This window comes from Methylomonas methanica, assembly GCF_001644035.1.
GTDB classification, from domain to species: domain Bacteria; phylum Pseudomonadota; class Gammaproteobacteria; order Methylococcales; family Methylomonadaceae; genus Methylomonas; species Methylomonas methanica_A.
This window is the reverse complement of record NZ_LUUG01000077.1, coordinates 1-44729: the sequence shown is the minus strand read 5'-3', so window position 1 is coordinate 44729 and position 44729 is coordinate 1. Positions and strand designations below refer to the sequence as shown.

Below are 44729 nucleotides of genomic sequence, written 5' to 3'. Positions count from 1 at the left end.
GCTAACCAATCCATCTTTTTATCAATCCACAACAGCATCGCGCCTCTCTGCTTCAGAGATTGATTGTAATCAGGCCAGTTTTGGGTTCGGTATTTCTTCGGTTGTGGCTTGGGCACACAAGTTGGGGACTAGTGAATTCCCTTCTAACATGGGGCTGTTGTCTATTTATGCAACAAAGCCGTTAAACACCGGCTTTCTGTCATAGACTCCGTTTCTGGAGTAACCGGATTAAACACAAACGTATCTCACCGGTGAAAAATTACTTGAAAAGCCTTTTTTTAGTGGCAATTGCCGCAAGCCCTAAGTCTTATCCGCCATAAATGCAGCGAATGCCTCTGGAGGCATAGGTCGGGCAAAATGGTACCCTTGCACTTCGTCGCACTGGCAACTGCTTAGATACTCAAGCATTTCTTGGTTTTCTACGCCCTCGGCAATGACACGCAGATTCAGGGTATGCGCCATCTGCACAATAGCGCGAACGATAGCTGCATCATTTGGATCAATGGCTATATCACCCACAAAAGACTGGTCAATCTTCAGACGGTCGATCTTAAATTTTTTAAGGTAAGCAAGACTAGAGTAGCCAGTGCCAAAATCATCAATGGCAAGCTTTAGTCCAGTATCCTTTAAGTCTTTTAGCAAAGACAGCATGTAATCCATGTCATGCAGGAGAATCGACTCAGTCAATTCTATTTCGAGATATTGCGGATCTAAGCCGCTATTATCTAATGCACTACGCACCAGGTTTTCGACATTGCCGCGTTTGAACTGAACGGCGGACATATTGACCGCGATCACTATTGGCGGCAAGCCTGCCATTTGCCAAGCGACTGCTTGCCTGCACGCTTCATTCAGCACCCATTCGCCGATCTCGACAATTAAGCCGTTCTGCTCGGCAATACTGATGAATCGCCCAGGTGGAATCAGCCCTTCGAGCGGATGATTCCACCGAACTAAAGCTTCTACTCCCTGTACATTGCCCGTGGCGAGGTCAATCTGCGGCTGATAATGCAGCGTGAATTGCTTGCACTTTACCGCCTCGCGTAGTTCATGGGTGATGCGCATATATTCAAAGCTATCGCTGTTAAGTTGCTCGGTAAAATAGCGATAGGTATTGCGACCGGCGTCTTTTGCTTGATACATGGCCTTGTCCGCTCGCTTCATCAGCGTCTCGAAGTTGCCGCCATCATCAGGGTAGACGGCAATACCGATAGAGCAGGACAACGATAAATGCCGTCCTTCAAGTACAAAAGGCTTGGCGATGTGTTCGAGGATCTTGTCGACCATAGTACTGATCGAATCGGTATCCGGCATATTGGCCAATGCTATGAAAAACTCGTCTCCGCCGGGGCGGCACAGCGTATCGGTATCGCGTACACATACCTTCAACTGAGAGGTAACGCAACGCAGCAGTTCATCGCCTGCGGTGTGCCCCAATGAGTCGTTTAGCATCTTGAATTGATCGAGATCAAGATTCAACACCGCGACCTTATGATGGGACCGGGCCGCAAAAGCTATCGCATTTTCAAGCCTATCCTTGAACAGCATGCGATTAGGCAGCCCGGTCAATGCATCATGCGAAGACAGATAGCGAATTTGCTCCTCGGCATTTTTGCGTTCGCTGATGTCGCTAAAAATGCCAATGTAGTGGGTAGTTTTGCCCGACAGATCGTTGACTGTCGAAATCGCCAGCCATTCGGGGAAGATTTCACCGTTTTTGCGACGATTCCAAATCTCACCGTGCCAATGGCCGAATGTGTTTATGCTGTCCCACATTGCAGCATAGAAGCTTCGATCGTGGTGACCAGACGACAGTTTTTTGGGCGTCTCGCCCAAGAGCTCTTCACTAGTGTAGCCCACCATTTTGCTGAAGGCTGGATTCACCAACAGGATAACCTTGTTAGGGTCAGTGACCATGATGCCTTCTTCACTGCCCTCGAAAACTTTCTGAAACAAACGTAAAGATTCTAGCGACTTATTCCGATCCAACACGATGCCAATAATTGACGAACCGATTTCAAGCAATTTTTGGTGGAATGGACTTGGTGAGCGATGTTCAAAACTGGACAGTGCGAACGTACCTTTAATCTTTTGCTCGCTGGAATAAATCGGTACCGACCAGCAGGAACAGAGATTGAAGTTGTAGGCCAAATGTCGCAGGTCTTGCCAACGTAAATCGGCGAAGGTATTGCTGACGAACTGCGGCTCTTGCCGATAGATAACATTGCCGCAAGACCCACCACCCGGCCCAGGCCTCAGGCCGTTAAGCTGAGCAACACCTTCAGGCGGAATACTGGGTGCCGCATACACATTTAGAAATTCGTAAGCCTCATCCATCAGCATCACAGAACCGACCGAGTTTGGCAGAAGCTGCTCTTCCAAGCGACAAACCTGATTGATGATTTCCATATGATCGACGCCGAGCGCGACTGACTCGAGAATGGCCTGCTGAAGATGCAGGATCTTTTCCTGTTCCTCGCTAGAAAGTGAGCTGTACTCGACCGTCGGCAGTCCAGTTGAACAACTCAACGTCGCAGTTTTCTCAAGATTTTTCATCTAGTTGAAGCCCAATTTCAAATGTTGATCAAATTATGACGATATACCTCAATGCATCATAAGTTTAGTTCATGACCAATAGAAAATCCCGAAGGCCAAATAATCAATCAAGCTCCGTTTTGCCTACTCGTTGATTGAAATGGTCTCTTTTTCATCCAAGCGACAGTCAGCTGTATAGTACTAACCGGTAAGCCAAATTATTACCGCGAAAGGCTGATTTGAGTCGGTTTAACTCAATGCCGAACGGCCCCTTTCAGGTTTCGGAATTCAACGACAGCTTTTTTCCGGCGATGAATCTGAAGAGCAGAGGGTCGCCAGGCGACCCATAAGAGACAATCGTTTTGGCTTTTCAAATGGCAGTAAATGGATTATGAGCCGACGTTGGGTTTGTAAAGGTAGGCTGGGTTGAATGATAATGAAACCCAGCTTCGAAACTGAAAAGTCTTGTAATCCAAAAACAGTTTGAATGCAAAGAAACTCGGTTATTTCAAAGTATCTGCTGGGTTTCTCCTTGCTCTACCCAGCCTGCGGCCCTAAGCCTGAAGCCGGCGTACCCTGATGACGGCAGCCTCAGTCGATGGTCCCCATCATGGTCGTCGGGCCATTATCATTTCACGTATCGGATTGAATGAGTTGCGGTGCGGCGAGCCTGCAATGTTGTGGAACAGGGAGAATTCCTCAATGTAGGCCTTTTTCAGCCTATCGACATTCGGCGCATGGCTCAGAAAGCCGCTCGATGTCGAAAGGTGGGTTGGGATTGTCTCAAAAAAATTGTGGTGACGGCGCAGCGGAACAGTGGGATTCCTTTCGCTGATCGCGATGTTGGTCAGGACGACCGCCAGAAAGTCCTCGATCTGGTTATAGCCTTCGAACATCTCCTTGTCCTCGTGATCGTCCACGAGATCCTGCATGACGCGAAGTGCATGTACGATCTCATGAAACAGGACGTCCTCGGTTTCCATCCCAGCCGCAAAGTCCTTAGCGTACATGAGGTCGGCCATCGCCCTGAGGGCGCTGTTCTTGTCCCAGGTGAATGGATTGAACTGAATAATGGCAAAGTCGCCGTCGCCCTTGATGCCCTTGCTGGAATCTCTCTTGTGGCCGCCGGCGTCGCGTCCATACGTGTGAGCGTTGAAGTTTTTCAGAAAAACGTCTTCGCGCTTGTCGCCGGAGGACTCTTTCAATCTCGGCCGGTTGTCCATCGGTGTAATCAGAATACAGGTCCCAGTGCGGGCGGCGGTCCTCTCGACTTCGGTCAGGACACAGGCCACCGTCCACAATGAGGGATAGCAATACGATGTCAGGATTTCTAGCATGCGCTTTTCCCACAGTTGGGCCGCCTCTTGCGCCAGCGTTGCCGCCATGCTGGTGAGGCCGGCTTCTTTGAGGAAATCGGAGTCGTTATAGTCGTTTTGAAAATACTCTGTGTTCGCAACAACGCGGAGAGCGGGATACTTCGTCACGCCCTTTCCTGCGGTCCACAGCCGCCTCTTGGTTTCTTCAGGCAAGTTCGACATGATGTTGCTCTCACGGATAGGAATTGGAATCGCAAGCGAGGCTAATCTTAGCCTTGGTTACACTTGTCATCAAATTATCGCGTCCTTGATGACTTCTCAGATGAGCGTTAATCGCTCCTTACGAAACCTCGCCCGGCGCCATTGGCTCTGCCAGTGCCGGGCAGAGCCAATGGCGTTAAACATTAGCACCTTTTGTCCGTCAGTGCTACCCTGCCCTCAAGAGCCCAATGATGGCGAGCCACCTTCCGAGCACGGTCAGGCCCAGCCGATCAGCACCAAGAGCAGTATCTCGCAGCAGGCGGGGATCAAGAATACCGGGAGGACCCGGCAGAAAGCCAAGAGGGCTACCAGCAGCAAGACCTCGCCAAGCCTGATCGGTTGCACGAGGGACCGTCGCCAGAGCATCAGTCCATCCCCTGAGGCCGCCTAACAAATTATTAAGCTGTTAACGGTATATCTAGCACGAAACCTGGGGCGCAACAATAAAGTTGTGAACTGCAAGGATTTTCCCTTCCGTATATCATCCAAGCTGAACCAATAGGTGAAATTGGAGGGTGTCATGTTGACTGTTCCCACATCCCTTAGTCAATCGTTCGAGTCGCGGCTTAGCTTACGCAATGCCGGGGTGTTTTTATCCAGTGCGTTGGATGTGAAATATAAAAATGCAGCCAAGGAATTTGCGTGACAATGGTTGTTCCCCGCCAAATCGCTGACTTTGGTGCCCGGAAGTGAAGACTACAGGCGTTGGCATTTGCACAAAACTCATGTGCAACGTGCGTCGGTGCATACGTTTCGCCACAGCTTCGCCAGTCATTTTCTGCAGGCCAACGTCGATTTTCGCACCATTCAGGAATTGCTCGGCCACAGCGATTTGAAAACAATCATGATCTACACCCACACGGTGTCCAGTGTGACGATTAAAGTAGCTAAAAGCCCATTGGATTTTGACCCAAGCCAAATCATCGGCAGCAATGAGCCAGTTACCTGTCCCCCACTGAAAATTGGTGACTGTCTCTTGATGGCCGATAGGTTGAGGTAGCTAACGTCGGCTTTGTAGTCCTCCAGTTCCAGAATCTGGCTTCGGCCGACTGGCGGCTTTGGAGAAGCGCGAGTGGCAAAAATAGGGCGTGCCCAGCCAATGGCAGTTCATGTCCTAACCGAAAAATCCGGCATCACTTTCTCGGTGTCAGGTTCCCATTGCCAACATGGAATGCCATGGTCTCGATAGTACTGAAGCTTTTCCAGTTTTTGAGCTTGGTATTTGTCATCGTTGGTGATGCCAAACACCTCCATGACCCATGGAACCTGGCAGTCTTGTAACATAAAATCCAGCAGGTATCGTAGTTCGCCCTCCAATTTCAACGGCTTGCTAAATCTGCGCTGTTCGGCAATCAGTTTGTCGTCCACCTGCAGTTCATAGGATGAGTCGACCGGAATGAATTGCCGGTTGGTACGGATCAGTCCAATGTCGCTGACAGCAAAGCTGGTTTTGCTGCGAAATACCGTCGCAATCGCCAAAATGCGCCGGTCGGGTTTGCCAATTTCGTCGAGTAACTGACCAAAGCTGTTGGTCGCCTTTCTGGCCACGGGCGGCGTCAGCCACAGTGGGACGTTCAACAGTTTCAATTTGAGCCCAAGGGAGCCTTCGACCTTGGTGGAGTTCCGGCACTCCATGATTTCACCGACCACGATGGCAGTTTGTTGTGGATCATCTGTCCTGGTTTGCAGCGTAGCCAGGTTGATGGCCTGACTGTGCTCCAGGCTCCGTTTCCAGAGGGTAATGACCAGGCGTTCCCCGACGGGTTGCTGCTTTTCCAGGGTGATGGTTTGCGCAGCTTTCGTTAGTGCTCGGGTAGATGCTGCAAACCGGCGTTCCGATTGCTGCGGCTGCCAGTCGTTCAGTTGGGCTTTCTGGATCAGGGCATGGAACAATCCCACTAGCCCGGTGGACGCCCGACCCGGTTTAAGGCAGGGCGCCTTGCTTCGAGGTAGATTAGGTTTGTCTTCAGCAACCGGATTGTCGTCGGTTTGCTTGGTCGTGAAGCTGTTACGCGTCAGCCGAGTCTGCAGTTTGACATCGACGATATCGCCTTCGTACTGGATTGCCGGTTTCTGTTTGGCTAATGGGCCTCCGGATTCCGGCGGCTCGTACAATAGACACCATTCGGCATGGTGATGACTGGTGTCGGCTTTCCGAGCCAGATAATATCGTTGACCACGAGCTTTGATGACCAATTGCCGATTCCGTGTATCCGTCAGACACTGACAGCAGGGCCGTTCGGTGCAGCCATGATACCGGCGCGATATCTGTTGGGCTTTGGAATGGCTGCGGTCGCTCGGCCACAGATAGTCGTAGGTTTCCCCATCCAGTAATAATTCACTCATGGCTGATCCTCCTTATGTTCGGATTTGGCAATACATAATGGTTTCGGCGGTTGCCCCGGTTTGTCAGTCCATTCCCAGATCACGCATAACGCCAGCCAATAGGCATGAGCGGTTTTCGGTGCCAGATCGCGATGGGCTTTCCAGAAGGCGATGACATGGCGTTTGCCGATTTCGTGCAGGTTATGCGGCCGTTCTGTTTGCTCAATGAATTCCACGAACTTGATCATGCGGCCGACCTGCAAGCGGCGATGGGCTTTGGCGCCTTGGCGCCTTGGCGCCTTGGCGGACATAGTGGTGGGCCAGAGCCTGGATCTGTTTAACCAATATAGACACGCACCACCTCCAGACGCTCATGTCCCAGTTCCTGCGAGAGGATGCTTCGGGCACGTTGGTCCAATGCTTCAGCGGCTTCCAGACTAATGCAGAGCTGCGCTGCCATGTAGCTATGCCAGGTAGATTTGGAGATTGTCGTATTGATGGGCGCCGGTATGCCGGTTAATGCCTGATAGCGTTGCTGGGCATAATGATGACGCTGACCATGAAACTGGAATGGCTGTTGTTGTGCTTGGAGGTAGCAATGGTTGCGAAAATCGACATAGAGCAGATTAGCGGGAACCATCGAAGGTCCATTCTGCAGGCTGGCGGCTGTTTCCAGTGTCGCCAAGGCTTCCGCTGACACTGGAACCTGGCGCCGTTTACCGCCTTTGGTGCCGCTGAAGACCGTGATGCGCTGTTCCCGTTGTGCTTGGCCAAGCGCTTTTTGCGCATCCAGCAAAGCCGATTCCTTGAAACGCAAGCCTAATGTCCGTTGCAGATTCAGCAATGCGGCAATGCGTTCATCGTCGACACTGACTTGCAACTGGTCGTGCTGCGACTGCGGCATGGCTTTGCTGGTTTCCGGAATGTAGCGCCGCTTGGGTATGCTGCAATCACGCGTTGGACTGACCGTCTGCCATTCGCCGTGCGTTGCGGACGTCATGATGCTGTTGACTGCCGAGACGTACAGTTGTGCCGTCGAGGCTTTCAATTCGTCGCGCTGCACCCTGGATTTCAACGCCTCACCATATGCAATCACCTGCTCGCGGTTAATATCTTCCATGCGTTTTATGCCTTGGGTTTGTTCCAGCCATTTGGCAAACACCGACCAGCGTTCGGCGATTGTGCCGCGCGTAGCGAAGGCTTTGCCGCACTGATGGGCGCAGGTTTTACCGGCTCGGGTCAGGTTGCGACTGCCCAGGCCGACATTGCGTCCGAGTTTATTGCCGGGTGTTCCTCGCTGTTTGCGATCATGTGTTTTTCTCGGTTTGGCACGATCAGCCGAAGCCGCGTTTGCCATATCGGCTTCGTCCGCTTGATCTTGATTTATCGACTTTCGTTTCGATGGGTTGGATTTAGTGGGTTGGGTCGGCATACGATTCTCCAAAAAATGGTTGGCAACAGACTCCCTTGTCCAAAGCGGACTGGGGCTGATTTCATGGGCAATGCCATGCACATCAGCCGTCGGCTTTGAACAAGGGAGCCGGGGTGGCCTTGGTAAAACAGTTTTTCTTTCGTCATGAGCGGGGGACCCCGGCTCCAACCCCACTTTGGTATACAAGGCCAAACTCATGACGATGAGTGTTGACGCACGGGTTGCCTACCCGGCGGAGGTGTATACCCAGTGTGAGGTGCGCGGCTTATGACTCGCTGCGCGGGCGAGTAATTGGTGTCGGTCGATGACGAACTCGGGGTGCTGGCCAGACGGATTCAGCGTCCACCTGCGACGCTAAACTCGGCCCCTTACACGTTCGAGACAGACTGACCCGGCAAAACCCGCGGCTATTACGCAGGTATCCGATTGATTAACTTGATGGAAATGCTTGAATCCCGTTCTGTTTCTGTTTTTTAGAAACGGCGAAACAGCGGGCTTGGGTTTTTACCGGAAGACGTTATGCAAACGTCCGGGTATGACTTTGAAGGGAATCCAGATCCAATCCGCGTGACGAAATCGGTTGTTACGCCGGCAAACGCGACTGCCGGTGGCACAGACCGATGTGAAAACGGGACGACGGGATTCTTAAGAGACGTTCAATCGCCTTGCTCGGGTGGGCAGGCAGTCGCCTGACGCCGATCCAGATCGGAACGATTGATATAAAAACCCTAGCTATAAGATTGCCACCACCGAAGCGGTCAAACGACCTTTCAGTTATCCATTTTGCGGAACCAGGGTTCCAGACAAAATTTCTGCGCGCCTGCAAACGCGCAATGGCAACATCACCTTTCGAAACCCTACTTGCGCGGTCTATAGGTTTGCGCCATCAAGGCGCTTTTGATTACTCAGCGATCGGCAGACGATCGTTGATGAGTTTAAAACTAGCTTTAATATCGACAGCGACCGTGCCTTTCATCAAGGCGCATTTTCCCTGCCGCCCCAGATAGAGCGTTTTCAAAACTCCATCTGCACCAAAAAAATATATTTAAGCGTGGACGCATGACCCTAAGGCCCAACGGACACAGTACATCCAGCGGCGTTCCTCTGCCATCCCACTAGGGACTCTATAGTTGGTACTTCTTCGCTTTTATACTGCCGAAGTGCAGTCTATGAAAATTTCGTCCCGAAAAATTCTACGTGCGGGGATATTTTGGGGTTGAAATTGAGCGGCTGTCAAATAGTTTTTTCATTTTATTTCAATTGCTTAAGCAATAAAACCAAGCTGGACGGCGTTGGATTTTATTGGACAATTCAGATTTAAAGTTATGAATGACTTTCGCACCGACCGCCATTGAAAATCGGGGCATTAAAAGCTGGGATGACGCCAAAATCGATTAAATCGATTTCGATAAGAGACAGACCTCGATGATCTGGAAGCTGATTTATAAACATCGTCTGCGAGTAATACCAGTAATATTTGGTAATCCCTCGACATATCCTTTGCAGCGTAGGCCAGATAACGCGGTAACACCGGTAACACCAGTAATCTCACTTCACTTTAACTTCATCAATTACAACCCTCGCGTTTGCCCATCTTGGTAATTCAGGCTGTCGTGATGCTTAAACAGGTCATTTATAGCTCAATAAATGCTATATTTATGATCGATAAAATCATTTTGTATTGATCATGATCTGGAATTGGCAACTGGCGGGTTGGCCGCGCTTCACCTACAACGCGACGCAGCTGGACGATTTTGAAAAGCGCTTGTTGCTTGGCGCCGGTGTGTCATTCGGCGCGGTTAAGCATTTGTCTGAAGACGACAGACGGCAGCTGACCATCGAGCTGATCAGCAATGAAGCCTTGAAAACATCAGCCATTGAAGGCGAATATCTCAACCGGGACAGCCTGCAGTCTTCGATTTGCCGCCAATTCGGTTTAACCACCGATCATCGAAAAGTCCCGCCAGCCGAACAAGGTATCGCGGAGGTTATGGTCGATCTGTACCAGCACTTTGCCACGCCCATAACTCACGAGCAGTTGTATCGCTGGCATACCTGGATTACGGCTGGTCGTAGCGACCTACAGGATGTCGGGCGGTATCGAACACACGACGACCCGATGCAAATTGTCTCCGGTCCCATTTATGCGCCCAAGGTCCATTTCGAGGCGCCGCCGTCCTGCCAAATGACGCCGGAAATGGATCGGTTCATTGATTGGTTTAATCGCACGGCACCTGATGGAAACACGCCCTTTCCGGCCTTACAGCGCGCGGGGATTGCGCATCTTTATTTTGTCAGCATTCATCCGTTCGAGGACGGCAACGGTCGCATGGGTCGCGCCATTGCCGAAAAGGCGTTGGCCCAATGTCTGGGGCAACCGACATTAATCGCTCTGGCATTTACCATCGAACGTCAACGCAATGCGTACTACACCGCGTTGGAACTGGCTAACAAGCAGATCGACGTGACTGACTGGCTGGTTTATTTCGCCGAATTGGTGATGGCCGCTCAGGAATACACCCATCAATGGATCGATTTCTTAATTCAAAAAACCAAACTCTACGACCACGTGCGTGGGCAACTGAATCCGCGACAGGAAAAAGCGTTGGCCAGAATGTTTCGGGAAGGTCCGGATGGCTTCACAGGCGGATTGAGTGCGGACAAATATCGCAGCATCACAGGAGCACCGTCGGCAACGGCCACTCGCGATCTGCAGGATCTGGTCGCCAAGGGCGTATTGTTTAGAACGGGAGAACGCAAACATACGCGCTACTATTTGAACTTAACCGGAACACTACCTTAAAGTCTGATTACCCGACTCGCAATATCTGGTCCAGTCGGCCATGAGCTGGGATCGTTTTTCCATCAAATCGCCTCGGCGATACGCTGTAAGCGCGTATCCCTACCACTTTGGTCTTTCAGGCAAAATCTGTTTAATGGCATCGATCTGCCCAGGTGTCAAAGGTAGCAATTCATCAATGCGGCTATTGGGCCAGATCGGCAGTTTTTCCAACGTTTCCTTTAACCATGCCGCCGGGTTTAGACCATTAAGTTTGGCAGTACCGAGTAAGGTTTGAATAGCGGCGGCTCGTTGCCCGGTACTGCAAATCCGTTTCATCGCATCAAAAAATTCAACATTTCAAGACTAAACCGCTTAATTCCGCACATCGGCCGCTAGTTCCGGCATATTTTCCGGTTTTGTTAATCTGCGAGTTTTCGGTTTAAACGTTTTGACCAGCCTCTTCCAACCTACCACCAGCGAACTAGCGCCCAACACTAAACCGAAACCTACCCAGGTCAACATCCAGGCATCCCAAATCGGCCGGTGATACAGCCAACCGAAATCCCAATGATGCAATCCGGAATACAGCCAACGAAACACTCGGCGACTACGGTCCAGCTTGGCTAACAAGCTACCGTCCTGCGGATCCAGATAAAACCGGGTGCCGACTTCGTCCGCCAATTGCACAACCACCACCGGCAAGGGCTTTTCCACCACGCTTTGATGATGGCGGGGGTAATAATAGCTGTCGTAGTCGTCCAATAACTCCTGGCTGGCGATTGGCGTATCCTCCGCCACGCGGTTAATTGCCTCGGTTAAAGATACTTTATTGAATAAAGGCACCGAACCCGCCACGGTTTGCGGCAATCGCTGACCATCGCGTCCGTAGGCCAATAAAACCGCTTCGCCGCCCAAGCGCCGCCAACCCAATTCTACGATGTCGTTACCCTCAGAAGAATTAAGCGGGCCAGGTTGCCAATTGCGCATCGCATCCGGCAAGACCTTGCCCAAATAACGGTTCAGTTCTTGCCGACTCGGATTGGCTTCTGAGAAGAATTTGCCGGGATTGGTATCGATAAATCCGCTCAGCGCCCAGGACAGCGCGACGGTACCGCCAATCAAACCGCTCCAGAAATGCCATTTGAACCAAAATTCGCGATACGGCTGCGTGCGGCCTTGCGAGTAGGTGGGCTTGCCGTTAAAACCCGGCCGCCAGCGCAGCCAGCCGATAATCAAACCGGTAATGCACGCGATAGTCGCGCCCAAGCCGGACCATAATTGCACATCGTGGCGATATTGCCCCAGACCGATGGCTTCCAGGGGCTTGAATAAATGCAACCAGTTGCCGGCATAGTAAAACGCCCTATCGACGCGGGTCGAGGCATGCAGCACTTCGCCGGTACGCGCCGAAATCAACAACTCGTCGCCATCGTCGCTTGCTACCCGATGAAACGGCCGCAAGGCATCCTGGTTGCGCAGAATAATGGGCGCTTCCACCGTTTCCACTACTTGCAAGTTATGGTTAATACCGTCGCGTTTGAACCAGTCGTCGGCGATGCGTAGCGCCTGCTCCACCGAGGTTTCGCGTAAGCCGCCGTCTAGCGCCGACAAAGCAAAGCGCGCGCCTTTGGTATCTTCCACCAGCCAAAACGGCTCGTCGTTACGTCTCACCAAGCGTGCATCGGCTATACCGACAGCATGTTCGACGCCATTGCCCGCTTCGGCTTTTGCCTGCGCGCCATGTTCACCCATGCTTGCCGGCTTGGATTTATGTTGCGCGGCAAACAGCTTGCGCTGCTCGGCACTGCGATCCCAGGCTTCGCCCAGGCTCAACCAGCCGGCTTCCGGGGCCAGGCTTTCCGCATGCGCCAGTTGTTGACTGCGGCTTTGCGTGGTCGGCGTCGAATAGATGATCGCGATGCTGGTAAAAAACCAGAAAAACATGAACAAAGCCAACACCACCCCCAGCCAGCGGTGGGTTTCATATAACAACCAATTCAAAGACTTCTTCATTACCGCCCTCTTAAACACCTTTTGTTGATGACACTACCCGTTGAGAATAAGCTTGTACTTCGCCCCCTACTGCACACGTCCTTAACCCGTTATTGTCCAGCCTGTGCGGATTTGCCCAAACCTTGCACAATCTCCAAGGCTTTTTCGACATTTTCGGCGGGTTGCAAGTCGCCCACGCTGGCAACGATCTTGCCGTCCGCCGCCACCACAAACGTGGTCCGGGCGATAGAACCGTGATTAACTTGAACGCCGCGACTGTCGAAACGCCCGGTTTTTGATTCGTCCACGCTTAACCCATAAGCATTGGCAATCTTGCCGTCCGCATCCGAAGCCACCGGAAATTTGCTGGCGCAGTACTCAGGGTCGGCCGAAAACGCGTTCAAACGCTCGATGCTGTCCAGAGACACGCCGACGATAGTCGCGCCGGCAGCGGCGAATTTGTCATGATTAATAGCAAAGGTTCTTGCTTGAATATTGCAGCCGCGCCCGTAAGCGGTCGGATAGAAATACACCACTACCGGGCCCTTGCCGCGCGCCTCTTTCAACGAATAGGCAAACGGTTTGCCGGCAAACGAGGCTTGCGTATTGAAATCCGGCGCGACATCGCCTTCTTGCAAGCCGGCCAGAGCCGAAAACGCGACTAACAGCAATAGGGCGTTACCCAGAAAAAAACGTTTCATATCAACTCCGTAAAAAGGATGGGAATAAGCTTCCAGCGGCACGCTCATCTCGTTACAACCCCGACAGGTATTCGACCAAGGCATTCAGTTCATCGTCGTTCAACGACTTGGCGACCTTGTTCATCACGGCCTCCGGGCTGTTTTTGCGTTCACCCAGCTTCCAGTTGGTCAATTGACTGCGCAGATAAACCCGGCGTTGTCCGCCGATCACCGGGTAAATGACGTTGTCCTTTACCATGCCTTTACCATTTTCACCGTGGCAACTGGCGCACGCGGGCAAATCTCGCGCCGCATCGCCGTTTACGAACAAATTTTTGGCGAGCGGATTGTCGGCAATCCTGTCGCCGCGCATGACTTTCTGGCTGGCAAAATACGCTGCGATGTCGGCCATGTCTTCTTGAGTCAGATCGGCGGCCATCACACTCATGATTTCGTGATTGCGAGCGCCGGATTTAAAATCGCTGAGCTGTTTAACCAGATAACCGGCGTATTGACCGGCGTGGCTGGGAATTCTGACATCGCCGCTATTGCCATCCTCGCCATGACATTCCTGGCAACGTTCGTCAGCGGACTTTTGTTTACCGGCGACCGGGTCGCCGCTGCCGATGCGTTGCAAGGAAGGCTCAGCGCCCTGCTCGGCAAATACGGTTTTCGCGGAGGCCAACAACGCGAACGTACTGACGGCCAACCACGGACTGCGCCGACGCCAATGTGCTCGTGCTCTGCGAGGTTTGGTTTCGGGCGTCACAGCGAATAGCCAGCGGCAAAACCCCATGTTTAGTTCGCCTTCGATCGATCGGCGGCGAGCTTTTCCACGATTTCCAGGGCTTTGGCGACATTTTCTTCGGGTTTCAAGCCGCCCAAGGTCGCGGCGATTTTGCCGTTCGGCGTGACCACGAAGGTAGTGCGCTCGGCAAAGCCATGGTTGATTTCCACACCTCGGCTATCGGTTTTACCCGGCGCGGCGGCTTTCACGGCAATATCGTAATTGCCGGAGATTTTGCCGTCGGCATCGGACGCCACCGGAAATTTGCTGGCGCAGTAATTAGGGTCGGCGGAAAAGTCGTTCAGGCGTTCGATGCTGTCCAGCGATACACCGACGATGCTGGCACCGGCGGCGGCAAATTTTTCGTGATTGACCGCAAAACTATGCGCCTGCAAATTACAACCGCCGGTATAAGCGGACGGATAGAAATACACGACTACCGGGCCTTTTTTCAAAGCGTCTTCCAGCGTGTAATTAAAAGCCTTGCCGGCCAGGGAGGCTTGCGCTTCAAAATCCGGGGCTGGATGGCCTTCGGGCAGCGCGGCCATCACCGGCAAAGCAAATACGACGGGCAACAGGCTTTTCAAAATTAGGTGTTTCATAGGCGTTCAATTAGAGGGGTTTGTATTTGTCGTGGCAGGCGCCGCGGCATTGTTTGGAAAAGTCGTTGGCGGCAACGGCAGCCGTATCGAAATCGCCGGCAGACAGCGCATTCTGAATATTCGCCGCCTTGTCCTGATATTCCTTGGCGTTATGCGTCGCGTCATCGGCATTGCCGCGCTTCGCAAAAAATCCTTCGACCAGCTTGAATTCGTCCTGTAATTGCTTGGCTTGCGTTACCGCGGTGTTGGCATCCTTGGCGGCAATATTGTTTTGCACTTCCTGAATTTTGGTTTCCACATCATTCATTAACTCTTCGAAATCGAATTCGCTTTCGGCAATCACCGCACTGCTGCTGAGCACTAACCACACTCCGAAAAGATAAATCGTCTTTCGCATATCAATAACCCTGTCACGGCATTACAAACCGCATTAATAGTTGTCTCGGAACATCTCTAAAATTCCCTCTTTGTCAGCAGAGATCAAGCCTAATACTGCCACCCAAGGCCCCCACAAAGGCCCAGCATCACGTTTTACCGGGAGATAATCCGGTCTGCCATCGATTGGCCACCCAACATCCTTGCCGGGATAAACGCTTGCTCTCTGACAGCGTTTTCTTGAAACCCTGCTTGATAAAGAAGGAATTTTCAGAGATGTCCATTGGTTCAAATTCGCGTCTCACCAGGCTAATAGCCAATTCGGCGAATCGCTTACCCGAAAGCACCACGCCTTCGGGTAAGCCTCTAAGGCCCGAACTTAGGTGATCAATTCCTTGATCACTTTGCCGTACACCACGGTTGGACGTTCCGAACGGCCTTGATACTTGTAAATCAATTTCAAGTGATCCAGACCCAATTGGTTCAACACAGTGGCGTGCAAATCGTAGGTATCGACTTCGGTTCCTTTGATGGCTTGTACGCCCAGTTCGTCGGTGCCGCCATGGGTGTAGCCGGCTTTTACGCCGCCGCCCGCCATCCATTGGGTATAGCCCCAAGGGTTGTGGTCGCGACCGTCGCCGGATTCGCTCCATGGCGTACGGCCGAACTCGGAGGTCCACACCACCAGGGTTTCATCCAGCAAGCCTTTGGCTTTCAAATCTTTCAACAAGCCGGCGATCGGTTTGTCGATAATTTTCGAATGCTTGCTGTGGTTGTCTTCGATGTTTTGGTGCGCGTCCCAATCGCGGCTGTCGCCTTTGATGTCGGTCGGGCCGGATACGACTTGCACGAAGCGCACGCCGCGCTCGGTCAAGCGTCTGGCACGCAACAACAGCTCGCCGTATGGACGGGTGATTTCGTCGTTCAGGCCATATAGCGCTTTAGTCGCTTCGGATTCCTTGCTGAAATCGACCGCTTCCGGTGCGGTTTCCTGCATGCGATAAGCCAGTTCGTATGACTCGGTGCGGGCTTGCAGTTCGCTATCGGTCGGATAGTTAGACGCATGTTTTTGGTTGATCTGTTTCAACAGGTCAAGCGCATGGCGTTTTTCCGCGGCGGCCAAATATTCAGGATTGTTCAAATGCAGAATCGGCGAATTGCCCGGACGGAACGGCGTACCTTGATACACCGCCGGCAAAAAGCCGGATTCCCAGTTAGTCACACCGCCGCGTGGTTCGCGCTTATCGTTATACAACACCACGTAGGCCGGCAGATTCGGATTCGCGGAACCCAAGGCATATTGCACCCATGCGCCCAGCGTTGGCCGCCCGGGGTTCAAACCGCCGGTGTTCAACTTCATGATGGAAATATCGTGGGTGGCGCCAACGGTCACACTGGATTTAATAAATGCCAGGTCGTCGGCATGTTCCGCCAGATTGGGCAACCAGTCGGAAAACCAGGCGCCGCTTTGGCCGTGCTGTTTCCAGTCGCGTTTAGTGGCAATCAATTTGGTAATACCGCCTTGCGTACTGGTTTTGATACCTTGCAAAAACGACGCCGGAATACCGGTACCGGCTTGTTTGACCAACTGGGGTTTGTAGTCGTACAAATCCAGCGTACTGGGGGCACCTGACATATGCAGCCAGATCACGGTTTTGGCTTTAGGCGCAAAATGTGGCGCTTTCGGCGCTAAGGGATTGGCACCGGCCAGCGCTTGCAAGGCAGGGTCGTCTGCAAACGCGCTGGCAATGACGCCACCGCCCGGCAGAAAACCGCTGACAGCCAAGCCGCCCAAGCCATAGCCGGTTTTTATTAAAAAATCTCGACGTGATTTGTTGTTCATTATCTAAACCTCTTGAATATAATTTTGTGTCGGCAACTACTTCGGGTTCGGTAAGGCGCTTGCCGATTCGGCAGACGCCCACTCAGACCGAGTCGTATGTCTGGTTAAAACCGGTAGATAAACTCGTTGGAGTTGGCTACGACGTGGACCAAATCCACGAATGCAGCAGCTCTAACAGGGTCACCCAGCGGCTTGTCCTTAACGCCGGCCGGCACGTTCACTTCAAATTTGCCATCCGCTGCCTTGGCGCGAATGATGGCTTCCTGTTCGTTCAAGAAGGCCTGCAACGACTCTTTCTCGCTATCGTCCGGTTGCCGCGCAAACAGGATTTGATACAGCCTGCTGATCCGATCTTCTTCGTCTTCACCCGCCTCGTTGATTACTCGGCCGGCCAAGGATTTTGACCAATCGAAAATCAGTTCGCTGTTGTACAAGGTCAGAGCTTGCAGCGGCGTGGTGGTTACCTCGCGCTTGCTGTGCGCTTCCTGCGGCGACGCCATGTTGAAGGAATCCAGGATCGGATAAGGGATACTGCGCCGGGTAAAGATGTATAAACTGCGGCGGTTCTGATCGTGAACATCCTTGGAGGTTTTCCAGGCTGGATCGCCTTGGAAGTTACCGCTGGCGGTGTTAATCGCTTTCGGCAATGGCGGGTAAACGCTAGGACCGCCCACTTTCTCTTCCAATTTGCCGGCCGCGGCTAACAAGGAGTCCCTGACTTGCTCAGCTTCCAGCCGTTGGCGCGGAAACACTGCCAGCAATTGGTTTTCACCGTCGGCTTGCGCCACATCTTCACGGTAAGCGGACGATTGCCGATAAACACTGGACAGCAGGATTTCGCGATGCAGTTTTTTTACGCTCCAGCCGTCGTTGACGAATTTGTGCGCCAGGTAATCCAACAATTCCGGATGTGTCGGTTTTTGACCGGCTTTACCGAAATCGCTGACGGTGGTAACGATACCTTTACCGAAATACTGATCCCAAATCCGATTGGTAAATACCCGAGCAGTCAATGGATTGGTCGGGCTGGTAATCCATTTAGCCAGCGCTGAACGGCGACCGGATGAAAACGGCAACGGTTTGATGTCCGGTTTTTCGTCGGTAATCGCTTCCGGGAACGCCGGTTGCACTTCTTCCAAAGGTTTTTCGTGATCGCCCACCGCAAACACATAGCTAGGCGGCGCATCCGGATGACCCAGTTCAGTCATCGCCGAAATGGTATTGGAGGACGTGGTGGGTTTCAGATCATTGAATTTTTTAAGTTCTTTATCCAGTTTTTCCAACTCGGCCCATTGCTCGGCAATCTTTGGATCGCGAGTTTTAGCGTCGGTACTTTCGCCTTTTTCACGGAAATACGATTCCAAGCTACCTTCGTCGGTCACATTAGCCAAACGATGGTTTACCCAACGGTCGCGGGCGTTCCATTGCTCTTTGGGTTTGAAGATCGCTTCCCGCGAGTCGGTCAAATAACGTTCCTTGTGATATTTAAGCGCCTCTTCCCTATGCGTATCGATAATGGCCTTTTTCTTGGCACGAATATCTTTAGTCGCCTCTTCCCATTTGGCGTACTGTTGTTCGTAGGCTTTTTCCACCTCGCCTTTCTTCGCGGGGATATTGTCTACCGGAGCAACATTGGCAAAGAACGACTGTAGCGAGAAATAATCTTTCTGGCTGATCTTGTCGAATTTGTGGTTATGGCAACGCGCACATTCCACGGTTTGCCCCAGCACCACCTTGCCCACGGTATCGGTAATATCCGTGGTAATTTGGTATTTGCGCTGCACCAAATCGCGGGAGTTGCTGTTGTCCGGAAATTGCGCCATGAAGCCGGTGGCAACCAAGGCTTGTTCGTCGCCCGGCCACAACTCGTCGCCGGCCAATTGTTCCTGAATGAATTTACTGTACGGTTTGTCCTGATTAAATGAGCTAATCACGTAATCGCGGTAACGCCACATGTTCAAGCGGTCGTTATCGTTTTGGAAACCGGTACTGTCGGCATAACGCGCCAAATCCAGCCATTTACGCCCTTGGCGCTCACCGTATTTCGGCGAAGCCAGCAAACGGTCAGCCAATTTTTCATAGGCATCGGCTGATTTGTCGTTAACAAACGCATCGACTTCTTCCGGTGTAGGGATGACGCCCCAAACGTCCAGCGTGGCCCGGCGGATGAACGACGCGCGGTCGGTATCTTGCGAAGGCTTGATGCCTTTTGCTTCCAAAGGTGCCAGCACGAAAGCGTCGATAGGGGTTCTCACCCAATCCTTTTGTTGCACGTCAGGCACGACCGGCGCTTTCACCGGTTGATACGACCAGAGTTTGGATTTGGATTGTGCGGCGGGCGCAGCGGCTTCGGTTGCCGGCTTGTCGTCGGCTGCCTGGGCTGCGTCTGAGAGCGCAATTGCCAGCCCCCAGACCACCGCGCAATATAGTTTGATTTTCATGGAATTCCTCCAAAATGTCAGCTTGATAGAACGAAGCCGGGATCACCCAACCTCATTCGGAAATTAACCTTTGTGCTTATGGCCTTTGCTGTGTTCTTGCTCTTTGGCATGTTCTTCAGGTTTGGGTTCTGGCACCGCGATTTTGGTGATTTTGCCGCCCTCTTCTTCATAGTTTTGCGAACCTATCGCACCTACCACTTTGAAACCCTTCTCAGCCAACAAGTCGGCGGATTTACCGGCACGGCCGGCATGATTGGAAACAGTGACGATTGAGCGTTCTTTAGGAATAAACGGTAAAACTTTATCCAGGTCATCAATCTGTACGTTCAAATAGACCGGAAAGGTACCGATCTTGCTGATTTCATCGGGACGCCGCACATCGATAAACAACACTTGCTCGGGCTTGGCGAGCAAAGCATCGATTTCAGCGCGCTTCAATTTTGGAGTTTTATAGGTATAAGGCCGCGCAGCCGGCGCCTCGGCTTTTTTGCCGGCGTCCGCGTCGGCGGCAAACGCTACCGGAGCGGCCAAGATCAGAGCTAATAAAGCAGCAGTGGTCGTGTTTTTCATCGATATTTCTTCCTGTTATTAATTTTGCTAACTGCACGGTTTAGCGCGCGTAAATAAGGTTCCTCATTAGGTAAAAAGCAACTAGCGTGCCACCCAGAAAACACCGGTTTTTTTCAAACGCCTATAAGCCGTTTAAGCATTGATTTACAACGTATTATTTATTTTTAATTCATCCAAACTCGCTTAAGGAATTTATAAATTCCCAAGTAAAATTCAGGCAGCTGGTGGAAATTCAGCAGGGTCGCAACACGCACTGTTGCTGGGCTAGCACCACGCCAAGCGTTTAAGGTTGTATGGGCATGTTGAGAGGAGATTTTGCAGATAAGCCGGAGCGAAACTTTGCAACATTCCAAGTTCGAAAACTTGGGGCTTGGCAAAAAAACGCCGGACAAAAAAAACGGGCTAAGGATAAATCCTTGCCCGTTAGAGGTTATCACCACGAGAGCTTGATGAAATAATTGCGATGGCCCTTAAATTCGCCAGCGCGACAAGGGTTTAAGTGCCCAGAGCGGAGAATTCAGATACTCCGCCAACTCAGCACTATTTCGGCCGACTGCTAATACCAGCAGTCAGCAACGGAATTTTATAGGCCGCGCCGCGACCCACCACATACAGGGTTTTCTTATCGATACCGGCGAAGGCCAGATTTTGCGGCTTTTTGGGTAGTGGAATCACGCCCAGAATCTCACCTTTGGCGCTGATGATTTCTACGCCGGCGTTGGAGGCAACATACAATCTACCTTCATCGTCCAATGCAATGCCATCCGCTCCGCTGGACCAAGTGCCGTCTTCACCTTTTTTCCAGCCATCCAGTTTGGCAAAGTTGCGGCGATTCTGAATCGAGCCATCCGCGGCAATGTCGTAAGCCAGAATATGCTCGCCTTGCGTATTGGCGACGTACAACACCTTTTCGTCCTTGCTCAATTGAATACCGTTAGGACGCTCGATGTCGGTTGCCAGTTGCTTAAGCTCGCCGCCCGGTGAAATATAAAATACACCGGGATGCGATGGCGGCGGATTGGGATTTTCTTTATTGGGCCGGGTGCCGCTATCGGTGAAGTAGATACCGCCATTGCTGGCGCGAACTAAATCGTTCGGACGCTGAAATGCCGTGCCTTGGTAATTTTCGGCCAAGGTATTTTTCTTGTTGGCTGGATAGACTACGCCGACTTTGGTTTTTAGGGTTTGTACCGCGATGATTTCGCCATCGGGCGTCAAAGCCAGACCGTTAGCGCCGTTGGAATTTTCCAGAAACGTCGAGACTTTATCGTCCAAGCCGATACGAACGATTTTGTTGGCTTGGGTTTCCGTGAACAATAAACTGCCGTCGGTATAGCCAATGGGTCCCTCCGTGCCGTTAAAGCCGTCCTTGATTAGCTCGGCTACTACGCCACCGGCGGAGACCCCGGGAATAGCGGGCGTAACCGGGTCGTCCGCGCAAGCGGCCGCCCCGTATATCAACGCGCCAAAACCAAGTAAATATAAGTGTTTAGATAACATAAGTATTTCCTTTGCAAATGTTTCGATCAATCAGTTTGCCGGGCGGCAGTTTAGCTGCCCGGCGTAAGTAACAATTAGAATTTGGCTCTAAAGTGCACCCCGTAGTAACGCGCATCGCCGAATGACGCGCTAGCCGCGCCGGTACCGGAAAAGTTACTGGCATTGGTAAAGTAGATGGTGTCGAAAATGTTTCTACCGACCAAATCCAGGTTGTACTTACCATTTTTGGTACCCACACCAATGCCGCCGTCGGTGACGTGATAGGCATCCTGCTTACCGTAACGCGACAAGCTGGCGTTGTAGTTAGCCGCCGATTTAAAGCTATCGATCAGATAGGCATGCCACTGTAGACCGTAGTCGTTACCGTAACCAAAGGTGAGCGGTGCCCGGTAATCTATCCCGTAGTTGGCGGTAAAGGCCGGCGCGTTGGGTATGGTTTTGCCGGTCTGATCGCAATAACCCGTGTTATTAGCCTCCGGCGGGCAAGGCGCGTTGGCAAAGTCGGTATAAATGGCCTTGTTATACGAACCATTCAGGAACACATTCAAACCTTGAGTAATATCCCAATTGGTTTCCAACTCGATACCGCGCAATTGGATACCGCCAATATTGCCTAGCTGAGACAAGAATTGCCCTGAGCGCAATGGATCGGGTGCAACCAACTGCGATTGAAAACTTTGAATGTCGGTTTGGTATAAGTTGACGTTGAACACCAGCTTGCGATCCAGCCAAGTAGTCTTCACACCAAATTCGTAGTCCATCACGTCTTCCGGCTTGACGTTTTCGGTGGCTCCAGTATTGAAGTTGAACTGCGCGGCACCGGATTTTTGGCCTCCGGCCACCGAACCGTAAACCATCAGATCTTTATTGACCTTATAGCTGGGATTGATCAACCAGTTTTGCGAGTTCTGATCGAACCCCTGACGCGGTGCATCCCATTCCGGCCCCAGACGATTGCTGCGGATGGCTTTGGCAGCAGCAATTTGCGCTGCATTGGCACCCAATGACGCTCCCAAAGTATCCAGATTGACACCGCCTAAATTCCGGCTGTAACCGGTGTTTTCCCGACGTTCAAAAGTGTTGCGCAAGCCCAAGGTCAAGGTCGCATCATCGGTGACATGCCAGTTGATCTGACCATAGCCGGCATAGCTGTCAGTGGCCGGCACCACGTTTTGCGTCAACATGGTGTCGCGCATGGACGCCGCCAATAATTGCCGGGATGCCGGAGTGGCATTCAATAGGGCATATTGGCTGTTGCTTGCGTGGAAGGCGCCAGCATCAACGCCGAAAAGGCGTTGATTAAACGTATCGGCGATAGCCCGCATCGCAAATACCCCGAATTGGTAATCGACTGGTCCGGGGTCTTTAGACGCCAGCCTAAGCTCCTGCGACCACTGTTCATTTTTAACGGTCCAACCGGAGATACGCTCGACGTCAGCGGTGCTTGACTCGCCATCATGGTTCGGTTCAAACAACGCATCCCGGTAAGCGGAGATAGAGGTGAAACGATGCCCTGCCACATCCCAGTTAATTTCGGCGGACACACCCGACCCGTCACCGCGCGATTGGCGTCTTTCATTATTCGCCATCGCCCTGGGATCGCCAATCACGGTCACCGCTTGACCATTGCTGCGCAGCGTATTAAACCAATCCCTAGCCAAGCGGGTGCTGAAAGTAGTAGTCCGAAGGGTACCATCATCAAATCTCGTTGGATCGGCGATGAGTGGTTGCACGCTCATGGTTTGGGTCGAGGCGGTTTTATCGACAATCAAGCGCGCACTCAAATCTTCGCTCGGCGTAAACAAAAATTGCAAACGGCCGCCCAGGGCGTTGGTCTCGCCTAAATCACCTTCGCTACGATGTACATCAAAGTTCTTCACAAAACCGTCGCGCTTATCGATAAAACCCGAGGCCCTGTAGGCTAATAAGCCGGGCAATATGGTGCCTGTGGCGCCGAATTTGCCTTGCAGCGCATCGCGGCTTCCGGCAAAACCATCCACGTAATAACTGTTCTTAAACGACGGCGCCTTGGTGGTAATGTTAAGCAAACCCAGGTTGCTGTTTTTGCCTTGCAGCGTACCTTGCGGACCGCGCAACACTTCCACCTGATCCAGGTCGGCAAAGTTGGCCCACGCCGCCCCGGTCCAGGCCCGCCAGACGTTATCTACCATCACCCCAACACTGGGTTCCATGGATTCGTTACCGCTGTTCTTACCCAATCCCCGCAAAGCAATACTGGTTTGCCGGGCATTCGCCGACGTGACCCCCAGGTTGGGTGCGCGCCGGGAAAAGTCTTGCACAGATACCACGTTATCCCGCTCCAGCGTTTCCCGGTTGATTACCGCTACCGGAATCGGCACTTCCTGTAATTTTTCTTCCTTACGCCGAGACGTTACGACCACTTCCGACAGATCTTGCGGTTCGTCGGCTTTTTCTTCCGGCTCCGGTTCGGCAGCCGCCACAACGCTGTCCGGCTCCTGGCTGCTTAGCCCAGCTGCTTCGGCTGTGCCGGCCGCGGCAGGCGCAGTAGCCACACCTTTCTTGAGCAGATCCTGCTCGCGACGTTTGGATGCCTCCAGCTCCCGGCTCAAGCGCTCGACTTGCGCCTGCAAATCGCTAACCTTGCTATCGGCAACCGTTTTGTTTCCGGCTTTTTTTGCGCTTTTTTTCACCGTTGCCGTTTGGGCGATCACATCGTTAGCAAGTAACATTGAACCACCCGCTATTGCCATTGCCACGCACGCCGACAAACCACGCCGATTGCTGATGTGCAACGGCACTTTCACCGATTCGATGTTGTCCGCCGACAGACTCCCCACTAAATATTCCTTCACGATCTCACCTATTCGAATGTTACAAAAACCAATTCGAGCCAACGCCGCTACGACGCCCGCGATCCGAACTTTCTGTAACGCTCAACGCAACGACCGTGCCACAGGGTGATAAACATCCTCCTAGCCATCCATTAATTAGATTTAAACAATTGAATTTAATAACTAACTTTTAAACCAAATTTATCCGCCCTTCTAACTCCGCAACAACGCCGCTAAATAAAAAACTGTTGAAAGGTCATCAGCCTTTGCTGACTAACTGCCCGCCTATCAACAGTTTCGTTTCCAGGTTACGAGCTGGTGTCAATCGCATATTTCGGTCAACCTCCCATCCTAAATTTTCCCGCTTAGCTGAATACCGAACCACCTCGGATAAGGATCCGGCGCATAGGAATTCCAACCAGTTTCGTGATTTCTATCGTTGAAGATGTTTTTACCGATCAAGCTCAAATCCCAGTGCTTGTCACGGGTACCTATGCCTATCGCCGCGTCGGTTCTTGCCCTATCACCTACCCAACCGTAGGCGGATAAGGTATCGCTGTTATTGAACTCTGTTTGGTAATTGGTATTAAAGCTGGTGTGCGCGATGTATTTACTCTCGAAAATCGGTTTGGTGTATTCCGCGCCGACGTTAAAATTCCATTTGGAAGCGCCCGGTAGATATTGGCCGGTCATATCGACGTAATCCCCGGTGAGATAACCCAGCTCATCGGGCTTGGGCGCATTTTTGTAATCCAGATATTCGGCAACGTTATACGCACCGTTAAAGCGGATCGACAAATCAGGGATGGTGTTGATCACACTGTCCAGTTCCACGCCATGTACCCGCACTCGGCCGACATTGCCCTGAGTCGTCGCATAAGCCGTCAAGCCGGAACCGCCGGGCGCCAGATTGACTTCAGTTTGGAATTGATCGACCACTTGTACCGCTTGCTGGTAATTTTTAATATCCATGACAAACGCGTCGACATTGAGCACGACGGACTTATCCAGCCAGAAGGATTTGAAACCAAGCTCCAGGGCATGGGTTTCTTCAGGCTTGACGGTGAAAGGCAGACCGTTGACCGGGGCGATCGATCCGGATTTCTCGCCATATTGCCAGGACAAATACGTCGTCAGGTCTTCATTGATTTTGTAGCTGGGCGTCAGTTGCGCGGTATACAACACATCACGGTAATCATCCTCGACGGTTTGATTCAAGCGGCCGATTTGCGAAGCACGCAGGGTTTTGGCGTTGGCCACCATGGTTTTTTGCGCGGCAGTCAAAGCCGAATAGCTGGAGCCGCCAAAGTAACGCGCCGCCAAGGAATCGGCCAGCGCGGTTTGCTCGGCACTGTTCACGACGGCATCGCCGGCTACTACACCGGTTTGCGCCGCGTTCAGCTTACCGTAATTGGTGGTCGATCCGTAGAACGAGTTGGTAACCGTTTTATTGGAGCCGTCAGGATTTTTGTCGGGTACGCCGTCGCCGTTCTGATCGACCGTAAAAGACTGCGCAGTATCGGAGTTAAACCCGCCGGTCGCCACATCCCTTACCGCTACAGGATTAAACGCTCCGCCGACACCATTTCGGCCAATAATCTTGAAGTTACGCGATTTACGATCTTCATGGGTGGCGCGTACCCCTGCTGTAAGGGTGAATTTATCGGTAAAGTGCAAATCCGATTCGCCGTACAGGGCGCCGGATTGGGTACGGATCTCGGTAGATTCGAAGGTACGCGCATCCTGCAACAGGTCTTTCAGGATAGCCTCACCAGCTCCGCGATTGGTACCGGCGTTTCTATATAAAGCATTGTACTGACCATTGGTGGCAAACCAGGCCCCGGCGTCGGCACCCCAGCCGGCTTTCGAGTCTACATTATCCTTGGTCCACAAACCGATCACACCGGCTTTGTAATCCAGAAAGCCACCCGGTTTGTTGACGATTTTAAATTCCTGCGTCCATTGATTATATTTAACCCCACCGCCGCCATCGGCGCTGATGTCAAACGGCGTGCCTTCGTCGTTATGCGCATCGAAGCGATATTCGCGCACCCCGGTCCTGGAACTCAATACATGATTGCCGACTTCCCAGTCGATTAAGGCCGCCGCGCCCTGATTGTTGACGGTTTGACCTTTATTTTGGTCGAACCAGACGGTGCCGCGTTGTTCGCCGCCAATGTAGTCGTTATAGGTAAAGCCTCGATTCGCAAAATATTGCCCGGCCGCCGCTCTTGAGCCAACAGCGCTGATCGCACCCGGACTTGTCGTGTCGGTCAGTGCAAATTGGTTGCTATGACTGAAATAGCCATTGAGTTTGGAGTAGGCGGATGTGCCGTTTCTATCCGTGAGACTGCCGTCGGCAAACCGAAAAGGCTGATCGTGGTAGAAGGTCAAACCGTTTTGCAGCTGCGGCTGCTTGGGCTCAAAGTCGGCGATGAATCTTGCCGTCAGATTGGATGTCGGGGTAAATAGCAACTGCGCGCGGCCACTTAAGCGGTCACGGTTATATAGTGTGTAATTTCTATCGTATTCGTTTTCGTAAAAACCGCGCGCCTTGTCAACGATAAACGAACCGCGCCAAGCCAGAAAATTATCAATCACCGTACCGCCCAAAGCCCCTTGCAAGATCAGCGATTCCCTTTGCCCATAAGCGGCGGACAATTCGGCCGTTGGCGCAAATGTCGGCAATTTTGAGGTAACATTGACCTTACCGGAGCTGGCAGCTAAACCGCCTTCGGTGCCGCGCGGCCCGCGCGTTACTTCCACAGCTTCCACGTCGTAAAAACTGAAGTTAGCCAGCTGCGTCAAGGCGTACGGGACGCCGTCCACCGTCACACCGACGCTGGGGTCCTGCGTTTCCGTGAAGCTTCTTTTACCCAAACCGCGCACCGACAATGAGGCGCCACGCGTGTTGTTCTGGTTGAACTGTACGTTGGAGGCGCGGCGGGTGATGTCGCCCAAGTCCCTGGACAATTCCCGGTTAAGCTCGGTGCCGGATACCACTGATACCGATTGCGCCACCTCGTGTAATTTCGCCAATTTGGGCTTGGCCTTGACGACCACTTCACCCAAATCCTCTTTTTGGTCTTCGTCGTTCTTGGCTAAAGCCTCAGCCGGCGCTTCATTCTGCGCGGCAGTGGTTTCTGTAGATGTTACCGCGGCTCCGGCTGGCGCAGCACCTATTGCGCCTTGCTTGATAAATTCCAATTCGCGTTGTTTGGCGGCAGCAAGCTGCTGACGCAAAGCCTGATTTTCCGCTTCCAAATCGCTAACCGCTTTGCTATTTACGCTTTTGCTTTTGCTGTTTTTTTTCGGCGCGGCTTCCACGTCAAATGCCGACACCATAGACACCCCGGCGATAGCCATTGCCACGCAAGTCGATAGCCTGCGGCGCGCACTGATTACTTGAGGAACCCCTTCCTGTCGAGTAGCGCTTACTGAAAAAGCACTTGCTAATTTATCGCTCACTATTCCACCTAAACGAATGTTAAAAAATCGATATCAACCAACATCAAAACTCTGCCGGCAATAAATCAAACCGGCTTTAATATCGATTTTGCAATAGGCATGCCAGCAGTACGTAAATAGCGATATCGGGCAAAACATATCCAATCAATAATTTATAAATATCTGTATTTATTGATTAATAAAATTTTTTATCAGTTATTGATCAGCAAAAATAATGATAAAAATCACTCAGTGTTTTTACGTGAAACTGCTGGAACTCAAACAGCAGCTGCTGACAGGGTGAATAGCCTTTGTTGTTAGCCTGAATCAGCCTTGCTGAGCGGCTGATCGGCATCTGTTGAATTAGAAATACAACTTGCTGGCAGCCTGCCCGCCATTCAACAAGCTCAGCCAGAAGTCGATAGATTCCGGATCAATTTGCAGCGCAGCTTGCTTGAAAACATTTTCCGGTAGCAACGGTGCATTGATGGCAAACCTTGATTTACCAAGCCCTGATCGGGTTTGAGTTTATTAGGTGGAGCTTTTCGGTAGGCACATGGATTAAATAAAAAATTGTTGGCTTGATCATTGCTTACAGACATCCCTGAGCACCAGCACAGCCAAACGCCCGTTCATAAAGGAATAAGAAATGACCCAAATAAGACCATCCGCAACCTTACGCGGCAGCAAACCAAACCGGCCATCGCGTAAATCCCAGGCCTGGCAGCAAACCGCGTTAATTGTGCTGGGAACCGCGCTTAGCGTCTCGGCCTTATCAGGACCAAGCGTTTTCCCTACCGGCACCACGCGCTACGATCCAGGCAAAGCCTATAACTCGTTTGTATTGTTCAGCGGCGGCGACAACATCGCGCATCTGATCGATTTAAACGGTAATTCCGTTCACGAATGGCCGGATGCCGCCAGCCACAGCACCCTTATCAATCCCGCCGTGAACGGCGGTAAACTGGGACATATATTTGTCACGCAGGAAACCACCGAAGGCAAAGGAACCGACTTGGTGCCCGGCCAAGTCAGTAAGAAGATCACCAAAACCATCGCCGAGCTGGACTGGGACGGCAAAACCGTCTGGAGCTTCGGCGACAAAGCGCCTGGCGGCGCCGCGCAACAACATCATGACTGGGCCAGATTACCCAACGGCAATACCGTGGTATTGGCTAACCTCGTGCATCCGGTGAAAGGCTTTAAGCAGCCGCAAGTGTTGGACGACGTGATTTATGAAGTCAATCCGGCAGGCGAAGTGGTCTGGAAATGGATCGCCTCGGAGCATTTGCAGGAGTTCGGCTTTACGCCCGCCGAACTTAAATTGGTCCGCAGCGCCGAGATAGCCGACTACCTGCATGTGAACAATCTGAAAGTCGTTGGCCCGAACCGCTGGTATGCGGCCGGCGACCAGCGCTTTCACCCTGATAATTTGTTGATCGATGCGCGCAACGCCAATTTCATTATCATCATCGACAGAAAGACCGGCAAAGTGGTTTGGAATCTTGGCCCGCACTACCCAGCGGCTTCCATCGAGGAACAACTGGCCCGCAAGGTACCGCGCCCGGTCGATCAAATCAGTGCTCAGCACGATGCGCACATCATCCCGGAAGGCTTGCCCGGAGCCGGGAATTTACTGGTGTTCGATAATCAAGGCATCGCTGGCTACCCGCCGGCTCCCGTGCCGCGCACCGGCGGTTCGCGGGTGTTGGAAATCGATCCGATCAAGAAAGAAATTGTCTGGCAATACACGGGTGAAAGTTCGGGCGGCCCGAGTTGGTCGTTTCGTAGCACGCACATCAGCGCCGCTCGCCGCCTGCCCAACGGCAATACTTTCATAGACGAAGGCCAAAGTGGTCGCTTATTTCAAGTAACAACGGACGGCGACATAGTTTGGGAATACGTGAATCCTTATTTTCGCACCGGTAAGGACGCTGTGACCGGCCGCGCCACCGCGAACAACTCGCTCTACCGCGGCCAACCGGTACCCTACGATTGGGTACCCGCCGGCACGCCGCATAGCGAGAATCCGGTGAATGCGCCCGATTTGAGTAAATTTCGGCTACCGGCAACTCCGGCTTTATAAGGTAAAGATTTTCAAGCAAACAACCGTGGGTTTCGGGGTATCCGGAAGTGCTGGTTGGTAGACGGGTTACTGCCATTAAGTCAAAAGGAATAGGCACTGTGTAACCGGATACCCCGAAACCCATAGCACCAACTTCCTATAAATTGGAGATTTAAATGTTACGTACACGTATTCGGCCGCCGTTATCGCTACTGACCTTGGTAGTCGCCTTGCCCTTTACTTGTAGCTCGGCGGCAGCGCTGGAACTTGACCCCAAAGCCATTTCCATCAAACTGCCGGAGCAAATCAATTGGGTGGCAAATCCCAGCGGCTCGGAAAGCGCGGTACTGGTCGGCGATCCGAACAAACCCGGCCTGTATGTGGTGCTGAATAAATGGAAGGCGCATCACAATAGCAAGCCGCATTCGCACCCAAACGACCGCTTCATCACTGTGATTTCAGGCACTTGGTGGGTCGGCACCGGCAGTAATTACGACCCCGAGCATTTGCAACCGGTACCGGCTGGCAGTTTCGTCACCCACTACGGCAACGAAATCCATTACGACGGCGCGAAGGATGAAGATACGATTTTGCAGATTGTCGGCATTGGCCCTGCTACATCGACCCCGGCACCTGGAAAATAGCGTATGAAGTACCTGATTAGCAAGAATCTTCACCTATAGCACCCAAAAGATCGTCATTCCGGCAGGGATTGCCGGAATCCAGGCTTCATGGATGATTCGAAGCTTACCATCCATGGCACTGGATACCCGCTCTTGTGCCCTGTGGGTATCCGTGCGGGTAGCTTCTTACTAATCAGATTGAACTAAGCACCCTGCCGTCGGCAAAGTACTTGAAGGAATTTGCGGAGATTAATCTTCGCCTTCTTGATAAGCGACGGCCAATTTTCTCTGACCATTGGCCAACATGCCGTACAGCCCCAGCTTGTGGCGCAGTACGTTACGGCTAATATCCAGCAAGCGCGCGGTTTGCACCTGGTTTTCTTCGCAAAACTCGAACGCCGTGCGAATCACGGTCTCTTCGATAATGTCGAACAACTTGGGCGGTGCTTGTTCGCACAAGCGCAGTAGCGAACTTTCCAGCGAGGAGGTTGAAACCATGGGCCCGCTCTGTGAGACTCGTACCCCCGACAACTTAAAGTCCTCCGGACGCAAGCGATTGCCTGGGCAGACCAACAAGGCCCTATGCACCGCATTTTCCAACTCGCGAATATTGCCGGGCCAGTCGTAATTTAACAAAGCCAGCTCGGTGGAAGGCGATAGTTTGATTTCGCCATAGCCCAGGCGGTCGCCGTAGACTTTCAGAAAGTGTCTGGCCAAGGGCAAAATATCGCCCGGCCGTTCCCGCAACGGCGCCAAGTGAATCGCCGCCACATTGAAACGGTAATACAGGTCGGCGCGAAAATGCGACGCCGCCACCGCTTCTTCCAAATTAACATTGGTAGCGGCGATGACTCTGACATCCACCGGCGAAGGCGTGCGCGAACCCACCTTTACCACTTCCCTTTCCTGCAATACCCGCAATAATTTCGCTTGCAAGCCCAGCGGTAAATCGCCGACTTCGTCCAGAAACAAACTGCCTTTATTGGCGGTTTCGAACCAACCTTCTTTTGTATTCAAAGCACCGGTGAAAGCGCCTTTTTCGTGGCCGAACAATTCGCTTTCGATGAGGTTTTCACTGAGTGCCGCGCAATTTAGAGCACCGAACGGTCCTTTGGCGCGCTTACTAAGTGCATGCACATGCCTGGCGACTAATTCCTTGCCGGTCCCCGTCTCGCCGATGATCAGCACAGTCGCATCGCTGGGCGCGATCCGCTCGATGTGCTCCAACAGTTTTCGTGAAACCGGATCCTCGAACACCATCGCAGTGGCTCGTACCGTGTGCGACAGCTGTCGTAATTGCAATTCGTCAAATGCCAATAATGTCATACGGTTTCCCCTTTACTGCGAGCAACGATGCCGTCACTCAATAATATATCCATGAAAGATCTTTTCCTAAGATGTCAAAAATAGTGATTCGTCGCGGCATCACAAGTTAACTGTGCCGATACGCAAACGCCGAACAAAAATCAGCCTTGCCGTGCCCAAAGTCAGTCCACAAACTGCCGCCTTCGCTGAGCACAGGCCAAAAAAAAGCCAGCAGTCCTTTGGGGACAAACTGGCTTCCGGCGGTCCGGTCAGCAGAAGTGGATGTTATGGAGACAAAATGCTCGGATAATAACAGCGAGATACCAGGCTCCAAGCATGGTTCATGCCACTTCGTATTTACAGCACATAATAAAGGATTACAGGTTTTTGCGAAACACCAATGTTGCCACAGCAACATAATCTGTTGTTTAAGTGTTGATATATCAACACATTTCCATGAGTCTGAATTTTACTTGCGAAGCATTGGCCTTTTTCGCGCTAATCCAATTGAGTCGGGCTTTTTCGACAAGCCCAGTCAGCCGAAATCGTTCGCCAAACATGCCCGCTATGTTTCGACCTGTTCGTATACCAGCAGCATTTGCTGACGCGATGCTGGTAAATCAGCATTTTTTTGGATATTTGCCGTTAACCCGCGTGCTTCCATGTTCGGGGTGTTGTCGATCTGCCTGGAACACAGGGGTAATTTGGCGTATTCCAGCAATCACCCAGCATATTGGCCCTTATCTTGCTGAAGACCGGATTGAAAAGGCTAAGTCAATATTCACAAGCGACTTACCTAAAATCGGCAACTTTTAACTTTGGAGAAAAAAATGGGCTTGAGCATTCCCCACCTATTAGTAGTTTTAGCGATTGTGGTCCTGGTATTCGGCACCAAGCGCCTGAAAAATGTCGGCGCCGATCTGGGCGATGCGATCAAGGGATTTCGTAATGCTGTAAAGGAAAGCGAAGACGCCGAAGACGCCAAAGCGATCACCCAACTCTATCAGGAAGAATTATCCGGCGAGTTGATAGGCAAAGCTGACCGCACCAAGGCTTGATACGCCGGGTTGCTGTTCTCAGGCTAAAGGCGCTTAGACCCGAGTCCTGCTGCCAAAGCAGCAGCTTTTGATCGCCGCCTGTTTGCATACCAACAGCTTAGAACATTTACCCGGTAAAAATTATGCTGCTGATTCTCACCTGAGCCCAAACGCATGCAGTGCACTATGCTTCGAAAAATCTGTGCAGATTGATTGGTATAGCTATTGCTTAAGACAAACATTAAATTGCCTTTGCCGGAAAAACGATAGCTTTAAAACCGGCCGGACCTCGCTAACCAATCGGATCTCCCGAGAAATCCATGTGGATCGTTAATATTGCTTTACGCCGCCCCTATACCTTTATCGTGGCGGCGCTGTTGATTCTATTGTCTACCCCGTATGTGCTGCGGAAAATGCCCACCGATATTTTCCCAACCATCGATATTCCGGTGGTAGCGATGCTCTGGCAATACAACGGCATGACCGCCAAGGAAATATCCGACCGATTAACAACCACCGTCGAGCGCTCCATGGCATTGATCGACGGCATCGAACACAGTGAATCCTTGTCTTACAGCGGTGCGGCTGTCGTTAAAGTATTTTTCCATCCTGGCACCGACATCCGAACTGCTATCGCGCAGGTGATGTCCAGCAGCAACTCGGTTTACCGTTCGCTGCCGACCAATGTGGCGCCTCCGCAGGTCATTCAATATTCGGCCGCCGATCTGCCGCTGGTGCAATTGGGTATCTCCAGCAGCATTGTGCCGGAAACCGATGTCAACGACCTGGTCAATAACATCGCCAGGACCGCGTTGCAATCCAAACCCGGCGTGGCAATGACTAATCCGTTCGGCGCCAAAAGCCGGCAAATTACGCTGGATGTCGATGCTCCGGCTCTGTTGGCGCGCGGACTGTCGCCCGCCGATTTAAACGATACCCTGGCCGCACAAAATCTGATTTTACCCACCGGCACCGTAAAAATCGGCAGTAACGAATACGATGTCAGCCTGAACGGGGCAGTGGCCGCGATTCCGCGTCTGGCCGACCTACCGGTTCGCACTGTGAACGGCGTTACCACGCTGGTCCGCGATGTAGCGACGGTGCGTGACGGTGCGGCGCCGGTGACCACCATCGCCCGTCAAAACGGCGAGCGTGGCATATTGACTTCGATCTTCAAGGTCGGTCGCACCTCGACTCTGGAAGTGGTGGAACACGTCCGGCAAACCATTCCGAAAATGCTGGGGATGATGCCGGAAGGCATCAATATGCGCCTGATGTTCGACCAATCGCTATTCGTGAAAGCCGCAATCGGCAACGTGTTGCACGAGGCACTGATTGCCGCCGGCCTCACTGCGGCGATGATCCTGCTGTTTCTGGGTAACTGGCGCACCACCTGCATCATCGCGGTATCGATACCGCTGTCTATCATGTGCTCGCTGATTGCCTTGTATTTAGTCGGCGAAACCATCAATCTGATGACGATGGGCGGTTTGGCCTTGGCGGTGGGGATATTGGTGGACGACGCCACCGTGGAAATTGAAAACATCGAGCGGCAAATGCTGCTGGGCAAAAACCCGCATCAGGCCATACTGGATGGCGCAGCGGAAATCGCGATGCCGGCGCTCGTGTCTACCTTATGCATCTGCATCGTGTTTGTGCCGATGTTTTTCCTGTCCGGCGTGGCCCGTAGCCTGTTCGTACCCATGGCCGAAGCCGTCGTATTTGCCATGCTAGCGTCTTACGTTTTATCGCGCACCCTGGTGCCGACGCTGGTGATGTATGTCATGTCCGGCCATCACGGCCATACCGATGCGCCGCCGGGTAACGCGCTAGCACGTGGCTTTCAACGCCTGCATCACGTCTTCGAGCGCGGCTTCGAACAGTTTCGTGGCCACTATCTGATCTTGGCCAGTCATTTGCTGAAACACCGCTTGCGTTACAGTTCGGCGATTTTAGGCTTTTGCCTGGCATCGCTGGGCCTGGTTCCGCTGCTGGGAGAAGATTTGTTTCCGGCGGTGGATGCCGGACAGATTCGCTTGCACGTCCGTGCGCCGTCCGGTACCCGCATCGAGGAAATGCCGCAACAGATCGATGCGGTGGAAAAAGTCATTCGCGGCATCATTCCCGCCGAAGAAATCGCCGATCTACTGGACATCATCGGCGGCCCCTACAGTACCCGTAACACCTTGTTCGGCAACTCCGGCACCGTGGAAACCGCCGACACCGAAATCATGATTTCGCTGCGACCCGGCGATCATGCCCCCAGCGCCGACTATATCAAACGCCTACGCGCGGAACTGCCCGGACGCTTTCCCAACCTGGAATTCTTCTTCCAACCCGCCGATCAGGTCAGCCAGACGTTGAATTTCGGCGTGCCCGCCCCTATCGACATCCAGTTCATCGGCGGCAAGCCGGAAGACGTGATGCCGCAGGTTATCGCCTTGCAAAATCGTTTGCGGCAAGTTCCCGGCATCGTCGATGCGCATATTTATCAACGCATGAACCGGCCGGCGCTGGATTTGGAAATGAATCGCCAGCAATTGCAACAACTGGGTTTATCCGCCCGCGATCTGGCGCAAAATCTGTTACTGACCCTGAGCGGCAGCATGCAAACCGCGCCGTCATTCTGGCTGAATCCGGCTAACGGCAACTCGGTCAATATCGGCGTGATGGGTAATCCGCTGGATTTGGATAATCTGGATGCCTTGATGCGTACGCCGGTCGGCGGCGGTAACGGCCAGCCGCAATTGCTGGGCAATCTGATCAAACTGAAACGCACCGTGTTACCGGTCGCGGTAACGCATTACAACGCCAATAATGTGTTCGATATTTACGCCAGCGTCGAGGGTCGCGATTTGGGTTCGGTGAGCCGGGAAATCGAAACGCTGGTTGCTGACAGCCGCAGCCAACTGCCGCGCGGTGTCGAATTGAACGTGCGCGGCCAAATCGAAACCCTGAAAAGTTCGTTCACCGGTCTGGGCGCTGGCTTGGCGGTCGCCATTGTGCTGCTGTACCTACTACTGGTCGTGAATTTTCAATCCTGGATGGACCCGCTGATTATCGTCAGCGCCCTTCCCGCCGCCTTAGCCGGCATCGCCTGGACGCTGTTTCTGACCGGCACTACGCTAAGCATCCCTGCCCTGACCGGCAGCATCATGGCTATGGGTGTAGTCACCGCCAACAGTATTTTATTGGTTTCGTTTGCCCGCACCCGGTTGACTGAAGGCGTACCGCCAGTCACGGCAGCGCTCGAAGCCGCGGCCACCCGGCTCAGACCGGTGTTGATGACAGCCTTTGCGATGATCGTCGGCATGTTGCCGATGGCCATCGGCTGGGGTGAAGGCGCTGAACAAAACGCGCCGCTGGGCCGTGCCGTGATCGGTGGCCTGGCCTTTGCCACCGTGTCCACTTTACTGTTCGTACCGCTGGTATTTGCCGGCACCCATCGCTGGCTGGCACACCGACTTTCGCATCGTACAACCTTTTTAACTCCCTAAAATCATATGAACAGCATTCCTTCTTCTACCTTTGCGCGACCGTCCACCGACCATTCGCACCTCACCCTGCTGGTAGTAAAGCGGCTTGGTGTGGGACTCTTATTACTACTCCTGCTGGCCGGCGCCTGGCGTCTGGCGCAAAACCTACAACAAGCGGAAACCTTGCAGGCACAAACTGCGGCCAGCCAACAACGCAGCGTCATCGCCGCGCATTCAAAGCCCGGCGAGGCGACCCGCAAACTGGTATTGCCCGCCAGTTTGCGCGGCAACACCGAAACCCAACTCTATGCGCGCAGCAACGGCTACTTGAGCGCTTGGCACAAAACCATAGGCGATCAGGTTAAGAAAGGCGATCTATTGGCGGTGATCGACGTACCCGAGCTGGAACAGGAACTGGCGCAATCGCGGGCCGCGCTGGCGCAAGTGAAAGCCCGGCTGGAATTGACCCGCACCACCTTGCAACGCTGGACGCAGTTGAACGGCACCGACAGCGGCACGCAACAGGAATTCGACGAAAAACGCAGCGCTTTCTTGCAAGCCGAAGCCGATTTCACCGCTGCGCAAGCCAACGTTAAACGCCTGGAAAATATCGAAGGCTATCGGCGCATCGTCGCACCCTTTTCCGGGGTGATAACCCGCCGAGCAGTCGATGTGGGCAGTTTGATCGTGGCCGGCAGTCAGGAGTTATTTGCGATGACTCAAACCGACCCGTTGCGGTTGACGGTTTGGGTGCCGCAAGTCTACGCGGACGACATCAAGGCCGGCCAGGAAGTCTCGGTAAGAGTACTGGATTCGCAAGGCAAACCGGTTAGCGCCCATGTGGATCATGTCGCCGGGGCATTAGACCCGGTCAACCGCTCTCGACAGGTGGATATTACCCTGCCCAACAAGGACGGTAAGTTACTGCCGGGCTCCTACGTGGAAATCTCCATCAACGTCGCCGGCAAATCCAGCCCCTTGGTGGTGCCGGCTAATGTGTTGGTGATCGATCAAGCCGGTCCGCATGTGGTAGTGGTCGATGCGGAACATCGCGTGGCGTTTCGCCCCGTGAAACTGGGCCGCGACTTTGGCCGCGAACTGGAAATATTGGAAGGCATTTCGCCTAGCGATACCTTGGTCGCCAGCCCCTCGGATCTGTTAGTGGAAGGCGAAACCGTGGGCGTGGTGGAAGCCAAACCCAAGCCGGCGGAGAAACCCAAGGACAAAAGTCCGGTGAAATCGTGATACATTTCAACGCGTCGCGCGGTCAGTCGAGCCGGAGCCGCTGCGCACGTTTTTGTCCTGCATTGACTGGATAAGCAAACCCGGCTCAAAACGCGCTGCCGAGCAAGTGGCACTGTGCTTCACTCAGCGGCAAGCAAATTTAACCCATAACAAGGAATTTTCATGGAACGTCGCGATTTTATTCGATTGAGTGCCGCCGGTGCGGCGGTAAGCGTCATTGCCCCCAGCCTGGCCCAGGCCGCCGAAGCCGGCAAACAACCTACACCGCCGGGCGATGTATTTTATACCAAGGACGCGCAAGGCCGCTGGGCCGGCAAAGGCGCTACCCACCTACCGGTAATTGAAGTCGTTAAAGCCGACGGCAAAGCAGCCGTCAAAATCACCACACCGCACGAAATGAAAGGCTACGAGCATTACATCGTCAAACATGTGCTGCTGGATAAAGACTACAAATTCCTGAATGAGCGGATGTTCGATCCCAGCAAAGACCTTGTCGCCATTTCCGAATTCAGTCTGACGGGATACAGCGGCACCATTTACGCCTTGAGCCTGTGCAACAAGCACGATCTGTGGTTGAGCAGCGCTGAGGTTTAAAGCAGTCGGATCGGCGATAACAAGGATGTTATTGCTTTAGATCATAGCTAACCCAATGCCTTCATTATGGCATTGCCCATCATTCACTAGAGCTTTTGTATATTATTAAGGGAAGTACTGTGTTCAAAGGTTTTTTTGATGCGAGTTTGTTTTGTTTTTGAATACGCCCACCTATAAAACAAACGACCACAAATTATTTAGCTCCGTTATCATTACCACAGCCCAAATCAGGATACTTATTCCGGTGGCTGCGGCGGCAATGTCCTTTATGACACGTATTTTTTCGTTTTGCCGCGTTTCCATAAAATCGCAGATTGCTTCTACACAGGTGTTAAACATTTCGCAAATCAACATCAGACCGGTGGCAGCGAATGCCGAAATGAAGTCTACCCACTGGCGAAAATAGAAATAAATAGTCATTACTAGGACAGAAAGTATGACTTTATAGGCTACGCTGAAATCATATAAAACCGCATAGCGCAAACCTGAAAAACAGACCTTTAATTTTTTTAAAGGGTGATAACCACTTTGCCCGGTATTAAGAAATTTGTTACGCATTGCTTATCTCGTGATGATACCGAATTTGTACAGCAGAATTAGTAAACCAATAACCCAAAGCAGACCCAACAAAAAGCCGCCCAAAACATCCGAAGGAAAATGTACTTGTAGATAAACACGTGAAGCGGCAACCAAGGACACCAATAGCAGGGCAATGACAATCAAATAATAATATGTAAAACCTAGTTTTTCCGGTTTTAAGATCCAGCAGAATGACATGGCAAAAGCAACGATTTGCGCGGTATGAGCGCTGGGATAGGAAGCGTCCAATGGGATATCACCAAGTACCTGGAATAAATCGGGACGTGGCCTAGCAAACCAGAGCTTAGCTAGACGGCTAAATAAGGCGGCACCGAAAAGGCTTAACGCTAGAAACCAGGCATCCAAGGTGCGTTCGTTCTTGATGAGAAACCCGCATATCAGCACAGTTACGGGAACCAAAATAAAGAGTGATCCGCCCCAGGTGATGACTGTGAAAAAACGGTCCGGCCAAAACCCCCTAAATCCTTGAGCGATGCCCAGCAGATAGCGATCCCAGTGATAGGGCGGCGTGCTGATAAATTCTATGAGAACCAGCAGAACAATGGTGGCTAACCAAATTCCAATTGTTGGTAGATATTTGAAATCCAGGGTATTCATTGTTTAACCTCATGCAGCATCCATGGCCAGCTTTATTGATGATTATTAACCGTCATCACCCTCAAAGTCATCATGGATTGTTTATCAGCGAATCCATCTTAGCGTGCTGGATCGCGAATTAACGGCAGTAGTTCCCAGGCATCGCTACTAATCGCCTCGATAACACCAATGCCAGGGTTCGTAAACATAGCCGAATGGATTGTCGCGCGGGAACGATAGACAGAATTCAAAGCGCTGCGCGTTGTTTGCTAGCCAGTGAAATGCGCGGGTATTTTCGAACTGCTCGCCCAGCTCCGGGCACTCGTCGCTACCTATATCGATAGCACGGCCGCTATGGTGTTCGCTGTAACCGGGCGGCGCCAAGACGCGCAGAATCTCGTCGATAGTTTGACCTTTCCCGAGCTTGCGCCGAATGATGTCGGCTTGATAATCCGCACTGCGAAAGGCCGATACCATCAGCAAGGCAATACCTTCCTCGGCGGCGGCCAGTTTCAATGCGTGCCAGGCGGTTGCCGCAGCGGCCGTGAGATAAAACTCTCTACCCTGCGGCCTGGTTTCCCCGACGACCAATTCGGTCGGCTCGCGGCATAATTCCAAGCCTCTGGCTGTCGGCAGATCTTCCGGAATCCCCAACTCGACAAATATCCTGCGAATTCTCGACAAGTAGTCGTCAAGCTGTTCCGCAAGCATCGGCTGCATCTGATTTATGTGCATGTAAACGCTGATAATCGCCTTGCGTGTCGATATCCAGTTCCGCTTCCTGTAACGGCACTTTTACCAGCGTTTCTTCAAACTGCATCAACAAGGGTTTGGCCCCGCGATCGCCTGTTAAACCGGCTAGCTGCGCAAAATACGCAGCCGGGAATACCGCCGGCACGCCAAACGACTCCGCGTACTGGCTCACCACGATGCGTTCCGGCGCGTGTTGCCAGGCTTGCAGCAGGCTTTGCAGATGCGCGGCGTTAATCAGGGGTTGGTCGCACAGCATCAATAACACCGCATCCGCCTTGGCCGGCAAGGCCTGGATACCTGCTCGAATAGAACCGGCCATGCCGTCCGCCCAATCCGGATTCAGCGCCACACTTACGTCATACAGATCGATAGCGGCTTTTATCGCCTCGGCATTAGCACCCAACACCACCACGATTCGCTCCGCCAAAACAGACCGCGCACTGCCAATTGCATGCGCCAGAAATGGACGGCCTTGCCAGACCAGCAATTGTTTGGGGCTACCCATCCGACTGGACGCACCGGCGGCCAGGATGACGGCATAGACATTATCAATGGCTGCATGCATGCTGTACGGAGACTACGTCATTGCCTAATTGCAAGCCGCTACGGCCGTTGAGCTGGGCATTGATGCCGGCCACGATAGACAACGCAATTTCTTCCGGGGTTTGTGCGCCGATGTCCAAGCCGACTGGACCGAACACACGCTCGTTGATTAGCGCGGCATCGTCGCCCAGGCTTTGCAGTAACCGCAGTTTGCGATGCGCCGGCCCCAGCAAGCCGATAAATGGTGCCCGGCAATGCACGATGGCTTGCAGGTAGCGTTGGTCGTATTCGACGTTGTGGGTCATCATCATGATGGCGTTGAAGCGATTTAAATCCAGTTGCGCCGAGACCTGTTCCGGTGTCAGATGCAATAATTGATCGGCCAACGGAAAACGCTCCGGATTGATATGCGCAGGCCGGTGATCGACCAAGGTTACCCGCCACCCCACGGATTTGGCGCAATTTACCAGCGGTATCGCGTCGGCGCCAGCGCCGAATATCAGCAACTGCCAAGGCGGTTGCACCGGGTCGTAAAAGGCTTTGATGTCCTGGCCGTCGAGCAGATGGGTTTCGATGCGTGGTTTTTGTTGCAAGGCGGTTTGCAGCGCGGCCGTAGCAAACGGAAACGGCGCACTGGGCAAGATCGGCTGCTGACCGACAATGGCCGCCGGCAGGAACTGGCTGCGACCGGCCGGAAAATCCGCGTGCGTAGAATCGAACACCGTCACCAATACCCCATGAGACTGGGTTTCGGCGGCCTCGACCAGCAAATTCAACGGACTGAAATCCTGCTCCGCTGTCAATAACTGCAACAACACCCTAACCGCACCGTTACAACCTAGTCCCAAACCCCAGATTGCGTCTTCCCCGGAGCGCATATCGTAAAACACGGTGTTGGCGTGGCCGGTTGCGAACACCGAAGCGGCCTGCTCTACCAGATCCCTTTCAAAGCAGCCACCGCCCAGCAAACCGACCAACTCGCCGGTCTGGGTAATCAGCATCCGCGCGCCGGCCTTCTGATACGTCGAGCCAAAGGTTTCGATAATGGTCGCCAGCACGCTGTCTTCCTGGTCGCGTTGCAGTCGCCGATAGGCTTCTTGCAGATGATTGATGTGATTGGCCATGGCTTACTCGCTTGCGGGTATGCCGACGATTGTACTAGCCATATCAACTCCAGCTCAAATCGGTGCGCAATAGCGGCAATTGCCGGACTCGCACGCCGGTGGCGGCGAAGATCGCATTGCACACCGCCGGCGCCAACGGCGGCAGTGCCGGCTCGCCCAGACCGGTGACCGGATAATCGGTTTTCAGAAAATGCACATCCACGCGGGTGGGTGCATCAGCGATGCGGATCATCGGATAATCGCCAAAATTGCTTTGCACTATCCGGCCTTTTTCGATGTTCAATTCCTGGAACATCAAGGCCCCCAGACCATCGATGACCGAGCCCTGCACCTGATTTTCCGCGCCGCTGAGATTGACGATTTGCGCGCCAATGTCGGTGGCAACGACCACTCTATCGACCTTGAGCTTGCCGTCTTTGGATACAGTAACTTCCGCGACCTGAGCGATGTAACCCAGATGGCTGAAATGAAAAGCGATGCCCTGCCCTTGGCCGCGCGAAAAAGTTTTCTTGCCCCAGTCGGCTTTTTCCGCGACGTGCTGCAACACATGCTTCATCCGGTTCACATCGTAAGGAATACCTTGCTGGCCGGTGCCGGGAATAAAGCCTTTATCGCCCAAGATTTCCAAACGAAACTCCAAGGGATCGCGGCCGGAGGCATGCGCCAGTTCGTCGATGAAGCTATGAAACACCCACGCAAACACATTGCTGCGCGGCGCCCGCCACGGCCCCATCGGAATATTGCACTCCAGCGGCGTTTGCTCCAGTAGACAGTTTTCCACCCAGCGACCGGGAAACTCGTCGCCGGACAAATTGGCGCCACTGCCCAGTTCCAGGGTTTCCTTGCCGTCCTTCACCACTTTATGGGCAAAGGTGACGAAATGGTTATGCCAGGCGATCAGCTTGCCCTTGTCGTCCAGGCCACCTTTTAAGAAGTGAAAACCGCCGGCGCGAAATTGATCGTGTTGCAAATCGTCTTCGCGGGTCCAGGTCAGTTTGACCGGTACGCCGATTTGCTTGGCAATCGCCGCCGATTCGATGATGTAATCAGGAATCAAACGCCTACCAAAACCGCCACCGCTGCGGGTAATATGCAGCGTGATTTTCTCTTTCGGAATCCCTAAAGTGTCCGTAACGATCTTCTGCCCGGCTTCCGGGTTTTGAGTCGGCGCCCAAATCTCGATCCCGCCGTCTTTGAACCAGGCCGTACAATTTTGCGGTTCGATGCTGGCGTGGGAAATGAAGGGATAGCTGTAGGCCGCTTCAACGGTTTTGTCGGCATCGTCCAAAGCCTGCTTGGCGTTGCCATCGTTACGCAACACGTCACTGCCGGCCTGCTCTGATAATTCCTTGGCCTTAGCGCTGAAGCCTGCCCAGCTTTGCGCGGCCGCCGGGCCTTCGTTCCAGACCACTTTCAGTTGCTTGCGGGCGGTGAACGCCGCCCAAGTGGAATCGGCGACTATCGCCACGCCGGGCAACAAGCCTTTTAAGCTGGTTCCGCCCTCGACGATAAACGCATGCTTAACGCCGGGCAGCGCTTTGATTTTATCCAGATTGGCGCTGACCACTTTGCCGCCAAAAGCCGGACATTTTTGATAAGTCGCGTACAACATACCCGGCAGTTGCACGTCGATGCCGAACAAAGGCTTGCCGGTGACGACGCCCGGGTTATCAACGCCGCCGATCCGCGTACCCAGTAATTTGTAGTCCTTGGGGTCTTTCAGTTTCACCGAGTCGGGAGCAGGCACCGGTATCGACACGGCTTTTTCCACCAGCTGACCGTAGCTTAGCTGTTTACCGCTGGCCGGATGATGCACCGCGCTATCTTTGGCAATCAGTTCAGCGGCAGGCACCCGCAGGAGTTCAGCAGCGGCCAAGATCAGCATGGTTCTCGCCGTCGCGCCGAGCTTGTGAAACTCCTGGTAATTGGTCGGCGTTGAGCGCGAACCACCGGCACTTTGGCTACCGTAAATCGGGTCCAAGTCGCCCTGCACGATTTGTACATCCAGCCAATTAACCTCCAGTTCCTCGGCGATCACCATCGGCAACGAGGTCTTAATGCCCTGGCCTATCTCCGGCTGCTTGCTGATCAATGTAACCTTGCCGGTCGGCGCGATGTGGATAAAGGCATTGGGTTTAAAGACGCTGCTTTCCGAAATGGTGGACGGTTTGGCGATGCGTTTAGCGGCGCTATCGGCCACATTCAGATAAAAACCCAGCACCAAACCACCGCCAGCCAGCGTGGACTTGCGCAAAAAATCGCGGCGGCTGGCATTTTCCAACAGAGATTCGTTCATACGGCCTCCTTGGCAGTAAGTTCAGCGGCGCGGTGTATGCCCGCGCGTATCCTTAAATAAGTCCCGCACCGGCACAGATTGCCGGCGAGTTCGGCGTCGATCTCGGCGTCGGTCGGGCGGGGATTTTTTTTCAGCAGCGCGGCGGCAGTCATGATCTGCCCGGCCTGACAATAACCGCATTGCGGCACATCCAGTTCTTGCCAGACCTTCTGCAAGGGGTGTTCGCCACTGGGATGCAGACCTTCTATCGTAGTGACCCGGCTTTGGCCGACTTTGGCAATCGGCGTCAGACAAGCCCGGGTCGGCTGGCCGTCGATATGCACGGTACATGCACCGCACTGCCCTATCCCGCAGCCGAATTTGGTACCGACCAGATTGAGATGATCGCGCAGCACCCACAGCAAGGGCGTGTCGGAATTAACATCCACGGTCTTTTGCGTACCGTTGACGTTGACTGTGTATTTGCTCATAAGAATCGATTAATTGATGGTTGTAATTATCTGGAGCTCACTCGTAGCAAGCCACAGTTAAGCAAGATTCACACCTATATATGTCCAGAATATGCCTTGCACACAAAAGCCATGTAAACAATTGAATATCAAGCCGTTTATTAGCCAAATCGTGTCTCTTGAAGAAAACAAGTCGCTCATTGCCAGCCGGCTTACCCGTCACCAGCCAGGAAATAGCTGATATATCAACACATAGCCAGCAACTTTTGCTGGCCAGACAACACATAACCTACGTATAAATCTATATTTTTCTTTGCAAACAATAACCTGAATCCGTGACTC

Annotated in this window: 33 protein-coding genes and 2 pseudogenes; 10 read left to right on the top strand and 25 right to left on the bottom strand. The window is 52.8% G+C overall.

The genetic code is table 11. The features are described from left to right. Positions 1 to 205: hypothetical protein (locus A1332_RS26515; RefSeq protein WP_419865992.1), on the top strand; the 205-nt coding region annotated here is incomplete at its 5' end. 95 nt (positions 206 to 300) lie between these two features. Here A1332_RS26515 and A1332_RS13375 read toward each other — a convergent pair. Together A1332_RS13375 and A1332_RS13370 are read right to left on the bottom strand one after the other, a co-directional pair. After that, entirely contained in the window at positions 301 to 2556 is a 2256-nt protein-coding gene (locus A1332_RS13375; RefSeq protein ID WP_197491458.1) for an EAL domain-containing protein, read from the bottom strand. A 587-nt stretch (positions 2557 to 3143) separates the two neighbouring features. Then, positions 3144 to 4073, bottom strand: coding sequence for a hypothetical protein (locus A1332_RS13370; RefSeq protein WP_064008983.1), 930 nt, complete (start codon positions 4071 to 4073; stop codon positions 3144 to 3146). Between the two features lie 559 nt (positions 4074 to 4632). On the opposite strand from A1332_RS13370, the gene A1332_RS26330 reads away from it, so the two are divergent. Together A1332_RS26330 and A1332_RS26510 are read left to right on the top strand one after the other, a co-directional pair. Then, positions 4633 to 4758 carry a hypothetical protein gene (locus tag A1332_RS26330; RefSeq protein WP_269454660.1) on the top strand — a complete coding sequence of 42 codons (126 nt, stop codon included), beginning with the start codon at positions 4633 to 4635 and terminating at the stop codon, positions 4756 to 4758. A 33-nt stretch (positions 4759 to 4791) separates the two neighbouring features. Next, complete coding sequence (locus tag A1332_RS26510) at positions 4792 to 5112, top strand: tyrosine-type recombinase/integrase (RefSeq protein WP_419865993.1); 321 nt, start codon at positions 4792 to 4794, stop codon at positions 5110 to 5112. 107 nt (positions 5113 to 5219) lie between these two features. Here A1332_RS26510 and A1332_RS13355 read toward each other — a convergent pair whose 3' ends face one another. The 3 genes from A1332_RS13355 to A1332_RS13345 are packed head-to-tail and all read right to left on the bottom strand — an operon-like array spanning position 5220 to position 7869. Then, the gene (locus tag A1332_RS13355; RefSeq protein ID WP_064008980.1) at positions 5220 to 6458 is read right to left on the bottom strand and encodes a DUF1173 family protein; all 1239 of its coding nucleotides are present in this window, start codon (positions 6456 to 6458) and stop codon (positions 5220 to 5222) included. Then, positions 6455 to 6748 (bottom strand): hypothetical protein, encoded by a 294-nt coding sequence (locus A1332_RS13350; protein ID WP_064008979.1) that lies wholly within the window; start codon positions 6746 to 6748, stop codon positions 6455 to 6457. The genes A1332_RS13355 and A1332_RS13350 overlap by 4 nt, the downstream gene beginning before the upstream one ends. Before the next feature lie 26 nt (positions 6749 to 6774). Continuing rightward, positions 6775 to 7869, bottom strand: coding sequence for an integrase domain-containing protein (locus tag A1332_RS13345; RefSeq protein ID WP_197491457.1), 1095 nt, complete (start codon positions 7867 to 7869; stop codon positions 6775 to 6777). A 1687-nt stretch (positions 7870 to 9556) separates the two neighbouring features. On the opposite strand from A1332_RS13345, the gene A1332_RS13340 reads away from it, so the two are divergent. Next, the gene (locus A1332_RS13340; RefSeq protein WP_064008978.1) at positions 9557 to 10672 is read left to right on the top strand and encodes a Fic family protein; all 1116 of its coding nucleotides are present in this window, start codon (positions 9557 to 9559) and stop codon (positions 10670 to 10672) included. Between the two features lie 99 nt (positions 10673 to 10771). Here the strand turns inward: A1332_RS13340 and A1332_RS13335 are convergent. From A1332_RS13335 to A1332_RS13280, 12 genes and pseudogenes are all read right to left on the bottom strand, one after another. Next, positions 10772 to 10972: pseudogene (locus A1332_RS13335) on the bottom strand (transposase domain-containing protein); the annotation flags it as partial. 51 nt (positions 10973 to 11023) lie between these two features. Then, a complete protein-coding gene (locus A1332_RS13330) occupies positions 11024 to 12664 on the bottom strand; it encodes a PepSY domain-containing protein (protein ID WP_064008976.1) in 1641 nt (546 codons plus the stop codon). An 89-nt stretch (positions 12665 to 12753) separates the two neighbouring features. Next, positions 12754 to 13344, bottom strand: coding sequence for a peroxiredoxin (locus A1332_RS13325; RefSeq protein WP_064008989.1), 591 nt, complete (start codon positions 13342 to 13344; stop codon positions 12754 to 12756). A gap of 52 nt (positions 13345 to 13396) precedes the next feature. Beyond that, positions 13397 to 14119, bottom strand: a complete 723-nt coding sequence (locus A1332_RS13320; protein WP_082879686.1) for a c-type cytochrome — start codon at positions 14117 to 14119, stop codon at positions 13397 to 13399. Between the two features lie 131 nt (positions 14120 to 14250). Beyond that, positions 14251 to 14658, bottom strand: a pseudogene (locus A1332_RS13315) (peroxiredoxin); the annotation flags it as partial. Between the two features lie 64 nt (positions 14659 to 14722). Next, complete coding sequence (locus tag A1332_RS13310; protein WP_082879688.1) at positions 14723 to 15073, bottom strand: hypothetical protein; 351 nt, start codon at positions 15071 to 15073, stop codon at positions 14723 to 14725. 393 nt (positions 15074 to 15466) lie between these two features. Continuing rightward, positions 15467 to 16930, bottom strand: coding sequence for a DUF1501 domain-containing protein (locus A1332_RS13305; protein WP_064008973.1), 1464 nt, complete (start codon positions 16928 to 16930; stop codon positions 15467 to 15469). 104 nt (positions 16931 to 17034) lie between these two features. Next, positions 17035 to 19371 carry a DUF1549 and DUF1553 domain-containing protein gene (locus tag A1332_RS13300; protein ID WP_197491456.1) on the bottom strand — a complete coding sequence of 779 codons (2337 nt, stop codon included), beginning with the start codon at positions 19369 to 19371 and terminating at the stop codon, positions 17035 to 17037. 63 nt (positions 19372 to 19434) lie between these two features. After that, the gene (locus A1332_RS13295; protein WP_064008972.1) at positions 19435 to 19941 is read right to left on the bottom strand and encodes a rhodanese-like domain-containing protein; all 507 of its coding nucleotides are present in this window, start codon (positions 19939 to 19941) and stop codon (positions 19435 to 19437) included. A gap of 540 nt (positions 19942 to 20481) precedes the next feature. Then, positions 20482 to 21441, bottom strand: a complete 960-nt coding sequence (locus tag A1332_RS13290; RefSeq protein ID WP_064008971.1) for an SMP-30/gluconolactonase/LRE family protein — start codon at positions 21439 to 21441, stop codon at positions 20482 to 20484. 74 nt (positions 21442 to 21515) lie between these two features. Beyond that, positions 21516 to 24275, bottom strand: coding sequence for a TonB-dependent receptor (locus tag A1332_RS13285; RefSeq protein WP_231890293.1), 2760 nt, complete (start codon positions 24273 to 24275; stop codon positions 21516 to 21518). Between the two features lie 330 nt (positions 24276 to 24605). Continuing rightward, entirely contained in the window at positions 24606 to 27722 is a 3117-nt protein-coding gene (locus A1332_RS13280) for a TonB-dependent receptor (RefSeq protein WP_231890292.1), read from the bottom strand. A 628-nt stretch (positions 27723 to 28350) separates the two neighbouring features. On the opposite strand from A1332_RS13280, the gene A1332_RS13275 reads away from it, so the two are divergent. Both A1332_RS13275 and A1332_RS13270 read left to right on the top strand, forming a co-directional pair. Continuing rightward, positions 28351 to 29787, top strand: a complete 1437-nt coding sequence (locus A1332_RS13275; RefSeq protein WP_197491455.1) for an aryl-sulfate sulfotransferase — start codon at positions 28351 to 28353, stop codon at positions 29785 to 29787. Between the two features lie 155 nt (positions 29788 to 29942). After that, positions 29943 to 30410 (top strand): cupin domain-containing protein, encoded by a 468-nt coding sequence (locus A1332_RS13270; protein ID WP_064008969.1) that lies wholly within the window; start codon positions 29943 to 29945, stop codon positions 30408 to 30410. A gap of 228 nt (positions 30411 to 30638) precedes the next feature. Here the strand turns inward: A1332_RS13270 and A1332_RS13265 are convergent, their stop codons facing one another. Continuing rightward, complete coding sequence (locus tag A1332_RS13265) at positions 30639 to 31715, bottom strand: sigma-54 interaction domain-containing protein (RefSeq protein ID WP_064008968.1); 1077 nt, start codon at positions 31713 to 31715, stop codon at positions 30639 to 30641. An 809-nt stretch (positions 31716 to 32524) separates the two neighbouring features. Between A1332_RS13265 and tatA the strand changes: the two genes are divergently transcribed. From tatA to A1332_RS13245, 4 genes are all read left to right on the top strand, one after another. Then, on the top strand, positions 32525 to 32752 hold the full coding sequence (tatA, locus tag A1332_RS13260) for a twin-arginine translocase TatA/TatE family subunit (RefSeq protein WP_064008967.1): 228 nt from the start codon (positions 32525 to 32527) through the stop codon (positions 32750 to 32752). Positions 32753 to 33051: 299 nt separating this feature from the next. Continuing rightward, the gene (locus A1332_RS13255; protein WP_064008966.1) at positions 33052 to 36228 is read left to right on the top strand and encodes an efflux RND transporter permease subunit; all 3177 of its coding nucleotides are present in this window, start codon (positions 33052 to 33054) and stop codon (positions 36226 to 36228) included. A 6-nt stretch (positions 36229 to 36234) separates the two neighbouring features. Next, positions 36235 to 37452, top strand: coding sequence for an efflux RND transporter periplasmic adaptor subunit (locus A1332_RS13250; RefSeq protein ID WP_064008965.1), 1218 nt, complete (start codon positions 36235 to 36237; stop codon positions 37450 to 37452). Positions 37453 to 37614: 162 nt separating this feature from the next. Continuing rightward, positions 37615 to 38046, top strand: coding sequence for a desulfoferrodoxin family protein (locus tag A1332_RS13245; protein ID WP_064008964.1), 432 nt, complete (start codon positions 37615 to 37617; stop codon positions 38044 to 38046). A 171-nt stretch (positions 38047 to 38217) separates the two neighbouring features. Here the strand turns inward: A1332_RS13245 and A1332_RS13240 are convergent, their stop codons facing one another. The 7 genes from A1332_RS13240 to A1332_RS13210 all read right to left on the bottom strand — a co-directional run bounded on the left by A1332_RS13240 (position 38218) and on the right by A1332_RS13210 (position 44408). Then, positions 38218 to 38604 carry a diacylglycerol kinase gene (locus A1332_RS13240; protein ID WP_064008963.1) on the bottom strand — a complete coding sequence of 129 codons (387 nt, stop codon included), beginning with the start codon at positions 38602 to 38604 and terminating at the stop codon, positions 38218 to 38220. A gap of 3 nt (positions 38605 to 38607) precedes the next feature. Continuing rightward, the gene (locus A1332_RS13235; protein WP_064008962.1) at positions 38608 to 39243 is read right to left on the bottom strand and encodes a phosphatase PAP2 family protein; all 636 of its coding nucleotides are present in this window, start codon (positions 39241 to 39243) and stop codon (positions 38608 to 38610) included. Positions 39244 to 39390: 147 nt separating this feature from the next. Then, positions 39391 to 39942, bottom strand: a complete 552-nt coding sequence (locus A1332_RS13230; RefSeq protein ID WP_231890291.1) for a M15 family metallopeptidase — start codon at positions 39940 to 39942, stop codon at positions 39391 to 39393. Beyond that, positions 39914 to 40540, bottom strand: coding sequence for a nucleotidyltransferase family protein (locus A1332_RS13225; protein ID WP_064008961.1), 627 nt, complete (start codon positions 40538 to 40540; stop codon positions 39914 to 39916). The genes A1332_RS13230 and A1332_RS13225 overlap by 29 nt, the downstream gene beginning before the upstream one ends. Further along, positions 40524 to 41642 carry an XdhC family protein gene (locus tag A1332_RS13220; RefSeq protein ID WP_064008960.1) on the bottom strand — a complete coding sequence of 373 codons (1119 nt, stop codon included), beginning with the start codon at positions 41640 to 41642 and terminating at the stop codon, positions 40524 to 40526. Before A1332_RS13220 ends, A1332_RS13225 begins: the two co-directional genes overlap by 17 nt. A gap of 43 nt (positions 41643 to 41685) precedes the next feature. Continuing rightward, the gene (locus tag A1332_RS13215; protein ID WP_064008959.1) at positions 41686 to 43938 is read right to left on the bottom strand and encodes a xanthine dehydrogenase family protein molybdopterin-binding subunit; all 2253 of its coding nucleotides are present in this window, start codon (positions 43936 to 43938) and stop codon (positions 41686 to 41688) included. Next, entirely contained in the window at positions 43935 to 44408 is a 474-nt protein-coding gene (locus tag A1332_RS13210; RefSeq protein WP_064008958.1) for a (2Fe-2S)-binding protein, read from the bottom strand. Before A1332_RS13210 ends, A1332_RS13215 begins: the two co-directional genes overlap by 4 nt. Positions 44409 to 44729: the final 321 nt, after the last annotated feature.

Bases quoted from the DNA above. Each gene is read 5' to 3' on its own strand.
- A1332_RS13375 (WP_197491458.1), bottom strand. From the start codon at position 2,556: ATGAAAAATCTTGAGAAAACTGCGACGTTGAGTTGTTCAACTGGACTG.
- A1332_RS13370 (WP_064008983.1), bottom strand. From the start codon at position 4,073: ATGTCGAACTTGCCTGAAGAAACCAAGAGGCGGCTGTGGACCGCAGGA.
- A1332_RS26330 (WP_269454660.1), top strand. From the start codon at position 4,633: ATGTTGACTGTTCCCACATCCCTTAGTCAATCGTTCGAGTCGCGGCTT.
- A1332_RS13355 (WP_064008980.1), bottom strand. From the start codon at position 6,458: ATGAGTGAATTATTACTGGATGGGGAAACCTACGACTATCTGTGGCCG.
- A1332_RS13350 (WP_064008979.1), bottom strand. From the start codon at position 6,748: ATGTCCGCCAAGGCGCCAAGGCGCCAAGGCGCCAAAGCCCATCGCCGC.
- A1332_RS13345 (WP_197491457.1), bottom strand. From the start codon at position 7,869: ATGCCGACCCAACCCACTAAATCCAACCCATCGAAACGAAAGTCGATA.
- A1332_RS13340 (WP_064008978.1), top strand. From the start codon at position 9,557: ATGATCTGGAATTGGCAACTGGCGGGTTGGCCGCGCTTCACCTACAAC.
- A1332_RS13330 (WP_064008976.1), bottom strand. From the start codon at position 12,664: ATGAAGAAGTCTTTGAATTGGTTGTTATATGAAACCCACCGCTGGCTG.
- A1332_RS13325 (WP_064008989.1), bottom strand. From the start codon at position 13,344: ATGAAACGTTTTTTTCTGGGTAACGCCCTATTGCTGTTAGTCGCGTTT.
- A1332_RS13320 (WP_082879686.1), bottom strand. From the start codon at position 14,119: ATGGGGTTTTGCCGCTGGCTATTCGCTGTGACGCCCGAAACCAAACCT.
- A1332_RS13305 (WP_064008973.1), bottom strand. From the start codon at position 16,930: ATGAACAACAAATCACGTCGAGATTTTTTAATAAAAACCGGCTATGGC.
- A1332_RS13300 (WP_197491456.1), bottom strand. From the start codon at position 19,371: ATGAAAATCAAACTATATTGCGCGGTGGTCTGGGGGCTGGCAATTGCG.
- A1332_RS13295 (WP_064008972.1), bottom strand. From the start codon at position 19,941: ATGAAAAACACGACCACTGCTGCTTTATTAGCTCTGATCTTGGCCGCT.
- A1332_RS13290 (WP_064008971.1), bottom strand. From the start codon at position 21,441: ATGTTATCTAAACACTTATATTTACTTGGTTTTGGCGCGTTGATATAC.
- A1332_RS13275 (WP_197491455.1), top strand. From the start codon at position 28,351: ATGACCCAAATAAGACCATCCGCAACCTTACGCGGCAGCAAACCAAAC.
- A1332_RS13270 (WP_064008969.1), top strand. From the start codon at position 29,943: ATGTTACGTACACGTATTCGGCCGCCGTTATCGCTACTGACCTTGGTA.
- A1332_RS13265 (WP_064008968.1), bottom strand. From the start codon at position 31,715: ATGACATTATTGGCATTTGACGAATTGCAATTACGACAGCTGTCGCAC.
- tatA (WP_064008967.1), top strand. From the start codon at position 32,525: ATGGGCTTGAGCATTCCCCACCTATTAGTAGTTTTAGCGATTGTGGTC.
- A1332_RS13255 (WP_064008966.1), top strand. From the start codon at position 33,052: ATGTGGATCGTTAATATTGCTTTACGCCGCCCCTATACCTTTATCGTG.
- A1332_RS13250 (WP_064008965.1), top strand. From the start codon at position 36,235: ATGAACAGCATTCCTTCTTCTACCTTTGCGCGACCGTCCACCGACCAT.
- A1332_RS13245 (WP_064008964.1), top strand. From the start codon at position 37,615: ATGGAACGTCGCGATTTTATTCGATTGAGTGCCGCCGGTGCGGCGGTA.
- A1332_RS13240 (WP_064008963.1), bottom strand. From the start codon at position 38,604: ATGCGTAACAAATTTCTTAATACCGGGCAAAGTGGTTATCACCCTTTA.
- A1332_RS13235 (WP_064008962.1), bottom strand. From the start codon at position 39,243: ATGAATACCCTGGATTTCAAATATCTACCAACAATTGGAATTTGGTTA.
- A1332_RS13230 (WP_231890291.1), bottom strand. From the start codon at position 39,942: ATGCAGCCGATGCTTGCGGAACAGCTTGACGACTACTTGTCGAGAATT.
- A1332_RS13225 (WP_064008961.1), bottom strand. From the start codon at position 40,540: ATGCATGCAGCCATTGATAATGTCTATGCCGTCATCCTGGCCGCCGGT.
- A1332_RS13220 (WP_064008960.1), bottom strand. From the start codon at position 41,642: ATGGCCAATCACATCAATCATCTGCAAGAAGCCTATCGGCGACTGCAA.
- A1332_RS13215 (WP_064008959.1), bottom strand. From the start codon at position 43,938: ATGAACGAATCTCTGTTGGAAAATGCCAGCCGCCGCGATTTTTTGCGC.
- A1332_RS13210 (WP_064008958.1), bottom strand. From the start codon at position 44,408: ATGAGCAAATACACAGTCAACGTCAACGGTACGCAAAAGACCGTGGAT.